At 71.6% G+C, this 55,263-nt stretch carries 54 protein-coding genes and 1 riboswitch; of the genes, 23 read left to right on the forward strand and 31 right to left on the reverse strand.

Translation table 11 applies throughout. From position 1 onward, the window contains the following. Positions 1 to 866, forward strand: an 866-nt coding sequence (locus ABZ154_RS10530) for an HAD-IC family P-type ATPase (protein WP_356831015.1), incomplete at its 5' end; no start/stop codon positions are given. Between the two features lie 18 nt (positions 867 to 884). On the opposite strand, the gene ABZ154_RS10535 is transcribed toward ABZ154_RS10530, so the two are convergent. The 4 genes from ABZ154_RS10535 to ABZ154_RS10550 all read right to left on the reverse strand — a co-directional run bounded on the left by ABZ154_RS10535 (position 885) and on the right by ABZ154_RS10550 (position 4,065). After that, on the reverse strand, positions 885 to 1,757 hold the full coding sequence (locus ABZ154_RS10535) for a biotin-dependent carboxyltransferase family protein (protein WP_356831017.1): 873 nt from the start codon (positions 1,755 to 1,757) through the stop codon (positions 885 to 887). Then, positions 1,754 to 2,446, reverse strand: coding sequence for an allophanate hydrolase subunit 1 (locus tag ABZ154_RS10540; RefSeq protein WP_356831249.1), 693 nt, complete (start codon positions 2,444 to 2,446; stop codon positions 1,754 to 1,756). Before ABZ154_RS10540 ends, ABZ154_RS10535 begins: the two co-directional genes overlap by 4 nt. Positions 2,447 to 2,505: 59 nt before the next feature. After that, a complete protein-coding gene (locus ABZ154_RS10545; RefSeq protein WP_356831251.1) occupies positions 2,506 to 3,255 on the reverse strand; it encodes a 5-oxoprolinase subunit PxpA in 750 nt (249 codons plus the stop codon). A gap of 84 nt (positions 3,256 to 3,339) precedes the next feature. Continuing rightward, positions 3,340 to 4,065: a maleylpyruvate isomerase family mycothiol-dependent enzyme gene (locus ABZ154_RS10550; protein ID WP_356831019.1), complete on the reverse strand. Its 726-nt coding sequence runs from the start codon at positions 4,063 to 4,065 to the stop codon at positions 3,340 to 3,342. Between the two features lie 139 nt (positions 4,066 to 4,204). Between ABZ154_RS10550 and ABZ154_RS10555 the strand changes: the two genes are divergently transcribed. The 4 genes from ABZ154_RS10555 (at position 4,205) to ABZ154_RS10570 (ending at position 8,427) form a co-directional block, all read left to right on the forward strand. Further along, positions 4,205 to 4,879: a hypothetical protein gene (locus tag ABZ154_RS10555; protein WP_356831021.1), complete on the forward strand. Its 675-nt coding sequence runs from the start codon at positions 4,205 to 4,207 to the stop codon at positions 4,877 to 4,879. A gap of 86 nt (positions 4,880 to 4,965) precedes the next feature. After that, complete coding sequence (locus ABZ154_RS10560; protein WP_356831253.1) at positions 4,966 to 5,424, forward strand: NUDIX domain-containing protein; 459 nt, start codon at positions 4,966 to 4,968, stop codon at positions 5,422 to 5,424. Between the two features lie 357 nt (positions 5,425 to 5,781). Continuing rightward, a complete protein-coding gene (locus ABZ154_RS10565; RefSeq protein WP_356831022.1) occupies positions 5,782 to 7,044 on the forward strand; it encodes a PQQ-binding-like beta-propeller repeat protein in 1,263 nt (420 codons plus the stop codon). Between the two features lie 93 nt (positions 7,045 to 7,137). Continuing rightward, positions 7,138 to 8,427, forward strand: a complete 1,290-nt coding sequence (locus ABZ154_RS10570) for a Cmx/CmrA family chloramphenicol efflux MFS transporter (protein ID WP_356831255.1) — start codon at positions 7,138 to 7,140, stop codon at positions 8,425 to 8,427. A gap of 214 nt (positions 8,428 to 8,641) precedes the next feature. On the opposite strand, the gene ABZ154_RS10575 is transcribed toward ABZ154_RS10570, so the two are convergent. Both ABZ154_RS10575 and ABZ154_RS10580 read right to left on the reverse strand, forming a co-directional pair. Then, the gene (locus tag ABZ154_RS10575; RefSeq protein ID WP_356831024.1) at positions 8,642 to 8,911 is read right to left on the reverse strand and encodes a DUF4031 domain-containing protein; all 270 of its coding nucleotides are present in this window, start codon (positions 8,909 to 8,911) and stop codon (positions 8,642 to 8,644) included. Next, on the reverse strand, positions 8,908 to 9,276 hold the full coding sequence (locus tag ABZ154_RS10580) for a hypothetical protein (RefSeq protein ID WP_356831026.1): 369 nt from the start codon (positions 9,274 to 9,276) through the stop codon (positions 8,908 to 8,910). The genes ABZ154_RS10575 and ABZ154_RS10580 overlap by 4 nt, the downstream gene beginning before the upstream one ends. A 110-nt stretch (positions 9,277 to 9,386) precedes the next feature. Between ABZ154_RS10580 and ABZ154_RS10585 the strand changes: the two genes are divergently transcribed. From ABZ154_RS10585 to ABZ154_RS10600, 4 genes are all read left to right on the forward strand, one after another. After that, entirely contained in the window at positions 9,387 to 10,304 is a 918-nt protein-coding gene (locus ABZ154_RS10585; RefSeq protein ID WP_356831028.1) for a MurR/RpiR family transcriptional regulator, read from the forward strand. A 74-nt stretch (positions 10,305 to 10,378) separates the two neighbouring features. Next, positions 10,379 to 11,350, forward strand: a complete 972-nt coding sequence (gene murQ / locus ABZ154_RS10590) for an N-acetylmuramic acid 6-phosphate etherase (protein ID WP_356831030.1) — start codon at positions 10,379 to 10,381, stop codon at positions 11,348 to 11,350. 45 nt (positions 11,351 to 11,395) lie between these two features. Next, positions 11,396 to 12,946 carry a PTS transporter subunit EIIC gene (locus ABZ154_RS10595; protein WP_356831032.1) on the forward strand — a complete coding sequence of 517 codons (1,551 nt, stop codon included), beginning with the start codon at positions 11,396 to 11,398 and terminating at the stop codon, positions 12,944 to 12,946. 187 nt (positions 12,947 to 13,133) lie between these two features. Continuing rightward, positions 13,134 to 13,763: an NAD(P)-binding domain-containing protein gene (locus ABZ154_RS10600; RefSeq protein ID WP_356831033.1), complete on the forward strand. Its 630-nt coding sequence runs from the start codon at positions 13,134 to 13,136 to the stop codon at positions 13,761 to 13,763. 34 nt (positions 13,764 to 13,797) lie between these two features. Here the strand turns inward: ABZ154_RS10600 and ABZ154_RS10605 are convergent, their stop codons facing one another. The 4 genes from ABZ154_RS10605 to ABZ154_RS10620 all read right to left on the reverse strand — a co-directional run bounded on the left by ABZ154_RS10605 (position 13,798) and on the right by ABZ154_RS10620 (position 16,624). Beyond that, entirely contained in the window at positions 13,798 to 14,976 is a 1,179-nt protein-coding gene (locus ABZ154_RS10605; protein ID WP_356831035.1) for a M20/M25/M40 family metallo-hydrolase, read from the reverse strand. Positions 14,977 to 15,029: 53 nt separating this feature from the next. Next, entirely contained in the window at positions 15,030 to 15,947 is a 918-nt protein-coding gene (locus tag ABZ154_RS10610) for a DMT family transporter (RefSeq protein ID WP_356831257.1), read from the reverse strand. A 113-nt stretch (positions 15,948 to 16,060) separates the two neighbouring features. Beyond that, positions 16,061 to 16,207, reverse strand: a complete 147-nt coding sequence (locus ABZ154_RS10615) for a hypothetical protein (protein WP_356831037.1) — start codon at positions 16,205 to 16,207, stop codon at positions 16,061 to 16,063. A 201-nt stretch (positions 16,208 to 16,408) separates the two neighbouring features. Continuing rightward, positions 16,409 to 16,624: a hypothetical protein gene (locus ABZ154_RS10620; protein WP_356831039.1), complete on the reverse strand. Its 216-nt coding sequence runs from the start codon at positions 16,622 to 16,624 to the stop codon at positions 16,409 to 16,411. Between the two features lie 190 nt (positions 16,625 to 16,814). Between ABZ154_RS10620 and ABZ154_RS10625 the strand changes: the two genes are divergently transcribed. From ABZ154_RS10625 to ABZ154_RS10635, 3 genes are all read left to right on the forward strand, one after another. Further along, complete coding sequence (locus tag ABZ154_RS10625; protein ID WP_356831041.1) at positions 16,815 to 17,828, forward strand: LuxR C-terminal-related transcriptional regulator; 1,014 nt, start codon at positions 16,815 to 16,817, stop codon at positions 17,826 to 17,828. 73 nt (positions 17,829 to 17,901) lie between these two features. Then, on the forward strand, positions 17,902 to 18,072 hold the full coding sequence (locus ABZ154_RS10630) for a hypothetical protein (RefSeq protein WP_030077531.1): 171 nt from the start codon (positions 17,902 to 17,904) through the stop codon (positions 18,070 to 18,072). A gap of 189 nt (positions 18,073 to 18,261) precedes the next feature. Beyond that, positions 18,262 to 18,615 carry a PRC-barrel domain-containing protein gene (locus tag ABZ154_RS10635; RefSeq protein WP_356831043.1) on the forward strand — a complete coding sequence of 118 codons (354 nt, stop codon included), beginning with the start codon at positions 18,262 to 18,264 and terminating at the stop codon, positions 18,613 to 18,615. A gap of 112 nt (positions 18,616 to 18,727) precedes the next feature. Here the strand turns inward: ABZ154_RS10635 and ABZ154_RS10640 are convergent, their stop codons facing one another. Next, positions 18,728 to 18,982 carry a hypothetical protein gene (locus tag ABZ154_RS10640; RefSeq protein WP_356831045.1) on the reverse strand — a complete coding sequence of 85 codons (255 nt, stop codon included), beginning with the start codon at positions 18,980 to 18,982 and terminating at the stop codon, positions 18,728 to 18,730. After that, positions 18,972 to 19,214 (reverse strand): hypothetical protein, encoded by a 243-nt coding sequence (locus ABZ154_RS10645; RefSeq protein ID WP_356831047.1) that lies wholly within the window; start codon positions 19,212 to 19,214, stop codon positions 18,972 to 18,974. Before ABZ154_RS10645 ends, ABZ154_RS10640 begins: the two co-directional genes overlap by 11 nt. Before the next feature lie 224 nt (positions 19,215 to 19,438). Here ABZ154_RS10645 and ABZ154_RS10650 point away from each other — a divergent pair, with 224 nt between their 5' ends. Then, positions 19,439 to 20,482, forward strand: coding sequence for a LacI family DNA-binding transcriptional regulator (locus ABZ154_RS10650; protein WP_356831049.1), 1,044 nt, complete (start codon positions 19,439 to 19,441; stop codon positions 20,480 to 20,482). Between the two features lie 192 nt (positions 20,483 to 20,674). On the opposite strand, the gene ABZ154_RS10655 is transcribed toward ABZ154_RS10650, so the two are convergent. Next, complete coding sequence (locus ABZ154_RS10655; RefSeq protein ID WP_356831259.1) at positions 20,675 to 23,518, reverse strand: glycosyl hydrolase; 2,844 nt, start codon at positions 23,516 to 23,518, stop codon at positions 20,675 to 20,677. Positions 23,519 to 23,753: 235 nt separating this feature from the next. On the opposite strand from ABZ154_RS10655, the gene ABZ154_RS10660 reads away from it, so the two are divergent. The 5 genes from ABZ154_RS10660 to coaD all read left to right on the forward strand — a co-directional run bounded on the left by ABZ154_RS10660 (position 23,754) and on the right by coaD (position 29,447). Beyond that, the gene (locus ABZ154_RS10660; RefSeq protein WP_356831051.1) at positions 23,754 to 25,064 is read left to right on the forward strand and encodes an extracellular solute-binding protein; all 1,311 of its coding nucleotides are present in this window, start codon (positions 23,754 to 23,756) and stop codon (positions 25,062 to 25,064) included. Positions 25,065 to 25,412: 348 nt separating this feature from the next. Beyond that, positions 25,413 to 26,393, forward strand: a complete 981-nt coding sequence (locus ABZ154_RS10665; protein WP_356831053.1) for a sugar ABC transporter permease — start codon at positions 25,413 to 25,415, stop codon at positions 26,391 to 26,393. Further along, positions 26,390 to 27,301, forward strand: a complete 912-nt coding sequence (locus tag ABZ154_RS10670) for a carbohydrate ABC transporter permease (RefSeq protein WP_356831055.1) — start codon at positions 26,390 to 26,392, stop codon at positions 27,299 to 27,301. The genes ABZ154_RS10665 and ABZ154_RS10670 overlap by 4 nt, the downstream gene beginning before the upstream one ends. A gap of 100 nt (positions 27,302 to 27,401) precedes the next feature. Then, entirely contained in the window at positions 27,402 to 28,829 is a 1,428-nt protein-coding gene (locus ABZ154_RS10675) for a GH1 family beta-glucosidase (RefSeq protein WP_356831057.1), read from the forward strand. A gap of 192 nt (positions 28,830 to 29,021) precedes the next feature. Further along, entirely contained in the window at positions 29,022 to 29,447 is a 426-nt protein-coding gene (gene coaD, locus ABZ154_RS10680; RefSeq protein WP_356831059.1) for a pantetheine-phosphate adenylyltransferase, read from the forward strand. Positions 29,448 to 29,489: 42 nt separating this feature from the next. Here coaD and ABZ154_RS10685 read toward each other — a convergent pair whose 3' ends face one another. From ABZ154_RS10685 to thrC, 13 genes are all read right to left on the reverse strand, one after another. Next, complete coding sequence (locus ABZ154_RS10685) at positions 29,490 to 30,782, reverse strand: mannosyltransferase family protein (RefSeq protein WP_356831061.1); 1,293 nt, start codon at positions 30,780 to 30,782, stop codon at positions 29,490 to 29,492. A 124-nt stretch (positions 30,783 to 30,906) separates the two neighbouring features. Then, positions 30,907 to 31,392, reverse strand: a complete 486-nt coding sequence (locus ABZ154_RS10690; protein WP_356831063.1) for a hypothetical protein — start codon at positions 31,390 to 31,392, stop codon at positions 30,907 to 30,909. Further along, entirely contained in the window at positions 31,385 to 31,885 is a 501-nt protein-coding gene (locus ABZ154_RS10695) for a SigE family RNA polymerase sigma factor (protein ID WP_356831261.1), read from the reverse strand. Before ABZ154_RS10695 ends, ABZ154_RS10690 begins: the two co-directional genes overlap by 8 nt. 235 nt (positions 31,886 to 32,120) lie before the next feature. Continuing rightward, positions 32,121 to 32,675 (reverse strand): N-acetyltransferase, encoded by a 555-nt coding sequence (locus tag ABZ154_RS10700; RefSeq protein WP_356831065.1) that lies wholly within the window; start codon positions 32,673 to 32,675, stop codon positions 32,121 to 32,123. 351 nt (positions 32,676 to 33,026) lie between these two features. Further along, complete coding sequence (locus ABZ154_RS10705; RefSeq protein ID WP_356831067.1) at positions 33,027 to 34,802, reverse strand: ABC transporter ATP-binding protein; 1,776 nt, start codon at positions 34,800 to 34,802, stop codon at positions 33,027 to 33,029. Between the two features lie 22 nt (positions 34,803 to 34,824). Beyond that, positions 34,825 to 35,295 (reverse strand): lasso peptide biosynthesis B2 protein, encoded by a 471-nt coding sequence (locus ABZ154_RS10710; RefSeq protein WP_356831069.1) that lies wholly within the window; start codon positions 35,293 to 35,295, stop codon positions 34,825 to 34,827. Further along, positions 35,292 to 35,543 carry a lasso peptide biosynthesis PqqD family chaperone gene (locus ABZ154_RS10715; protein WP_355878497.1) on the reverse strand — a complete coding sequence of 84 codons (252 nt, stop codon included), beginning with the start codon at positions 35,541 to 35,543 and terminating at the stop codon, positions 35,292 to 35,294. The genes ABZ154_RS10710 and ABZ154_RS10715 overlap by 4 nt, the downstream gene beginning before the upstream one ends. Continuing rightward, positions 35,540 to 37,495, reverse strand: coding sequence for an asparagine synthase-related protein (locus ABZ154_RS10720; protein ID WP_356831263.1), 1,956 nt, complete (start codon positions 37,493 to 37,495; stop codon positions 35,540 to 35,542). Before ABZ154_RS10720 ends, ABZ154_RS10715 begins: the two co-directional genes overlap by 4 nt. A gap of 50 nt (positions 37,496 to 37,545) precedes the next feature. After that, a complete protein-coding gene (locus tag ABZ154_RS10725) occupies positions 37,546 to 37,668 on the reverse strand; it encodes a keywimysin-related RiPP (protein ID WP_018511015.1) in 123 nt (40 codons plus the stop codon). A gap of 967 nt (positions 37,669 to 38,635) precedes the next feature. Further along, positions 38,636 to 40,258 carry a chaperonin GroEL gene (gene groL / locus ABZ154_RS10730; RefSeq protein ID WP_030566847.1) on the reverse strand — a complete coding sequence of 541 codons (1,623 nt, stop codon included), beginning with the start codon at positions 40,256 to 40,258 and terminating at the stop codon, positions 38,636 to 38,638. A 303-nt stretch (positions 40,259 to 40,561) separates the two neighbouring features. Continuing rightward, positions 40,562 to 40,768, reverse strand: coding sequence for a cold-shock protein (locus ABZ154_RS10735; protein ID WP_003967346.1), 207 nt, complete (start codon positions 40,766 to 40,768; stop codon positions 40,562 to 40,564). Positions 40,769 to 41,187: 419 nt separating this feature from the next. Then, positions 41,188 to 41,466: a MoaD/ThiS family protein gene (locus ABZ154_RS10740; protein WP_047177981.1), complete on the reverse strand. Its 279-nt coding sequence runs from the start codon at positions 41,464 to 41,466 to the stop codon at positions 41,188 to 41,190. Positions 41,467 to 41,543: 77 nt separating this feature from the next. Beyond that, entirely contained in the window at positions 41,544 to 42,839 is a 1,296-nt protein-coding gene (gene thrC, locus ABZ154_RS10745) for a threonine synthase (RefSeq protein WP_356831072.1), read from the reverse strand. An 18-nt stretch (positions 42,840 to 42,857) separates the two neighbouring features. Continuing rightward, a riboswitch (SAM riboswitch) is annotated at positions 42,858 to 42,985 on the reverse strand. Between the two features lie 153 nt (positions 42,986 to 43,138). Here thrC and ABZ154_RS10750 point away from each other — a divergent pair. Together ABZ154_RS10750 and ABZ154_RS10755 are read left to right on the forward strand one after the other, a co-directional pair. Continuing rightward, complete coding sequence (locus ABZ154_RS10750) at positions 43,139 to 44,089, forward strand: glucosyl-3-phosphoglycerate synthase (RefSeq protein WP_356831265.1); 951 nt, start codon at positions 43,139 to 43,141, stop codon at positions 44,087 to 44,089. Positions 44,090 to 44,169: 80 nt separating this feature from the next. Then, positions 44,170 to 45,561, forward strand: a complete 1,392-nt coding sequence (locus ABZ154_RS10755; RefSeq protein ID WP_356831074.1) for a trehalose-6-phosphate synthase — start codon at positions 44,170 to 44,172, stop codon at positions 45,559 to 45,561. A gap of 22 nt (positions 45,562 to 45,583) precedes the next feature. Here the strand turns inward: ABZ154_RS10755 and otsB are convergent, their stop codons facing one another. The 3 genes from otsB to ABZ154_RS10770 all read right to left on the reverse strand — a co-directional run bounded on the left by otsB (position 45,584) and on the right by ABZ154_RS10770 (position 48,315). Further along, on the reverse strand, positions 45,584 to 46,441 hold the full coding sequence (gene otsB, locus ABZ154_RS10760) for a trehalose-phosphatase (RefSeq protein ID WP_356831076.1): 858 nt from the start codon (positions 46,439 to 46,441) through the stop codon (positions 45,584 to 45,586). Positions 46,442 to 46,732: 291 nt separating this feature from the next. Further along, positions 46,733 to 46,993, reverse strand: a complete 261-nt coding sequence (locus tag ABZ154_RS10765; RefSeq protein ID WP_356831078.1) for a DUF3263 domain-containing protein — start codon at positions 46,991 to 46,993, stop codon at positions 46,733 to 46,735. A 44-nt stretch (positions 46,994 to 47,037) separates the two neighbouring features. Beyond that, positions 47,038 to 48,315, reverse strand: a complete 1,278-nt coding sequence (locus tag ABZ154_RS10770) for an extracellular solute-binding protein (RefSeq protein ID WP_356831080.1) — start codon at positions 48,313 to 48,315, stop codon at positions 47,038 to 47,040. Between the two features lie 395 nt (positions 48,316 to 48,710). On the opposite strand from ABZ154_RS10770, the gene ABZ154_RS10775 reads away from it, so the two are divergent. From ABZ154_RS10775 to ABZ154_RS10785, 3 genes are all read left to right on the forward strand, one after another. Next, entirely contained in the window at positions 48,711 to 49,643 is a 933-nt protein-coding gene (locus tag ABZ154_RS10775) for an ROK family protein (protein ID WP_356831082.1), read from the forward strand. Then, positions 49,643 to 50,800 (forward strand): N-acetylglucosamine-6-phosphate deacetylase, encoded by a 1,158-nt coding sequence (gene nagA / locus ABZ154_RS10780; protein ID WP_356831084.1) that lies wholly within the window; start codon positions 49,643 to 49,645, stop codon positions 50,798 to 50,800. The genes ABZ154_RS10775 and nagA overlap by 1 nt, the downstream gene beginning before the upstream one ends. Positions 50,801 to 50,989: 189 nt before the next feature. Then, a complete protein-coding gene (locus ABZ154_RS10785) occupies positions 50,990 to 51,916 on the forward strand; it encodes a 1-phosphofructokinase family hexose kinase (RefSeq protein ID WP_356831267.1) in 927 nt (308 codons plus the stop codon). A 114-nt stretch (positions 51,917 to 52,030) separates the two neighbouring features. Here the strand turns inward: ABZ154_RS10785 and ABZ154_RS10790 are convergent, their stop codons facing one another. Next, positions 52,031 to 53,035 carry a carbohydrate-binding protein gene (locus ABZ154_RS10790; protein WP_356831086.1) on the reverse strand — a complete coding sequence of 335 codons (1,005 nt, stop codon included), beginning with the start codon at positions 53,033 to 53,035 and terminating at the stop codon, positions 52,031 to 52,033. 143 nt (positions 53,036 to 53,178) lie between these two features. Beyond that, complete coding sequence (cdgB, locus tag ABZ154_RS10795; protein WP_356831088.1) at positions 53,179 to 54,834, reverse strand: diguanylate cyclase CdgB; 1,656 nt, start codon at positions 54,832 to 54,834, stop codon at positions 53,179 to 53,181. Between the last annotated feature and the right edge of the window lie 429 nt (positions 54,835 to 55,263).

The raw sequence follows: 55,263 nt of genomic DNA on the forward strand, positions 1-55,263 counted from the left end.
ACGACGTCCTGCGCCTCGCAGGAGCCCTGGAACACTCCTCCGAACACCCCATCGCCCAGGCCGTGGCAGCCGGCGCAACCGACCGCCTCGGCGGCACCGACCCCCTCCCCACCCCCGAAGACTTCGCCAACATCCCCGGACTCGGCGCCCAGGGCGTCGTCGACGGCCACACCGTCCTCGTCGGCCGGGAGCAGCTGCTGGCCGAGTGGGAGATCCGTCTGCCGGACGGGCTGGCCCGCGCCAAGGCCGGGGCCGAGCGTGCCGGGCGCACAGCGATCACGGTCGCGTGGGACGGCGAGGCGCGGGCGGTCCTGGAGGTCGCGGACGCGGTGAAGGAAACCAGCGCCGAGGCCATCGAGCGGCTGCGGGCCCTGGGGCTCACCCCGATCCTCCTCACCGGTGACAACCGGGCTGTCGCGGAGTCGGTGGCGGCCGAGGTCGGCATCGACGCCGAGCAGGTGTACGCGGAGGTCATGCCCGAGGACAAGGTGGACGTCGTCAAGCGCCTCCAGGCCGAGGGCCGGAGCGTCGCGATGGTCGGCGACGGGGTCAACGACGCCGCCGCCCTCGCCCAGGCCGATCTGGGCCTGGCCATGGGTACGGGGACGGATGCCGCGATCGAGGCCGGTGACCTCACCCTCGTACGGGGAGACCTGCGGACCGCCGCGGACGCCATCCGGCTCTCGCGCCGCACGCTCTCCACGATCCGGACGAACCTGTTCTGGGCCTTCGCCTACAACGTCGGCGCACTGCCTCTGGCCGCGGCGGGGCTGCTCAGCCCGATGATCGCCGGGGCCGCGATGGCGTTCTCGTCGGTGTTCGTGGTCGGCAACTCGCTGCGGTTGCGCGGCTTCAAGGGCGCGTGAGGGGACGTACGAGGCTCCTCACGCCCGTACGAACCGCACCCGCGTTCCCGGAACCGCCTGCGCCGCACCGGCGAGGGCGGTTTCCGGTACGACGCCGACGACCGGGTAGCCGCCGGTCGTCGGGTGGTCGTTGAGGAAGACGACGGGCCGGCCGTCCGGGGGCACCTGGACCGCCCCCAGCACCATGCCCTCGCTGGGCAGTTCGCCGTCGCGGGCCCGCTCCAGGGCGGGGCCTTCGGTGCGGAGTCCGATGCGGTTGCTGTGCGGGGAGACCCGGTACGCGGCGGTGGTGAGCGTGCGCAGGGCGGCGGCCGTGAACCACGCGTGGCGCGGGCCGAGGTGGAGGGGCAGCACCAGCTCGACGGGGGCGCCGGGCCAGGGGGCGGGGCCTTCGCCTCGCGGCGGCTCCCCGCCCGGCTCGCCCAGCGGCAGCGCGTCGCCCTCCGCCAGCGGGGCCGGGCCCAGGCCGGAGAGGAGGTCGGCCGAGCGGCTGCCCAGCACCGGTTCCGGCTCCAGGCCGCCCGCGAACGCCAGGTAGCCGCGCACTCCGCTGACCGCGGGCCCCACGTCCAGCACCGCGCCCGCCGGAACCCGTACGGGCGCGCCCCACGCCACGGGCCGCCCGTCGACGCTCACCCGGCTTCCGGCACCGCCGACGACGGCCACCACGGTCCGGTCGGGACGGACGGCGCACCCGGTGACGGTGGTCTCCAGGACGGCGGCGCCCGGCGGGTTGCCCAGGAGCCGGTTGGCCAGCCGGGCGGCGGGCGCGTCCAGGGCCCCGGCCCGCCCGACGCCGAGATGCGCCGAGCCGGGGCGGCCGGCGTCCTGGACGGTGGTGAGGGCGCCGGGGCGCACGACGTGGAGGAGCCCGTCCCGTACGAGGGTCATCCGCGCGACTCCGTACAGGACATGCGTACGGGTACGGGCTCCGAAGCCACGAACCGCACCCGGGTTCCCGGCCCCAGCAGCGCCGCCGGGTCCCTGCCCGGGTCCCACAGGGCCGCCGGGTCCACCATCCGCCCGATGAGCTGCCAGCCGCCGGGCGAGGGGCGCGGGTAGACCCCGGTGTACGGCCCGGCGAGGGCCAGCGCCCCGGCCGGAACCCTCGTACGCGGGGTCGCGCGCCGGGGCACGTGCAGCCGCTCGGGCAGCCCGGTCAGGTAGCCGAACCCGGGCGCGAACCCGCAGAAGGCCACCCGGAACGCGGTACGGGAGTGGAGTGCGGGCACCTCGTCGGCGCCGACGCCCCAGAGCGCGGCGACCTCCGCCAGGTCGGGGCCGTCGTACACGACGGGGATCTCGACCTCGTCGCGCACCTCGCCGCGCAGGCGCGGCAGGGTCCAGGAGACGAGATCGCGCGCAAGCCGGTCGCGGGCGGTGGGCACCCGGCCACCACCGCGCGGCCGGTCCTCGATGCCGTCGAGCAGAACGGTCCGGGCGCCGGGGACGATCTCGCGTACGCCGGGGAGTGCGCCCCGCTCGCGCCGGCGGAGGAGCTCGGCATGGAAGGCCTCGGCATGGTGACCGTCGGCCAGTTCGACGAGGAGGGCGTGCGGCCCGGCGGGCAGCACGCTCATCTCACGCACCTCGCTCACCTCACGCACCTCACGCACCTCCGTACCGTCGTCCCCCTGGCTCACGTGAACGCCTCCACCAGCACGCCCGCGTCCTCCAGCGCCGCCCGTACCCGGCGCGCGAGGGCCGCGGCGCCCGGGGTGTCGCCGTGGACGCAGAGCGAGCGCGCCTCGACGGGTATCCGGCTGCCGTCCGCCGCGGTGACCGCCCGGTCGAGCGCCATGCCGACACCGCGGCGTACGACGTCGTCGGCGTCGTGCACCACCGCCCCCGGTTCACCGCGGGGGACCAGGGTGCCCCGCGCGGTGTACGCCCGGTCGGCGAAGGCCTCCTCCACGGCGGGCAGCCCGGCGGCGGAGGCGTGGGCGAGCAGGTGGGAGCCGGGCAGCCCGAGGACGGCGAGGCCACCGCCCGCGAGCCGGACGCCCGCGACGACGGCGGCGGCCTGCTCCTCGTCGTGGACGGTCCGGTTGTAGAGGGCGCCGTGCGGTTTGACGTACGAGACGGTGGAGCCGGCCGCTTCGGCGAACACCCGCAGGGCGCCTATCTGGTAGGCGACCTCGGCGGCCAGTTCGTCGGGCGGCACGTCCATCGACCGCCGCCCGAACCCGGCCAGATCCCGGTAGGAGACCTGCGCCCCGATCCGTACGCCGCCCGCGGCGGCCGCATCGCAGACCCGCCGCATGACGGAGGCGTCACCCGCGTGGAAGCCGCACGCCACGTTGGCGCTGGTGACACAGGCGAGGAGCGCCGCGTCGTCGGTCAGGGTCCAGCGGCCGAAGCCCTCGCCCAGGTCCGCGTTCAGGTCCATCTTCACGAGCGCACGCTATTGACTGCGCTCCCGCGCGACAAGGGCCGGTCCGAGGGGCGGAAGGCCCGTGTGGTCGGACACCCCTCAGCCGTCCAGCTTCGGTGGCCGGTCGAAGAGGCGCAGGTCGCCCTCGCGTACGCCGTGGAGCTCGTACCGCGTGCCCACCAGCGGCCGGTTCGCGTACAGCCGGATCAGCGTGGGCCCGTCGCCGCGGTACCGGCCCGCCGACCGTCCTCCCGGCGACGGGACACCGAGCGGGCGCGGCGCCTTCCAGGCGGACAGATCCGTCCCCACCCCCGTCACTTCGGCGACGATCCGCGGCATCTCCTTCCCGTACGCCACGCCCTCCAGCAGGCCGAGGGCGTACGCCAGCCCGCGCCCGGCGTACGCCCCGTCGAGGCCCCACGCCTCGCGTACGTCCCCCGCGTGCACCCACTCGCCGAGCGCGACCCCGTCCAGCTTCCCGCCCGCGGCGGCGATCACCGGACCGGCCTCGGTCATCCCGTGCTCCAGCTCGTCGAGGAGGGCGGCCAGGGGCAGCTCCGCCCGCTCCTCGATGTCCCGCTCGTTGGACTCGGGCGAGAACACCCCCTCCTCCAGCCGGTCTTCGACCACCCTGGTCAGGGCGGCGGCGCAGTGCGCGAGGACATGGCGGACGGTCCAGCCGGGGCACGCGGTGCGCAGGGCGAAGGCGGCCTCGGGGGCGGCGCGCAGGAGCGGGACGAAGGCATCGCGCTCGGTGCGCAGGAGCAGGCCGGGGAGTTCGGGATCGCGTACGGGAGCGGCGGGAGTGGCGGCGGTGGTCGTCATGGATCCCAGCCAACCGCAGGCAGGTCGGCGGCCGGGGCGGGATGCCGGAATCCTTACGATCCTTGCGGGGATCGGCCTCTCATCCGTACGGGACTCAGCCCCGCGAATGCGTAGGGGACTCAGCCTCTAAGGTCGTCCCATGACGGACAGCCCGCGCCCCCGCGACACCCGTGCCCTGCCCGACCGGTGGCGGAACACGCTCCTCGCCGCCCGTTCGGGAGCGCCCGGTCCCGACCCGCTGCCGTACGCGGACAACCTCCTGGCCCGCTGGGACGAGCCGCAGCGGCGCTACCACACCACCGCCCACCTGACGGCGGTCCTGGACCGGATCGACACCCTCGCCGGGTACGCCGCCGATGCGCACGCGGTGCGGCTGGCCGCCTGGTTCCACGACGCGGTGTACCGGCCCGACCGTACGGAGAACGAGGAGCGCAGCGCCGCCCTCGCCGAGCGGGCGCTGCCCGAGGCGGGGGTGGGGGAGGCGGTGACGGCGGAGGTCGCGCGGCTGGTCAGGCTCACCGTGACGCACGACCCGGCCGAAGGGGACCGCAACGGCGAGGTGCTGTGCGACGCGGACCTGGCGATCCTGGCGGGCGGCCCGCAGGAGTACGCGGCCTACGCGGCGCAGGTGCGGGAGGAGTACGGGTTCGTCCCCGACGAGGCGTTCCGGGCGGGGCGGGCGGCGGTGCTGCGGCAGCTCCTCGCACTGCCGCGTCTGTTCCGTACGCCGCACGGGGCGACCGAGTGGGAGGCGCGGGCCCGGCACAACCTGGCGACGGAGCTGGAGCTGCTGGGGGCGCCGGGCCCGGGGTGACCGGCCTTCCCTGACAGGCGACTTCCCGGTCTCGATGTCAGCAGCCGCCAGGTTCGCGGTCAGCGGTCATGACGGACAATGCGGAGATGTCTCGGCCAAGAATCCGTGTCGCTGCGTACGTTGTCCGCCATCGCGCCGTCCCTGAACTACTGGTGTTCGACCATGTTGGCATGCCGGAAGCGGGCACCCAGGTCCCCGCGGGAGGGGTCAAGGCGGGTGAGGAGCTGGACGAAGCAGTCCTGCGGGAGGTCGCCGAGGAATCGGGTCTGCTGACAGCGCGGCTGGTGAGGCGGATTGCCGTGGAGGACAAGCCCCACCCCCACACCGGACAGCCACGACGAACCAGCTTCTTCTACCTCCGAGCCCCCGAAGACACCCCTGAGGCTTGGTACCACCGCGTCCACGGCAACGGTGACGATGCCGGCCTCACGTTCGGCTGCCGTTTCCTTCCCCTCCCCCTCAGACACCCCCTGGCCGACGATCAGGACGTCTGGTTGGACCGCCTCGACCCACGCTGGCTCACAGCCACCAGAAATCAGCTGTGACGCGCGCTGTGCCGAGCTGGCCCGGCATGTGCGCGGGAGTCGGGGGCGCTCACGTTGCTGCGGCACGGTGGTGCTTCTCACCGATGTCCGGAGCGATCGAGTCACGATTCCCCATGGGTGGTCCCTTCGTCGCGGGGCTCCGGGCGGCCGCGTTGCCCAAGCCCCTGCCTTTGCCCTTGCCCTGCCCTGCCCCGGCAATCGGCAATCGGCAATCGGCAATCGGCAATCGGCAAATGTTCCGGTTCCTTCACGGAGTTGTTCCGGTCATGCCCTGTACCGGCCGGTGGCACCTGATGGCGGCTAACGTCTGACATCGCAGTTGCACATACTCTGACTACTCCACAGGGGAACGGCACCATGTCCAAGGGATCCACGGAATACGGCACGACGGCCGGCAGGTCTTCACGGCGGCGAATGCTGCGACTGGCCGGGGCCGGCTTCACGATGGCGGCCCTTGGAGCCGGGCTGACCGGTTGCGAGGACGAGCCCGCGACCGGCGGCGCAGGCAGCACCCCGCCGCCGCGCACCGCCTCTCCCGAGGACGGCAAGGCCCCCGAGGACGGGCAGGCCCCCGCGCCCCTGTGGACGAGGACCACCTCCGCCGAGACCTACGGGAACAACGACGAACTCGTGGCCGTGGGCGGTGTGGTGATCGCGAGCGGTGACCCGCTGGCCGCTCTCGACGGTGCGACCGGCGCGGAGCGGTGGTCGCTGCCGGGCGGCGCGGTCCCCGGAGCCCCGCTGCTGCTCGACGACGGCGACGGCGGCAGCAACGGCACCCTGTACCTGGCCAGCGGCAAGTACGACGGCAGCGTCATCGGGTACACCCCGGCCTCCGGCAAGGAGACCTGGCGCAGCCACCTGGGCAAGGAGTACCGGCAGCCGAGGCCGGTCGCGGTGGACGGGACGCAGGTGTACGTCATCGCCGAGATCCTGGAGGCCGACGGCTCGTCCCGTACGAACGTCATCGCCGCGCTGAACAGCGGTACGGGCAAGCTCGTCTGGAAGGAGCAGCGCGACCTCGGCACCCAGCAGAACGGTGTCCACGCCGCTGTCCAGGGCCGCTACCTCGTCTACACCGACTTCAAGAAGAACCTCACCGTGCGCGACACCGCCACCGGCCGGCAGGTGTGGACGCAGAAGACCACGAAGACGAGCTACGGCCCCTTCGCCGTCCACCAGGACCTGGTGATCGTCCCGCAGGGGCAGAAGCTCCAGGCCTTCGCCCTGTCCGACGGGTCCGAGAAGTGGTCCGTGGAGGCCGAGCAGTTCACCACCTTCCGGGAGCCGACCGTCCTGGACGACGTGCTGTACATCGCGGACAGCGGCCGGACGCTGTGGGCTCTCGACCCGCGGACCGGAAAGAAGGTCTGGCAGTCCACGTCCCTCAAGGACGCGGGCGCGCAGGTGCCCCGGCAGTTCGTCAGGGTGGGCTCCACCCTCTACGGAGCCACCGACCTCGACAAGCAGGGCGGCATCCACGCCATCGACGCGAAGACCGGCGCCCTGCGCTGGACGTATAACGACAAGTCCGGGGACTACCACGCCTGGCTGGTGGCCACCGACGGCAAGAACGTGTTCGCCCTGCACGGCAAGAAGCTGCACGCCCTGCCCGCGTGACGGCTGTCCACCCCCCGGGAGCCGGGAATGCGGACACGTTCTCCGGTGTTGGGACGAGTCATGCCCGACTCCACCTCACGCCGCCGCACTCCCATGCCGCTGGCCGTATACATCCTCGGCCTCTCGGTCTTCGCTCTCGGCACCAGTGAGTTCATGCTGTCGGGTCTGCTGCCGCCGATCGCCGACGACATGAACGTCTCGATCCCGCAGGCCGGGCTTCTCATATCCGCCTTCGCGATCGGCATGGTGGTCGGCGCCCCGCTGCTCGCCGTGGCCACGCTGCGGCTGCCGCGCCGGACGACCCTGATCGCGCTGATCTCGGTCTTCGGCCTGGGGCAGGTGGCGGGCGCGCTGGCGCCGACGTACGAGGTGCTCTTCGCCTCCCGGGTGGTGAGCGCGCTCGCCTGCGCGGGTTTCTGGGCGGTCGGGGCGGCGGTGGCCATCGCGATGGTCCCGGTGAACCAGCGGGCCCGGGCGATGGCCGTGATGATCGGCGGGCTGTCGATCGCCAACGTGCTGGGCGTGCCCATGGGGGCCTTCCTCGGCGAGCACCTCGGCTGGCGTTCGGCGTTCTGGGCGGTGGGCGTGGCGTCGGCGGTGGCACTGGTGGGGGTCGTCACCCGCATCCCGTACATCCCGCTGCCGGAGAGGAAACCGCAGCTCCGGCAGGAGCTGGCGATCTACCGGGACCGGCAGGTCTGGCTGGCGATCGTGATCACCGCACTCGCGGCGGGCGGGGTGTTCTGCGCGTTCAGCTACCTGGCGCCGCTGCTGACGGACGTGGCGGGACTGGACTCGGGCTGGGTGCCGTGGATCCTCGGCCTGTTCGGGGTCGGCGCGCTGATCGGTACGACGATCGGCGGCCGGGTCGCGGACGCGCACCTCTTCGGGGTGCTGCTCAGCGGGATCACGGCGTCCACGGTGTTCCTGGCGGCGCTGGCCCTGTTCGCCTCCAGCCAGGTCGCGGTCGTCGCGCTGGCGTTCCTGCTGGGCCTGTCGGCGTTCTTCACGGCCCCCGCGCTCAACGCCCGGATGTTCAACGTGGCGGGGGCGGCCCCGACGCTGGCCGGTGCCACGACGACGGCCGCGTTCAACCTGGGCAACACGAGCGGCCCGTGGCTGGGCGGCACGGTGATCGACGCGGACTTCGGCTTCGCCTCCACGGCATGGGCCGGCGCGGCGATGACGCTCCTGGCCCTGGCGGCCGTGGCGGTGTCTCTGCATCTCCAGCGCGGCGGGGGCGGCGTCTCGCGTTCGCGGCTGATCGCGAAGAGCGTGGCCGGGGAGGAGCGGGCGGTGCGTCCGGGACGTACGGAACCGGGCGCCGGGACGGCGGCTGAATGCGCGGCGGGGGCACAGGGCTCCTCCCCCACCCAGCCCTGACCCCGGCGGAGAGCAGCGCGGGCCGGTTCTCAGTTCTCATGGGCACCCCGAGCCGCCGCCTGGGCGCGAGCCGGCCCAGGCGGTCCACGGCGTCGGCCACCCCCGAGCATCGTCCCCCTGAGCACCGTCGTCCCCCCCTGAGCACCGTCGTCCCCCCTGAGCACCGTCGGCCGCGCCTGAGCCGTCGCCCTCTTCTGAGCACCGTCGAACGCCCCTAAGCCGTCGCCCGCCCCTTGGGCCGCCGGAGCCCGGCATCCGTGAGGCGGCGCACCAGCTCCTTCGAGCCGATCTCCCGCGCCCCGGCCCGTACCGCGTCCGCGTAATACGCCTCCGGTACGTCGTAGTGGTCGCGTTCGAAGGCGCGCGGCGGGCAGCCGATCGCGGCGGCGAACGCGTGCAGCTCCTCGAACGACACGTCGCTGACCAGGTGCGACCAGAGGCGGCCGTGTCCGGGCCAGGTGGGCGGGTCGATGTAGAGGGTCACCGCCGCAGCACCTCGCCCAGCGCCCCCACCGGCGCGACGGCCACGGCCGCCTTGACGCACACCCAGTGCGGGTCGGGCCCGAGCTCCGGCTCGACGTCCAGCGCGTGCGGCTCGTCCTCGGCGCAGGCGGGGCACAGCGGCCACCGCCCGTACTTCTTCAGCAGGGCGTCCTGCACGTCCTGGGCGACCAGCCCGGCGACGAACTCCGCACCCTCGGGCCACTGCTCGACCCACCACCGGCGGTGCGTCACGGCGTCCTCGACGAGCGATACGACGTCGGCTTCGGCGACGTCGCCCGCGACGAGATCGGCCATGACCAGCGCGCGGGCGGTGTGCAGTGCCTGCTCCAGGGGGTTCAGCTCCATGCCCCCCATTGTGCGCCCGCGTGCGGATGAGTCGGGCGGTGCCAGAGGTAGGGACCACAGGGGGCCGAAGGGGGGTTGACGGACCCCTGGGATGAAAATATCTTTCAGAGGTGACCCAAGACGTGAAGGAAATTTTCAGCGGCGACTCCCCGCCCGCCCCCGCGGCCCTCGCCGCCAAGGTGCGGACGCTCGCGCCGTCCATGACCCGCTCCATGCAGCTGGTCGCCGAAGCCGTCGCGGGCGACCCGGCCGGGTGTGCCGCCCTCACCGTCACCGGTCTCGCCGAGCTCACCGGCACCAGTGAGGCGACCGTCGTCCGCACCGCCCGCCTCCTCGGCTACCCCGGCTACCGGGACCTGCGCCTCGCGCTGGCCGGGCTCGCCGCGCACCAGGAGTCCGGCCGGTCGCCCGCCGTCACGGCGGACATCGCGGTGGACGACCCGATCGCCGAGGTGGTCGCCAAGCTCGCCTTCGACGAGCAGCAGACCCTCGCGGACACCGCCGCCGGGCTGGACACCGTGCAGCTGGGCGCCGCCGTGGCCGCCGCGTCGACCGCCCGCCGCATCGACATCTACGGCGTCGGGGCCTCTTCCCTCGTCGGCCAGGACCTGGCGCAGAAGCTGCTCAGGATCGGCCTGATAGCCCACGCCCACACCGACCCGCACCTGGCGGTGACCAACGCCGTGCAGCTGCGCGCCGGTGACGTGGCCATAGCGATCACCCACTCGGGCTCGACCGGTGACGTCATCGAGCCGCTACGGGTCGCGTTCGACCGGGGAGCGACGACCGTGGCGATCACCGGGCGTCCCGACGGGCCGGTCTCGCAGTACGCGGACCACGTGCTCACCACGTCCACCGCGCGCGAGAGCGAGCTGCGTCCCGCCGCCATGTCGAGCCGCACGAGCCAGCTGCTCGTCGTGGACTGCCTGTTCATAGGCGTGGCCCAGCGGACGTACGAGACGGCCGCGCCCGCCCTCGCCGCCTCCTACGAAGCCCTGGCCCACCGCCACAGCCCGCGCGCCCGCTGATCACGCCCCGAGACGCACCCCCGCGCCACCCGTACGCGTACGAGAACGAGACCGAGAAAGCAGAGCCACCTGCCATGACCTCCACCACCGACGCGAACACCGACGCCTCCGGCGCCACCGACAGCTACGGCGAGCTCCGGGCCCAGCTGGCCGCGCTCACCACCGAGGCCTTCCGCCCCGAGTTGGCCGAGATCGACCGGCTGCCCACGGCGGAGATCGCGCGGATCATGAACGGCGAGGACGCCACCGTCCCCACCGCCGTCGCCGAGCGGCTGCCGCAGATCACCGCCGCGATCGACGCCGCCGCCGCGCGCATGGCCCGCGGCGGCCGGCTGATCTACGCGGGCGCGGGCACGGCGGGCCGCCTCGGAGTGCTGGACGCCAGCGAGTGCCCGCCCACCTTCAACACCGACCCCACCGAGGTCGTCGGCCTGATCGCGGGCGGCCCGTCCGCCATGGTGAAGGCCGTCGAGGGGGCCGAGGACAGCAAGGAGCTGGCCGGCGCCGACCTGGACGCGCTGAAGCTGACGGCGGACGACACGGTGGTCGGGATCTCCGCCTCCGGCCGCACGCCGTACGCGATCGGCGCGGTCGAGCACGCCCGCACGCAGGGCGCCCTGACCGTCGGCCTCTCCTGCAACGCGGGCTCGGCGCTCGCCGCCGCCGCCGAACACGGCCTGGAGATCGTCACCGGCCCCGAACTGCTCACCGGCTCGACCCGGCTGAAGGCGGGCACGGCGCAGAAGCTCGTCCTCAACATGATCTCGACGATCACGATGATCCGGCTCGGCAAGACGTACGGGAATCTCATGGTCGACGTCCGCGCTTCCAACGAGAAGCTCCGGGCCCGCTCCCGGCACATCGTCTCCCTCGCCACCGGCGCGTCCGACGCCGAGATCGAGGCCGCGCTCGCCGCCACCGACGGCGAGGTCAAGAACGCGATCCTGGTCGTCCTCGGCCAGGTCGACGGCCCCACCGCCGCCCGGCTCCTGACCGAGTCGGACGGGCACCTCCGCGCCGCCCTCGCGGCCGTACGCACCACCTGACCCCCCCGGGCCCCCCACGCCCCGCACAGCAAGGCACCGAGCACCATGGCCACAGAAGACAAGAACCGCGCCACCGCCGCCGCGATCCTCCCGCTCGTCGGCGGCGCCGCGAACGTCCGCTCCATCGCCCACTGCATGACCCGGCTCCGCCTCGGTCTGCACGACCGTTCCCTCGTCGACGACGAGGCGCTGAAGGCCCTGCCCGCCGTCATGGGCGTGGTCGAGGACGACACGTACCAGATCGTGCTCGGCCCGGGCACGGTCGCCCGGGTCACCCCGGAGTTCGAGCAGCTGGTGGAGGAGAGCCGCGAGGCCGCTCCCACGCCGGTCGCCGTCTCCGCCGAGGAGCTGGCGGCGCAGGGCGCAGCGATCAAGGCCCAGCAGAAGGCGAAGAACGCCACCCCCTTCAAGCTGTTCCTGCGCCGGATCGCCAACATCTTCGTACCGCTGATCCCGGCCCTCATCGGCTGCGGCATCATCGCGGGCCTCAACGGGCTGCTGGTCAACCTGGGGTGGCTGCCCGCCGTGACGCCCGCGCTGGCGGCGATGGCGTCCGGTTTCATGGCGCTGATCGCGGTGTTCGTGGGCTACAACACGGCGAAGGAGTTCGGCGGTACGCCGATCCTGGGCGGCGCGGTCGCGGCGATCATCGTCTTCCCGGGCGTCGCGAACATCGACGCCTTCGGCCAGACCCTCTCGCCCGGCCAGGGCGGTGTGCTCGGCGCGCTGGGTGCGGCGGTGCTGGCGGTGTACGTGGAGAAGTGGTGCCGCCGGTGGGTGCCGGAGGCGCTGGACGTCCTGGTCACCCCGACCCTGACGGTGCTGATCTCCGGCCTGGTGACCATCTTCGGCCTGATGTACGTGGCGGGCGAGGTGTCCTCGGCGATCGGCACGTTCGCGGACTGGCTGCTCTCCAACGGCGGCGCGGGCGCGGGCTTCGTACTCGGCGGCCTGTTCCTGCCCCTGGTGATGCTGGGCCTGCACCAGGCACTGATCCCCATCCACACCACCCTCATCGAGCAGCAGGGCTTCACGGTCCTGCTCCCGATCCTGGCGATGGCGGGCGCCGGCCAGGTCGGCGCGGCCATGGCCGTCTACTTCCGCCTCCCCCGCAACGAGTCGATCCGCCGCACCATCAAGTCCGCGCTCCCCGCGGGCCTGCTGGGCGTCGGCGAACCCCTGATCTACGGCGTCTCGCTCCCCCTCGGCCGCCCCTTCATCACGGCGTGCGTGGGCGGGGCGTTCGGCGGCGGCGTCGTCGGCCTGTTCAACCAGCTCGGCGACACGGTCGGCTCGACCGCCATCGGCCCCTCCGGCTGGGCCCTGTTCCCGCTCCTGGACGGCAACCACGCACTGGGCTCGACGATCGCGATCTACGGGGCCGGCCTGCTGGTCGGCTACGTGGCGGGCTTCCTGGCCACGTATTTCTTCGGCTTCAGCAAGGACCTGCTGACCGAGTTCAACGTCTCCCAGGACCCGGCCCCGTCGACGGTCGCGGCGGCGGGCGGCCCGCACCCGGCCCCGGACGCGGACCGGACGGGCGGTCCCGGCTCCCCGGACCCCGGCTCCCCGGAGAAGGCACCGGCGAGGGTCTGACGGCCGGGGGGCGGGACAGCGTCAAGCTGAAAGGCGCAGCTCACTCGACCAGGACGTACACACGGGGGGAGCAGGGGGGGCCGCCCACCGCCCGTCGGCCCGGCCACCGGGACTACGCCTCAGGTCCCGTCCCACCCCCGACTCCCGCCCGATACGCCCCGCCGCCCCCGCTGGCTAGCGTCGCCCCATGCGAATAGGACTGCTCGGCACCGGAAATGTCGCCCGCGCCCTGGCCCACGGCTGGCGCACCGCAGGACACGACGTCCTCCTCGGCTCACGCCACCCGAAGGAGCGCACCGACCTCGGTCTCCCCGTCGCGGGCCTGGACGAGACGGCCGCACACGCGGAGGTGCTCGTCAACGCCACGCCGGGCGGTGTCTCCGTGGAGCTGCTGCACTCCATCGGCGCCCCGGCGCTGGCCGGGACCCTGCTGATCGACGTCGGGGTCGGCCTCTCCGACGACTTCACCCAGCTCACCCATCCCAACAGCAGCCTGGGCGAGGTGATCCAGGGGGCCTTCCCCCTGACCCCCGTCGTCAAGACGCTCTGCACGATGGACTCCACCACCATGACCGCCCCGGGTGATCTGACCGAACCGGGCGCGGTCTTCCTCTCCGGCGACGACGCCGGGGCCAAGCGGACCACCGGACAGCTGCTCACGGACCTCGGCTGGCCGGCCTCCTCCCAGCTGGACATCGGCGGCATCACCACCGCACGCGGCCAGGAGCACTTCGCCTTCCTCTTCATGGGGATCGCCGGCGGAGTGGGGTCGCACACCTTCAACATCAAGGTGGTGACGCGGCCGGACGCCCCCTGAGCCAGGAGGCGCCGGCCGGGCCGGGAGCCGTCCCTCACGCTGCCAGCGCCACCGGTGAACCCACCTCCTGCTCCAACAGCATCGGCGCGACCTTCAGCACCGCGTCGAGCAGGGCCTGGGCACCCAGGACCAGCTGCTCATCGGGCGTGTGCTCCTTGTTGGAGTGGGAGAACCCGCCGGTGGAGGGTACGAACATCATCGCGGTGGGCAGGCGCGTGGAGATCACCGACGCGTCATGCCCCGCGTAGGAGAGCAGCTGGTCCGTGCGGCCCTTCTCCAGGCACGCCTCATGGACCGCGTTCAGTACGCGCTGGTCGAAGTGCGCGGCGGGCTTGGCGGAGACACGGACCAGCTCGGCCGCGCAGTTCTCCTCCGCCGCGATGCGGGACAGGGCCTCGTCCAGGTCGGTTTCGATGCCGTCCAGGGCCCTTTCGGAGGAGGCCCGGATCTCCAGCTCGGCACTCGCGGTGCCCGGCACGACGTTGGCAGCTCCGGGGCCGAAACTGATGACGCCGGCGTTGCCGATCCCCTTCGGGTCGACGGCCAGGATGATGCCCTTCAGTTCGGCGACGATGCGGGCGGCCACGCGCCCCGCGTCCTGGCGGTCCACCCACATCGTGGTGCCCGCGTGGTTCTCCTGCCCGGACACCGACACCTGGTAGCGGCGCACCCCCACGATGCCGGTGACGGGCGCCAGGTTCAGCCCGGCCTTCTCCATGCGGCGGCCCTGTTCGATGTGGATCTCCAGATAGCCCACGAGGTCGGCGGCGTGGGCGGAACCCGCGAGGGCGGTGGAGCCCACCAGCCCCCCGGCCGACTCCGGGCGTACTCCTTCCTCGTCGAACCAGGCCACGCTCTTCACGTGGTCGGCCAGCGGGTGCCCCTCCTCGTGCAGGGTGCGCAGCACCTCCATGGCGGCGATGACTCCGTAGGCACCGTCCAGATGCCCGCCGGCGGGCACCGTGTCGGCGTGCGATCCGATGAGCAGCCACGGGCCGGAGGTGTTCTTGCGGCGGGAGAAGACGTTGCCCGTCTCGTCGTAGGAGGTGTGCAGGCCCTCCACGCGCATGGTCTTGTCCAGCCAGTCCCGTCCGGCCCGATCAGCCTTCGTACCGGCGATGCGCCACAGGGCACCGTCCTGCCCGGCCCCGATCTGGGACAGGTGGGTGAGGTCGGAGAGCAGACGGTCGGCGTTGATGCGAAGCGACGACATGAGTGGTTCCTCAAGTAGGCGGTGCGGATGGGATGGGGGTTCTCCGGTGGGTTTCAGCGCTTGGCGCCGACGGCCACGCCGGTGATGATCGCGCCCATGCAGAGAATCTGGATGAGCGTGATGTGCTCGCCGATCGCGAGGTACGCGACGCAGGCGACGAACACGGGCTGGAGGTAGTAGACGATCCCGGCGCGGGTGGCACCGATGAGGGAGACGGCCTTGTTCCAGGTGTAGAAGGCGATCGCGGACGAGGCGACGCCGATGTAGAGCAACGGCCCGAGGGTCGCGCCGCTGGGCGTGAAGGCCCCCTGGACGGTGAGGGACACGACGTACACGGGGGCGAGCATCACGGTGCCCGCGGCGAAGGTGGCCAGGAGGAAACTGGGGCCGGAGATCGTGGACGGCTTGCGCTTGAGCAGTGCCGAGTAGGCGGCGAACGTCGCCATCGCGGCGAGCATCCACAGGTCTCCGGCCCGGAAGTCCATCGAGAGCAGGGCGGTGATGCTCCCCTTGGAGATCAGGGTGACCACGCCGACGAACGCGATGACCATGCCGGTGGCGCGGACGACGGTCATCCGCTCTCCGTCGAAGTAGGCGAGCGCCGCGATCACCGCGGGTGAGGCGGCCGCGATCAGGGCCAGGTTCGTGGCGGACGTGGACTGCCCGGCGATGTAGATCAGGGTGTTGAACAACGTCACCCCCAGCAGGGCGGAGACCCCGATCAGACCGGCGTGCCGGCGCACCGCCGGCCAGTCGCGCAGGAGCCCCCGCGTGGCGAAGGGGGCGACGGCGACGAGGGCGATCACCCACCGCCAGAAGGACGTCTGCACCGGGGGGATGACGTCGCCCAGATGACGGGCGACGACGAAGTTCCCGGACCATATGGCGGTGGCACCGAGCGCGAGGAGGGGGCCGAGCCACAGCCCGAGGCGGGAGAGCGGGAGCGAGGTGGCGGGCTCGGGGGGCGCGATGGTCCCGGAAGGCGTGGTGGCTGTGGCAGGTGCGGTCGGGGTCAACGTGAAGTCCTCAGCTGGGTTGTTCGCGGCGTCTGCATCCTCGTGCGGCCGTCGTGGCCGGGCGGTCTCTATCCCCATCCGGCCGAGTCCCCCGAGCTCCGGCTGCGAAGCTCCGCCCCGGCCCCGGAGAGCCTGTCCTGTTCGAGGCCGACGGCGAGGGACGTAACGAGGGCGAGAGCAACGGCGGCGGCGAGCAGGCGACGAGCGACGGACACGGTTCTCCTTCAACGGAACGGGCGGAACGGGCTGAATGAGCGGGCTGAATGAGCGGGCTGGATGGACGGAAGGCTCGGGTGGAAGCGCGGAGTTCCCGAAGCTTCGGAAGCGTCCGCCCGGCGTGAGAACAACACTGCTCGCCCGGCAGCCCGAAAGGAAGAAGATCAACTTGGCAGGGGGCGGCCTGGCAGTCTCCTGCCTCAAGGCCGAATCGGCACCACGTGCCAGCCGGTCAGTCCCGGTGAGTTCGCCAGCGCCCGGCGGGTGATCCCGCGCGCCAACGCCACGGCCTTCTCCCGCGTCGGCGCTCTGACGAAGAACGTCAGATGGCCGACTCCGCCGACCGCGGGGGAATCGGCGTGCAGATGCTCCACCCCGTGTTCGAAAGAGGCGACGAACCACAGGATGTCCAGCACGTCAGGCGGCAGGGCAGCACTATGTGGCCCTCTGAGAGGCACGGTCACCATAAGCATGGGCTGATCTTGAAATGCGAGACGGACATTGCCCAGGGTTTCGCCCAGGCAGGTGGTTTGCGGGCAGCAAGCTGCCTGACCGCCACTATCGTCACCATCGGCGCGACGAGGAACCGAATGCTGGGGGAACTCCATGTCGCAGCTGCACGCGCTCGGAATCGACCGCACCGCCGAAGCGGTCTACCGGCTCATGCTCGAAGAGCCGGAATACGGCGTCGCCGAGCTCTCCGCGGCCCTGGCCCTGCCGGACAGCGGCATCCGCGCCGCCCTCGATCACCTCGCCGAGCTGAACCTGCTGCACACCTCCCCGGACGCGGAGGGCCACCTGCGCACGGTCCCCCCGTCGGTCGGGATCCAGGTACTCCTCTCCCTGCGGGAAGGGGAGCTACGGCGCTCCCAGCAGGAGTTCGCGGACGCCCAGGTGGCCGCCCTGACCTTGCTGCACCAGCACACCGAGGCCGAGGCGGGGCGCCACCACGTCGAAGCGCTCACCGGCGTCGAGGAGATCCGGATGCGCCTGGAACAACTGGCCCACGACGCCACGACGCCCCTGATGTCCTTCATGCCCGGCGGCGCGCAGACCCGGGCCACCCTCGACGCCTCCCGCCCCCTGGACGGCGCCCTGCTGGAGCGCGGCGTCCCCATGCGCACCCTCTACCAGGCGTCCGTCCGCAACGACCCCGAGACCCTGGGGTACGCCCGATGGCTCACCTCCCAGGGCGCCCACGTGCGCACCGCCGCCGTCCTGCCCCTGCGCATGGTCCTGTTCACCGGGCGGGCCGCCCTGCTGCCCATCGACCCGGAGGACACCAGCCGCGGCGCCCTCCAGCTGCAGGGCACCGGCATCCTCACCGCGCTCGCCGCGCTCTTCGAAGCCATGTGGGACCAGGCGGACGACTTCGGCACGGCCACCGACCGGGAACACGACGACAACGGACTGACCGGCCAGGAACGGCAGCTGCTGCGCCTGCTCTCCCAGGGCCACACCGACACCGTCGCCGCACGAAGGCTCGGCCTGGGGGTGCGCACCACCCGTCGCATGATGGCCGAACTCATGACCCGCCTGGGCGCCCACTCCCGCTTCGAAGCCGGCGCCGAAGCCGTACGCCGCGGCTGGCTCGACCGGCGCGGGGCCGGTGAAGGATGAATACCGTCGATCCGCGTCCATGACGTGTAGGAAAAGCGAAGCCGGGAACCTGCATTTCCGGAGGTTGATCATCATGGTTCCCCTGCTTCTCGTTCTTCTGCTCGCCCTGGTTCTCTTCGGCGCCGGATTCGCGGTCAAGGCTCTCTGGTGGATCGCCGTGATCGTCCTGGTGCTGTGGCTCGTGGGGTTCTTCGTCCGGCCCGCCGCGAGTGGTGGCCGACGGGGTCGCTGGTACCGCTGGTAGGCATGCCTGAACAGCGATGACGGGGCGGGAGCCGGGCTGATGCCCGGCTCCCGCCCCGTTGTGCGCCCGTGGGCGCCCCTGGATACCGTCCCGTGTACACCGGCTTTCACCGGGCACACGAATAACCGGCGGACCTATCAATTAATTCATCGACGATGAGCTGAATTGACCTTCGCGAAAGGGGCCACAATGAGCGAATCCCTGTGGGGCTACCAGCCGTCGAGCGGTCACACCGCGGGCGCCGACCTCTCCGGATACGCGGTGGAGGCGACCGACGGCACTATCGGAAAGGTCGACAAGCACTCCGACGAGGCCGGCTCCGCCTACCTGCTCGTCGACACCGGGGCCTGGATCTTCGGCAAGGACGTCCTGCTCCCGGCGGGTACGGTCCGGCGCATCGACACGGAGGACCGCAAGGTCCACGTGGACCTCACCAAGGAGCAGGTCAAGGACTCGCCGGAGTTCGACCGCCACCGACAGGCCGAGGACCCGGGCTACCACGCACAGATCTCCACCTACTACATGGCTTTCCGCATCATGTGATCCGGATCCGCGCCCGCCCGCATCCCAGCGGCACGCGTACGCCCCCGAACGGCGGCGGGCCCGATCCCGAGGAGGGGTCGGCCCCGCCGCCTCCACGTGCGGTCACCGCCCCTCAACGCGGCAGCTGTCCCTCCCGGTTGATCTCCGTCACCCGGGCCCGCAGCACGACACCCGGCGGGGCCGGCCGCAGGGCGTCCGCGGGGCAGGACCACTCCGGCCCGCCGCCCGGCGGCCGCAATCGCACGTCCTCCCCGGCCCGGCCCAGCACCCGGCCGACGCGCCCGTCGCGACCGTCCACCGCGAACGACCCCGCCTCGGGCGTACATCGCTCGCCGCGCCCCTCACCCGTCAGCCCCTCACCCGTCATGACCGCTCTCCTTCTCCGCCAGCACCTCGTACAGCCGCACCGCGGTGGCGATGTTGCAGCGGCCCAGGTCGATCAGTGGCGCCGGCTCGTTGCCCGCGCACGAGACGGGATCCACCCGCAGCGAAGGCAACGTCACGCCCAGCCCGGCGAGCCCTTCCCTGAGCTGTGCCACCGCGTCCTCGGCCGCCCGCACCTTGTCCGCCGCCACCCTGCGCCGCTCCGTCGCTTCCATGCTGCACACCTTCCACTCCGAGTAAGCGCAATGCCTACCCAGCGTGTCCAACGCGCAGCGGGCCCGGAGGAGGCGCCCAGGAGTGAACCGGAGCCCATCCCACCGCTTGGAAGCGCTCTCAGCCATCCGTCCGGCCCGGCGCTAGGCTGTAGCCGATCCGGCGATGGCGCAGGCCAGCTCCACCCCCCGCGTGTCGCCGCCCCCGTCGACGAGGAGCGACCCCCTTGCCCGAGCAGTCCCCCGGGTCCCGGCCCACCCTGGAAGCGGTCGCGGCGCGTGCGGGGGTCTCCCGGGCCACCGCCTCGCGGGTCGTCAACGGGGGTGACGGAGTCCGCAAACCGCTGGTCGACAAGGTGCTCCAGGCGGTCGACGAGCTCGGCTACATCCCCAACCACGCCGCCCGGACCCTGGTGACCCGGCGGACGGGCGCGGTGGCCGTCGTCATCGCCGAGCCGGAGATACGGATCTTCTCGGACCCCTTCTTCTCCCAGCAGATCCGGGGCATCAGCAAGGAGTTGACCGCCCACGACACCCAGCTCGTCCTGCTGCTGGTGGAAGGCCCCGGCGACTTCGACCGCATCGCGCGCTACCTCTCCGGCGGTCACGTGGACGGCGCGCTCGCCTTCTCCCTCCACACCGACGACCCGCTGCCCGCGATCACCCGGCGGGCGGGGATCCCGACGGTGTACGGGGGCCGGCCCAGCTGGACCGCCGACCCCGGCGACCAGGCCGTTCCGTATGTGGACGCCGACAACCGGGGCGGGGCGCGGGTCGCCGTGCAGTACCTGCGGGACCTGGGGCGGGAGCGGATCGCCCACATCGGCGGGCCGCCCGACCAGACCTCCGCGATGGACCGCCTCGACGGCTACCGGGACGTGATCATCGACGTGGACCCGACGCTCGTCGCCGAGGGCGGGTTCACCGTGGAGAGCGGGGCGCGGGCGATGGCCGGACTGCTGGAGCGGCGACCCGACCTGGACGCGGTGTTCGTCGCCAACGACCTGATGGCCTCGGGTGCGCTGCGGGTCCTGCGGGAGCGCGGGATCGCCGTGCCGGAGCAGGTGGCGATCGTCGGGTTCGACGACATGGACTCGGTGGCTGAGGAGACCGACCCGCCGCTGACCACCGTGAACCAGGACATCGAGGGCCAGGGGCGGCTGATGGCCCGGCTGCTGCTGCGCGGCCTGGACCGGGACCGTACGGGGAACGGCCCGGCGCCGGACTCGGTGATCACCCCGACGACGCTGGTACGGCGCGCCTCGGCGTAACACCCGGCGGACGGGACGAGTACGGCGGGCCTCTGCCTGAGTCCGCCTGCGGACGCATGAGTACGGCGGGCCTCGGCCTGAGCCCGCCTGCGGACGCATGAGTACGGCGGGCCTCCGCCCTGAGGAGCCGGAGACCCGCCGCACCGATCGCGCCCGTACAGCAGCGTCCCTACACGTACGGGATCATGCGTCCTACACGTACGGGATCCGCAGCACCGCTGCGTCCGTGCCCGTCTGGACCTGGGACGTGCCGTTGCCCAGCGCGTTCCAGATCTCCAGGCGGACCGTGCCGTTCTTGAGCTCGCCCAGGCTGCCGGTGGTCGCCCGCGTGCCGACCGCCTGCGTGTACTCCTCCCACCCGTTGACCGGGTCGGTGGCGAAGTAGCGGAACGTCTCGGTGCGGTCGAAGGTGCCGTCACCGGTCAGGTCGTAGCTGACCCTGACCTGCGGGGCGAGCCCGACCTTGGTGCCCGCGTCGACCCGGAGGCGGAATCCGGTGGCGGCGCCCGCGGAGACCTTGCCGTTGACCTTCTTGACCTCGTAGACGGTCGGGCGGTACGGGGTGCCGTCCCGGTTCACGCCGTCGGCCGAGGCGATGGTGTCCGTGCCCGCCGGGTCGGTGGTGGCGGTGGTGAGGACGCCGCCGGTCTTCAGGCGGAAGGTGTTGCCGGTGGACGGGTTACCGGGCTCCTCCGGGTCGGGGTCCGGGTTCCCGCCGCCGGGCCCCGTGCTGACGGCCGTCGAACGAGCCGGTACGGAGAGGGTCTTCCCGTCGGAGAAGGTCACCGTACGGGCGGTGGAGCCGTGGTTGTGGGCGGTGTAGGTGCGGGTGCCGTTCTTGGAGAAGACGGCGGAGGTCGGCAGGTCGCCGCTGACCGTCATGTCCGGTGCGCCGAGCGTGTTGAGGGTGTTGATCCAGTGGTAGGTGTGTGCCTTGGACTCACCCTCCTCGGGGGTGTAGTTCCCGTTCGCACCGTCCCACTTGGCCTTGGCCGACGCCGGGTCGGAGAGCGCCTCGAACTCCCAGAGCAGGTCACGCCACTCCTGGGCCGGGCCGCCGTTCTCTCGCTCCATCTCGGCGATGTTCCGCTTGATGGCGGCCTTCTCACGGGCCAGGTGGAGTGAACCGCCGGTCACCGGCAGGACGTTGATGCCGTGGATCTCCTCCGGGTTCGCCGTCCACCAGGTGGAGTAGGAGGCGCCGCTGCCCCAGACCATGCCGACCGTGCCGTACTTGTACGAGGCGGGGAAGACCGTGTCGTTGGCGTCGAACCAGTACTGGGTGATCGCCTCGGACTCGGTCGTCAGCAGGTAACTTCCCAGGTCGCGGAGGGAGTTGTCACCCGTCGCCGCACCCCAGAGGACCAGTCCCGCGCTGAGGTTGATGGACTCGGAGGAGGACTCCTGGTTGTTGCCCGCCGCGAAGCCCTGGTGGCCGGAGGCCCAGCTGTGGCCCGCGTAGACGTCGAAGCCGCGCAGGAAGGGGTAGGCGGAGTCGGTGCGGCTCGGGTTGGCGGTGTCACGGATCAGGTGCTTGATCATCGTGCCCCAGGCCGAGTCGGCCGCCCAGGCCTGGTCGTACTGGGCGATGATCGCCGCCGCGTAGACGTAGTAGCTGTAGTGGAAGTGGTGGTCGTTGAGCTCGGTGTCGCTGCCGTACGAGGCCGGGTAGCCGGTGAGGGTCTTCCAGTCCTTGTCGTAGCTGAACTCACTGGCGCCGCCCGCCGTGAACCACTCCTGCATCCGGCCCTTCATCAGGCCGAGGAGCTTGTCGCGGGTCGCGGTCTGGCCGATCTGGTCGGCGACGGGGACCAGTTGGGCCAGCTTGCCGAGCGCCTTGCCGGTCCAGTAGGTGTCCGAGGCCCCGGAGAACGGGTCGGAGGCATTGGCGACCTCGTTGAGGTAGCCGGTCAGCCGGGCCCGGTCGACGCCGCCGGAGACGGGCAGGGCGGGCACAACGCCCTGGTTCTTCTGGCTGGTGGTGAAGGAGGCGGACTCGCGCACCTTCATCGTGCCGCGCGGTGAGACGTACGTGTACGGGGTCAGCGCGTCGGTCGTATGCAGCCACTGGTGGCGGTAGAGCGCCTGGAGCGTGCCGCGCTCGGTGCCCTCACGGGCCTCCGTGGTCAGGCTGTACGTCGCCCGTACGTTGCCGCCGGTGGTCTGCCAGGCGACCTGGGAGCCGGTGACGAAGCTGAACGCGTACTTGCGGTAGGTCGCGAGCGCGTCCGTGGAGGGCAGGACGGCGAGCGAGAAGTAGTCCTTGGAGCCGAGCCCGGCGGTGATCGTGGTGCCGGAGAAGTTCCAGTCGGCGCCGGTCGGGGCGAAGAGGGCGTAGTGGTGCCCGGCGACCGTGATGCCGACGACGTTGCCCTGGTCGGAGAAGACCGTGGGCGTGGAGGCGGTCGTGATGCGGGCGTCGCCGCCGGACCCCTTGGCGTACACGAACGGCATGCCGTGGCCGATGGTGGCCCGGAAGGTGCGGGAGCCGTCCGCCCAGTACGGGGTGACCGTCCAGTCGGACCAGGCGTCGGCCTTGGTGTCGGGGGAGTTCAGGCCGGTCAGGCCGACGGTGAGGTCGGCCTTGTGGGCGTACTCGTACTGCCGGCCGTCGCCGACGATCGCGGGCGTGGTCGGGTAGCCGACCTCCAGGCCGGAGGCCTTGGCCTGATAGGTGAGGGGGTGCCCGTACATGGGGGTGGAGTACGGGTTGTCGCCGTAGCGCTGGAAGGCGAGCGAGGACCACCAGTCGTTGGTCGGGACCGGCTTGTCCCGGGCGGCGGTGGTGAGCTTGGGCGTGACGGGCGCCCCGGTGTTCGTCGTCGGACCCGACGTACCGGCGGGGCGGGCGTCGGTGTAGCTGCCGGCGCCGGCGGGGATGGTGGCGGCGGCCGCGGGGGAAGCGGCGGGGCCCAGGGTGACGGCGGCCAGGGCGATGGCCAGGAGCGTCGCCGCCGCGGGCCTGGAGGCGAGCCGCGAGGCGGGTCTGGAGGCGGAGCCGGGGAGGGAGGCTTGCACGAGCAGCACCTCGATCATGGGGGGGCGAAGAGCGCGTTCGAGAGCGCTCTCAAGTGCCAAGGAACGTAAAACTCCTGAAACCTCAGTGTCAAGAGAACGCACACAGAAGGCAGTTGGACGGCGGCCGGACGTAACGCCAAGCTGTTATGCGTTCGAGTCTTGACGGGGCGGGGGTGGTGGGGGACGCTCCAGACGCAGGTTTGAGAGCGCTCTCAAGGCGCTCGGTTCATCCCGAAGCCAAGGGAGGCTTCCCATGCCCATCGCCCGAGCCGCCAAGAGAGCCACCGCCCGCCTCGGCGCGGTCGTCCTCGCCGGGGCCCTGCTCGCCGCCTGTGGATCCGGATCCGGCGACTCGTCGGACACCTCCGACAGCGCGGGCGGGAAGGTCACGCTCACGGTCGACCTCTTCGGATCGTTCGGCTTCAAGGAGGCCGGGCTCTACGACGAGTACCAGAAGCTCCACCCGAACGTGACGATCAAGCAGAGCGACACCCAGGACGAGGCGGACTACTGGAAGTCGCTCCAGACCCGCCTCGCGGGCGGCGGCGGCCTCGCGGACGTGCAAGGGGTGGAGGTGGGCCGCATCGCGTCGGTCACCCAGCAGCAGTCCGACAAGTTCCAGGACCTGAAGGAGTTCGGGGCCGACAAGCTCAAGGGCGAGTTCGCCGAGGCCAAGTGGTCGGCGGCGACCACGAAGGACGGCAAGGTCCTCGGCCTCGGCACGGACGTCGGCCCCGAGGCGATGTGCTACCGCACCGACCTCTTCGAGCAGGCCGGCCTCCCCACGGACCGCGAGGAGCTCGCGAAGAAGTGGTCCACGTGGGACGGCTACCTGGAGCTCGGCAAGGAGTACAAGAAGAAGGCCCCCGCCAAGAGCGCCTGGCTGGACAGCATCGGCTCGCTCTACGGAATCATGATCGGCCAGGAGGAGGAGCGGTACTACGACGCCTCCGGTGAGCTGATCTACGAGAAGAACCCGGCGGTCAGGACGGCCTGGGACACCTCCGTGAAGGCGGCAGAGGCGGACCTGAGCGCCAAGCTCGACCAGTGGTCCCCGCAGTGGAACCAGGCATTCGCCGCCGGTTCGTTCGCCACCATCCCCTGCCCGGCCTGGATGCTCGGCTACATCAAGGGCCAGGCGGGTGACGGCGGCCAGGGCAAGTGGGACATCGCCAAGCTGCCCGGCGGGGCCGGCAACTGGGGCGGTTCGTACCTCTCCATCCCGCGTGCGGCCAAGCACAAGAAGGAGGCGTACCAGCTGATCGAGTGGCTGACCGCCCCCGAGCAGCAGGCGAAGGTCTTCCAGAAGCAGGGCAACTTCCCCTCCTCGACGGGCGCCATCGAGAAGATCGCGGATGCCGAGGACGACTACTTCTCGGGTGCGCCGATCGGCCAGATCTTCGGCGACGCGGCCAAGGAGTCCCCGGTGCAGGTGCTGGGTGTGCACGACCAGAACGTGATGCAGCAGCTGACGAACGCGCTGAGCGAGGTGGAGCGCAAGGGAGTCTCGTCGGACAAGGCGTGGGAGACGGCGAAGAAGGGCGTGGCGAACGTGATCGGCTGACGCCGGTGGAGGCGACGCGGGTGACGGTGACGCCGCCCGCGGTACCCCCGGCAGCGGTGACGCCGCCACCCGGGGCGACACCGCGGTCGGTGACGCCGCCGCCCGCGCCGAGACGCCCACCGGGGAGAAGCCGCCCGCGCTGACGCCGCCCGGGGAGACACCGACCGCGACGACACCCATCGCGTGACGCCACCCCGGGCCGGTCCACCCGGACGTCCGGACGTCCCCGCACGGACGACCGGCGCCGTCCTCCCCGAGGGGCCGGTCCGCCCGCGCACCGCGGCGGCCCGGCCCCATCCCCGTACCCCTGACCGCATTTCTCCGCCCCCGATCCCGAAGGGCCGCATCGTGTCCCTCACCGCCACCGCGAAGGCCGGGCCCCGCAGCCCCGCCGGAACCGGACCCGGGCCCGACGACGGTCGGGCAGCCGGCCTCCGGCGTACCTGGCGCAAGGCGTCCCCGTACGCCTACATCGCCCCCTTCTTCACCCTCTTCCTCGCCTTCGGCCTCTTCCCGCTCCTCTACACGGCGTTCGTCTCCCTCTACCGGGTCGAGCTCCAGACGAGCGGCGAGATGGAGTGGCGGGGCATCGCCAACTACACGGCGCTCTTCGCCGACGAGTATTTCTGGATCTCGCTGCGCAACACGTTCACGATCGGCGTGCTGTCCACGGTCCCGCAGCTGGCGATGGCGCTCGGCCTCGCCCACCTGCTCAACTACAAGCTCCGCGGCCGCACCTTCATCCGCACGGCGATCCTGCTCCCGTACGCGACGTCCGTCGCCGCCGCCACCCTCGTCTTCGCGCAGCTCTTCGGCCGCGATTTCGGGCTGATCAACTACGTGATCGGGCTGGTCGGCTTCGACCCGGTGGACTGGCAGACGGGCACGGTCGCCTCGCAGATCGCCGTATCGACGATCGTGATCTGGCGGTGGACGGGGTACAACGCGCTGATCTACCTGGCGGGCATGCAGTCGATCCCGCACGAGCTGTACGAGGCGGCGGAGATGGACGGGGCGTCGCGCTGGCGCCAGTTCATCCACGTGACGCTCCCCGGCCTGCGCCCCACGATCGTCTTCACGGTGATCATCTCGACGATCGGGGCGACGCAGCTCTTCGGTGAGCCGCTGCTGTTCGAGGGGTCGATCTCCGGCGGTATCTCGCATCAGTACCAGACCCTCGGCCTCTACATGTACGAGCAGGGCTGGGGCTTCTTCCACCTGGGCCGGGCCGCGGCCATCGCCTGGGTGATGTTCGTCCTGATCGTGGTGCTCGTCGGGGCCAACGCCCTGATCGTGCGCCGCCGCGCACGCAAGGAGGCCGGCCGATGACCGCGCTCGCCGCACCGCCGACGGCTCCGGAGACGGGCCGCCCGCCCCAGGACCCGCCGGGCAAGCGGGTACGCAAGGGGGGCGCGGGCCGGACGATGAAGGGCAGCTGGCTCTCGTACGTCATCCTCGGCTTCGCCCTGCTCATCTCGGCGTTCCCCTTCTACTGGACGATCGTCGCGGCCAGCCGGTCCAACGCGGACCTGGCACAGGTGCCGCCGAGCCTGCTGCCGGGCCCGAACCTGATCAGGAACTTCGACGCGGTCCTCGAAGAGGCGGACATCGGTAAGGCGCTGCTGAACTCGCTGATCGTGTCGTCGTCGATCACGATCGGCACGGTCCTGTGCTGCACGCTCGCCGGATTCGCCTTCGCCAAACTGAAGTTCCGGGGCCGGGGCGCGCTGCTGACGCTGACGATCGGGACGATGATGATCCCGCCGCAGCTCGGTGTGATCCCGCTCTTCATGCTGATCGCCGAGCTCCAGTGGGTGAACCAGCTCCAGGCGGTGATCCTGCCGGGCCTGGTGTCAGCCTTCGGCGTCTTCTTCATGCGTCAGTACCTGGTGCAGTCGCTGCCGGACGAGCTGATCGAGGCGGCCCGGGTGGACGGCGCCTCCACCGCCCGGATCTTCTGGTCGATCGTGATCCCGATCGCGCGGCCGGGGATGGCGGTGCTCGGAATGCTGACGTTCATGACGGCGTGGAACGACTTCTTCTGGCCGATCATCGCGCTGTCCTCGCAGGAGCCGACCGTGCAGGTCGCGCTGCGGCAGCTCGGCGGCGGTTACGTCAACGACCAGTCGGTGATCATGGCCGGCACGCTGCTCGGGACGCTGCCGGTGCTGCTGGTCTTCGGCCTGCTGGGCCGGCAGATCGTCGGCGGCATCATGCAGGGCGCGGTGAAGGGCTGACCGCGCCGCCGCGCAGGGCGCTCGTGAACGGCTGACCCGCGTGCACCCTCCCCCCCATCTGCTCATCCCCTCCTCCCCTCACCTCTGGAGTGTCCGTCTCATGACCGCTGTCGATGCCCGCCCGGCGACCTCCACAGGCGCCCGCCCCGAGACCGGGACGGAACTCCGCTTCCCCGCCGGATTCCGGTGGGGCACGGCCACCGCCGCCTACCAGATCGAGGGGGCGGCCTCCGAGGACGGCCGTACCCCCTCCATCTGGGACACCTTCAGCCGCACCCCCGGCAAGGTCCGCAACGGCGACACCGGTGACATCGCCGCCGACCACCTGCACCGGATGCCGGACGACGTGAAGCTGATGCAGGAGCTCGGCGTCACGGACTACCGGTTCTCCGTCTCCTGGCCCCGGGTCCAGCCGACGGGACGGGGCCCGGCGGTGGAGCGCGGCCTGGACTTCTACCGCCGCCTGGTGGACGAGCTGCTGGGAGCCGGCATCAGACCGGTCGCGACGCTCTACCACTGGGACCTCCCGCAGGAGCTGGAGGACGCGGGCGGCTGGCCGGAGCGGGACACGGCGCACCGGTTCGCGGAGTACGCGGGCCTGGTGGCCGGGGCACTGGGCGACCGGGTGTCCACGTGGACGACGCTCAACGAGCCCTGGTGCGGGGCGTTCCTCGGGTACGGGAACGGGGTCCACGCCCCCGGCCGCACCAGCGACCTCGCCGCACTGCGCGCCGCGCACCACTTCAACCTGGCGCACGGCGGCGCGACCCGCGTCCTGCGCGACCGCCTGCCGTCCACGGCCGAGATCTCCCTGACCCTGAACCTGCACGCCCTGCGCCCGCTGACGGACACCGACGCGGACCGGGACGCGGTGCGCAGGATCGACGCGGTGGCGAACCGGATCTTCCTGGACCCGGTCTTCCACGGGCGGCTGCCGCAGGACCTGGTGGCGGACACGGCGGCGGTGACGGACTGGTCGTTCGTGCGGGACGGCGACCTGGAGGTCACCTCCACCCCCATCGACTCGCTGGGCATCAACTACTACTCCCCCAGCGTGGTTTCGGCGGGCAGCTCCGAGTCCCCCTCCCCCTGGGCGGGCGCCGAGCAGCACGTGGCGTTCACCCCGGCGGAGGGCCCGCGCACGGCGATGGACTGGCCGGTGGACGCGAACGGCCTGTACGAGCTCCTCATCCGCCTCCGCGACGAACTCCCGCACCTCCCGCTGCTGGTGACCGAGAACGGGGCGGCGTACGACGACTACGCGGACCCGGAGGGCCAGGTGCACGACCCGGAGCGGGTGGCGTACCTGGACGCGCACCTGGGCGCCGTACACCGGGCGATCGAGGAGGGGGTGGACGTACGCGGGTACTTCCTGTGGTCGCTGCTGGACAACTTCGAGTGGGCGTACGGCTACAGCAAGCGCTTCGGCATCGTCCACGTGGACTTCGCGTCGCAGCGCCGCACGGTGAAGGACAGTGCGCGGTGGTACGCGGGGGTCATCGCGCGGGGCGGGCTGGAGCGGGGCTGAGGGTCCCATGTGTCCAGCCTGCGGCCCTCGGGGGCCTGCCCGGAGGGGCTGCCCGGGGGCCGCAGGCCTGAACCGACCTGACCGTGCGGCCTGGTTGTTGCGCGCCTGGAGGGCCTGGACGGCGTCGACAAGGGGTGGTTCGGCCACCATCGCACTCACCACCGGGGCAGCAGCTTGCTACTCTTCCCGGCCATGCGAGCCCTCTTCCCAGGATCTTTCGACCCGGTCACTCAAGGGCACCAGGACGTACTCCGCCGCGCCGCCCTCCTGTTCGACGAGGTCGTCGTGTGCGTGATGTCCAATGCGAACAAGACCGGCCGCTTCCCCATCCCGGAACGGCTGGACCGGCTCCGCGCGGCGGTGACCGACCTGAGCAACGTCACGGTCGACTCCCACACCGGCGGCCTGCTGGTCGACTACTGCGGCCAGGCCGGAATCGACGTCGTCATCCGCGGAGTCCGTGGCGTTCCCGACCTGGACCACGAAATGCCGATGGCCCGGATGAACCACGAACTGGCCGGGTTCGAAACGGTCTTCATCGCCGCAGACCCCGACCTGGCCCCTATCTCCTCCACCCTCGTCACGGCGACGAGTCGACTGGGCCGTGCCCCCGGGTGATGAGGCGGACTGGCCGTTTGTAGCGGCAGGTGCCTGCAGCGGTCACCCCGCCCACCGCCCCGTAAGAAACGCCAGGCCCACCAGCACGCTCACCGGCACCGTCACGCACAGGTACACCGTCCTGAACCACGGGTGGCGCAGACTCAGGGCCGCCAGGCCGATCCACAGCGGCCACCACAGCAGCGTGGCGCGCGGGATGGACACGTACCAGTACGACGTTCCCAGCGCCCACAGGCTCAGCGCGACGTACACCGCCTCCGGCCAGCGGCGGTGGCGTGCCAGCAGCGCGACCAGGGCCAGCCCCATCACCATCGCCGCCAACTCCGCCTGGAACATCGCCGCGTAGCCGGTCGTGTGTACGCCGCCGAACGCCGCGTTCCACGTGTTCGTCCACGCCTCCCACGGGGTGTGGAAGTCCCGGTACCAGCCGCGCTCCTGTGCGTGCTTCCACGCCATCCAGTCGCCCGTGTAGGCGTGCAGATACCAGCTGTACAGCAGTGGCGGCAGGGCGGGCAGCGCCAGCCAGGCCGCCCCGCGCCAGTCGCGCCGGGTTCTCACCGACAGCACGAACAGCACCGCGATCGCAGCCGCGAGGAACAGTCCGCTGACCCGTACCGTCGTCGCCAGCGCGGTCAGCGTGCACGCCAGCGCCCAGCGGTGGCGCTGGGCGGCCAGCCAGGCCGGGAGCGCGAACGCCAGGAACAGCGCCTCCGTGTAGCCGACCGCCAGGAAGACCGCGCACGGGGAGAGCAGGAAGAACAGGGCCGTGCGCCGGCCGTCGGCGTCCTCAGGGACATACGCGCGGGCTATGCGGGACAGTGCCAGTACGGCCACGGCTCCCGCGACGAGTGAGATCAGCAGGCCCGCCGCCGTCCAGCTCGGGACGACGACGTGCACCGCCCGCAAGAGCAGCGGGAATCCGGGGAAGAACGCCTCCCTGTTGTCCCACCCATCCATCCATGGGCCTGCGTCGGCCGGGAAGTAGCCGTCGCGCGCTATGTGGAGGTAGTGGTTCGCGTCCCACTGCTGGAACGGCGCGAGGATCGGGCCGGCCTCCCGCACATCGGAGCCCCGGGGGAAGAGCCACCGGGCGCCGTGGACCGTGATCCACACCGATATGCGGGTCAGCAGATAGAGCCAGAGCACCCGGCGGTCGGCCGGACTCAGCCAGGCGACCGCCCGGTCGAACCCTGCCGCCCGAAGCGCGCGTGACGCAGGCCCGGGCTCGTGCCGTACGGGCTTGTCGGCCGACAGGAACTCATGTGCTAGGGGCCGGAGTTCGGGGCCCCTCGGCCTTGGCGGGGCAGGCCTGACCTCGGGGGGCAACGTAGACACTGGAGCACCTTTCGGACACGTCCGGGCATGTGTGATCGCCCGGTGGAGACGCCGGGGCTTGGGAGGGGAGGGAGGGAGGGAGGGAGGGAGGGGGAGGGCGAAGCGCGGAGTCAGCCGCCCGTCATCAGGGCATCGACGTCGCCCCGACCGTCGATGCGGACGTTGCTGTCGACGAAACACTGGTCGGCGGGCCCTCCGGAGCGGTCGACCCCGTGACGGAACCCTCCGGCCCCGGCACCGTATTGCCGGGCGTGGGCGGCTCCGTCGGCGTCCCCTCGGGCGGCGGCGGCGCCGGGGACGGGTAGCTCGGCGACGGGCTCGTCGCCGGAGGTGCGGGCTCCGGTGTGACCGGGAGCAGGCCGATCGCCGCTGCGCCGCCGCCGCCGATGACCAGGCAGACCCCCACCGCGACCGCGGCCATCCGACGCCGCTGGGCGCGCATGCCGCGTTCGGTGATGCTGGCCACCGGGTCCGCCATGGAGTGGCCCTGCCCGAAGTCCCCGGCCTGCCGGAACAGGGACCGCAAAGGATCCTGCGGGCCCTGGGGGCCCAAGGAGCGCCGATGGCCCTCCGAGTCCTCCGGTCCCCAGGGGTCCCGTGGTTCAGACATCAGGAGCCTCCTCCATGCGGGGGTCCTGCAGACGGTGGGCGAGCGCCGCCCGTCCGCGGACCAGATGGGTCTTGATCGTGCTGGCGGAAAGCCCGGTCTCCCCGGCGATCTGCTCCACCGTGAGGTCGCACAGATAGTGCAGGGTCAAGGTCCGCCGCTGCTGGGCAGGCAGCTCCCGGAGCGCGTCGACCAGCACCACGTGGTCCGGGTCCGGCGGCGCGACGTGTTCCGCCGCTCCGCTCCCCCGGCCCCACGCGTCCGCCGAACGCCGCCCGAAGCGCCAACGGCTCACCGCCAGGCGCCACGCGACCGTACGGATCCACGCCTCGGGCTGCCCGTCAGGCTCCAGCCGCCCACGCCGGACCCACGCCTTGACGAATGCTTCCTGCACGACGTCCTGCGCCTCCTGGAGGTCCCCCGTCATCACGTACAGCTGGCCTGTGAGACGCGCGACCGCCTGGGCGTAGAACTCTTCGAACTCCTCGACGGTCAAAAGCTGCTCCCGGATCTTTCGCTTCACCGGGTATACGCCCGCCGCCGGGCATCCGGTCTACAGCCCCGGCGATCCACCGGAGTGATCGTCGTCACGGAACCCGCACCAGTGCCCGGCTCGGTCGGACGTGGGCGACGCCGGGGAGGGCCGACCCGCACCCCGTACTGGCGCACCCGCCCGAGGGAACGGTGGCAGCCGCTCAAGGAGGGGAGACAGCGGGCCCCCGCCCCGCCCGTCACACCTCCAGCCGCTTCTCCAGCAACGTCACCCCGTACGTCCGGCCGCCGTCGCCGTTCTTCCCCGCCTGCTCGCCGGCCACCGCGTACCCGGCGTCCTCGTAGTAACGGCGGAGCCGGTCGTTCGACGTCAGGCAGTCGAGTCGGCACAGCTGCCTCCCGTACGCGGCGATCCGGCGCTCGGCCTCCGCCAGCAGTACGCGACCGGCTCCGGGCGGGGCTGTCCGCCGGTCGGTCATCAGGCGGTGGACGTAGCCCGCGACCGGCGGCTGGGCGCCCCAGGCCGGCTCGTCGTCCCACCACAGCTCCCACGCCCCGGCGCTCGGCCCGTCCGGCCCGAGCGTGGCAAGCCACACCTCGCCCGCGCGCAGCCGTCCCCGGAAGTGCTCCTCACCCAACTCGCCGGGCTGCCACTGGTCGATGCCGCGCTCGATCTGCCAGCGCGCGGCGGCGTTGCGGAGGCGTACGAGCTCGGTCAGGTCGGACTCGTCCGCCTGCCGGAACGCCAACCGAGCCCACTGTGCGGAGGGCGCAAAGGAACTGTTGTTCGTCATGCCGCGATCCTGCCGCACAGCCCTTCCCGCCAGCCACTTCGCCGGACAAGGCGAGTGGGCACCCGCCGACGGCGTACTGATGGCCGTGGAGGTGGTCCTACGACCGCGGCACCGACCGTCGCGACCGTAACGAGAAGCCTCATGGCTACACGGCGGCGAGCATCCCGGTATATCTCCTGATCGATCGGGAGTCCGGGACACTCGTGGTCCACAGCGAGCCCGACAAGGGCCGCTACCGCCAGCAGCACTCGTACGACTGCCGACTACGGAGACACGGCAGCTCTCCCCCACCCCGTGGACATCACCCTGGACACCCAGGAACTCAAGGACTACGCCCGCTGACCCGCCGTCTCACCGCACCTCCGCCGCCAGCTGCGTCGTCGCCAGTTCGCGGTAGAGGCCGTCCGACGCGATCAGCTCCTCGTGCGTGCCCGCCGTGCGGACCCGGCCCTCCTCCAGGACCACGATGCGGTCCGCGTGCCGGACGGTGGACAGGCGGTGGGCGATGACCAGCACCGTTGTCCGCTCCGCCAGTTCGAGGATGACATCACGCAGCGCCTGCTCGTTGACCGCGTCCAGTTGCGAGGTCACCTCGTCGAGGAGGAGCAGGCGCGGGCGGCGCAGCAGGGCGCGGGCGATGGCTATGCGCTGGCGTTCGCCGCCCGAGAGGGTGACGCCCCGGTGGCCGACCGCCGTGTCCAGGCCGTCGGGCAGCCGGGCGACCAGGGTGTCCAGGCGGGTACGGGCGACCGCTTCCGTCAGCCGGTCCTCCGGGGCGTCGGGGGCCGCGAAGAGGAGGTTCTCGCGGAGGGTTCCGGCCAGGACCGGGGCTTCCTGTTCCACGTACGCGAGCGAGGCGCGCAGCTCCGTCAGCGGCCAGTCCCGGATGTCCCTGCCGTCCACGGTGATCGTGCCGCCGTCGTGGTCGTAGAACCGTTCCAGCAGGCTGAACACCGTCGACTTGCCCGCGCCCGACGGGCCGACCAGCGCCACCATCCCGCCCGTCGGTACGTCGAACGTGACGCCCTTGTGGGCGGGGGCGCGCTCGTCCCCGTACCCGAAGGTCACGTCCTGGAAGGTGACCTTGAGCGGGGTGCCCTCCCTCGGCACGCCCCCGCGCCCGGGCCCGCCGGCGGGCTCGCCCGGCAGGGACTCCACCTCGTCGATCCTGCGTACGGCGGCGAGGCCGCTCTGCAGGCCCGTCCAGCCCTCGACCAGGCCGCCGATCGGGCCCATCAGGTAGAAGAGGTAGAGCAGGAACGCGATCAGGGACGAGATCTCCAGGGAGCCCGAAGCGACCCTCGCGCCGCCTACGCCCAGCACGGCCAGGAAGGCCAGTTGGATCGACATCATCATCGTGACGTCGGAGACCGAGGACCACTTCGCCACCGAGACACCCCGGTCGTGCGCACGCCGTGCAGCCTCGGCCACGGCCGCCGTCTCGCGCTCCTCGGCACCGCTCGCCTTGACCGTGCGGAACGCCTGGAGCACCCGGTCCAGCGCCGCGCCCATCGCTCCCACCGACTCCTGCGCGCGGAGCTGCGCGCGCTGAATGCGGGGCATGAGCAGGGCGGTTACGGCTCCGATACCGACGATCACCACCAGCGTCACGCCCAGCAGCGTGACGTCCATGTACGCCATGAAGGCGACCGTTCCCAGCAGCATCAGCACGCTGTTGAACGACTCGACCAGTCCGCTGGAGAGGACCGTTCGGAGGAGGGTCGTGTCGCTGGTCACGCGGGACTGGAGGTCGCCAGGGGTGAGTCGGTCGACCGCCGGTACCTTCAACCGCATGATGCGGCCCACCAGTTGGTCGCGGGCTCGGAGGACGACGCCTTCTCCCGTACGGGCCATGAGGTAGCGCCCGTACGCGGAGAGGCAGGCGCCCGCGAGGACGAGTGCGGTGAGCGCTACGAGCGGGGCGACGGGCGAGCGGTCCGCGGCGAACGCGTCGACCGCGTACTTCGCCGTCAGCGGCATCGCGAGCCCGGCCGCGGACCCGGTGAGCGAGAGCAGGCCCGCGCGCGCGAGTACGCCGCGGTGGGGGCGGACCCGGGTGAGGAGGAGGCGGAGGGGGGAGGGGCCGGTCGCGCCCGCCTCGGAGGGTGGTGCGCTCTCCTCAGGCACCCCAGGAGGCGTGCCAGGCCCCTCAGGGCGCCTGTCCGCCCCCGTCGTCGTTCCCGCCACCGCGCTCACCCGGAACCCCCTCGCGTACCGTCACCACCATCAAAGGACGCAGATCGGCCGCTTCCGCCTGCTCGCCGACCGTGCGGCCCTCCGCCTCCACCCAAGCATGCGGCGAGAACGGCGGTGCCGTCCGGACCCCCGCGCACCAGTCCGGCCACGTTCCCGACATCCGGCACGCCAGCGCGATGGCCACCGAACGGGGCAGGCAGCCGTAACGGCCCGCGCAGCGGCGGCTGGTGGCGGTGACCGCCTCGTACGTTTCCAGCGTCTCGTCGTACGTCGCCGGGCTCGCGCCCCGGCTGCAGCGGGCCAGCACCCGGCGCAGGCGGCCCGGCTTGAAGCGGGCCAGGACGAACGCGGCGGCGATCGCGGTACGCAGCCGCAGTCCGCCCGGGCCCGCGCCCCGGCGGGGCATCGTCATCTCGGTGGTCATGGGCGCAGGATCTTCGCCTCGACGAGCTGGCGGGTCAGTTGGGCGACGTCCGACTCCGCCTCCGCACGCTCGACGTCGAACTCGGCGACGATCCGCTCCACGGCCGCCTCGGGAGCCTGCCCGGCGGCGAGAGTTTCCACGACGATGACGCTCGTGTCGTTCAACTGCCAGTAGCTGCCGTCCTTTTCGTCGAGCAGGACACCTCCGTACTCGGTCGTCGTGACGGCTATGCCTTTTCTGAGCTTCACAGGGATGCCTCGCTGGCGGGGTCGGTGGAGTGGAGTGTCGGCCAGGCGTTCTCGGCCGTGCGCAGCCAGGTCTCCCCGGCCACGGTCGAGCTGATGGAGTGCTCCACCAAAACCGGCGAGAAGGGTTCGGCGGCGAGCCGCAGCAGCTGGCGGGCGTCGACCAGGCCGTGTTCGGCGAGACGGGATCCGGTCCACAGGCCGGCGAGTTCTGAGGCGTGTTCGCGTAGGCCCTGGTGTTCGTCGGAGGACATGTGGTCCTTCGTCGTACGGGCCAGCAGCTCATCCGGCACCACCCCGCGCATCGCCTCGACGAGCAGCGGCTTGTAGCGCCAGGGGCTGATGCGCTCCTCCAGGCGTACGGCGAGGGTCGCCTCCAGGACCCGGTCGTCGTAGAAGGGCGCGGCGACCGGCAGCCCGATCGTCATGCCGATGTCCTCCATCGCCTGGAAGTGGCGCGCTCCCATCCGTACCGCGTCGATGTCCACATGCCGCCCCCGCCACGGGTCGATCGGCTCGGCGCGTTCGGCGGCGGCCCGGAACTCCTCGGTGATCAGGGCGTCGGCGTGGTCCGTGAACCACGGGCGCAGGGACTGCCGTACGCCCCACGAGAGCAGCGGGGTGCGGGTGACGGGCTGGGGTGCCGCGGTGACCGCGCCCGCGATCCAGCGGGGGAACGTGGAGCGGTTCAGCAGGGCCTTCAGCGTCGGCAGGAGGGGCCAGCCGAGCTGGTGGCGCAGGCCGCTGAGGTGGTTCCAGGCGGTGAGCGGGTTGCCGTGGAAGAGGTCCTGGTAGGCGTGGGGCAGGCCGAGGAAGAGCTCGTCGCCGCCGTAGCCGGTGAGGTGGTAGCGGGAGCCGGTGGCGCGGGCTCGGCTGAGGAGCAGGTGCGCGCGGGCCCGGCCGGGGGCGACGGGGAGCGGTTCGTCGTTGAGCTCGGCGGCGGTGGAGGCCAGGTCGGCGTAGAAGTAGGGGGCTTGGCCGGCGGGGATGACGCGGTGGTCCAGGGCGGGGGCACCCGTGTCCCTGTGTGCCGCCTCCACCGCCCGCCGCGCCCACGTCTCGTCCTCGCTGTAGCGGTCCCGGGCCGCCACGGTGAGCAGGGACAGCGTCGCCGGGCCGGTCGCACGGGCGGCGAAGGTGAGGGCCGTGGAGTCCGTGCCGCCGGAGAGCTCGCAGCTGATCCGGTCCAGGCCGCCGACATGGGCCCGTACGGAGGCGGCGACGGCGTCCCCGAGTCTTCGGGCGCCCTCCGCCAGGGAGAGTTCCGGCCGCGGGGGCTCCCACCAGCGGTACTCGCGAGGGCCGGAGGCGGCGGCCGTGCCAGGTGCTGCGGCGGGCAGGGCCAGTCCGTACCCGGCCCCGGTCTCGTGCACGCCCTGCCACAGGACGCGCCGGCTCAGGGGGTGCGGCAGGAAGTCGAGCATGCGCAGGGCGAGCGCGCCCTCGTCCAGGGGCGCGCCGGTCAGGCGGGCGAGGACGGCCGGGCGGTCGGAGGCGATGGTCCCGGCCTCGGGGTGCCGGGCGTGGTAGATCCGGCGCAGCCCGGAGGCCGTACCGCGGATCCAGGTCTCGCCGGAGAGTCGGGCGATCACGTGGTGCAGGCCGGGGAGCCGGGCGAGGCGGCGTTCCAGGGCGGCCCGGTCACGGGCGCCCTCCAGGAGGCCGGCGAGAACGGCCTCGGGGACCCGGTCCGGGCCGATGAGCACGAGGGCGTCGTCGCCCCGGCGGAGGTGGCTGACCTTGCGGACCAGGGGGCGGGCGACGACCCAGGGGCGGCCCGAGGGGTGGGCGACGGTCAGGGCGTCACCCACCGCCGCGGCCGCTAGCGGTGCGGTCACTACCGGTGCGGTCGCTTCCGAGGCGGTCGCTTCCGAGGCGGGAAGCTGCCCGGCCACCGCGTGGCCCGCCACGCTGTCCGGCAGGACGACGAAGTAGTCACGCAGCAGGCCGGGCATCTTCACCTTTCGGAAGTTCTCACACCGCGCACAGGGGGCCGGTCGGCCGATCAGATGATGCGCCGGACCCAGTACTCCTTGTACGAGCCGTAGAAGTAACCGGCGGTCTTCTTCGAAAAGTCGCCCTGCTTGAACAGCGACGGCTTCACGTAAGCCTTCTTCTGCTGCTTCATGACACCTTCCCTTCTGTGCGGTTGACGACCGTTATGCCCGACTCGCGTCTGCACAACTGGAGTTATTCATGCGACTGGTGTTCACCAGGTGAACACCAGGGCCATCATGTCCCGCTGCCGGACCGGTACGCGTGATTCCGGCCCACCGTGCGAAGTTGGCCGGATACGGCGAGCGGCGAGGGCGGGGTCGTGACCGTCGGCCGCACCGCGGGGCACCGGCCGGCCGGCATGTGCAGTCGCACACCGGCGAGCCGCGATGTACGGGTGGACTGGACCAATGGCTGTACGAGGGTGCCGGACCGGGCAGTGAGCTGCCAGGAGATCGAACCGTGTGCGGCGGAACGGACGAACCAGCGGGGCGTGCCTCCGGCGTGCCCCGCGGCGGCGCTACCCCACGGACGGTCGGCGCGCCACCGACATCACCGAAACCGATCGAACACGTGTTGCCGTACGGTGCGGGCCCCGGCAAGTAGCCATTCGGCCATGCCCCGTCCCCCTCGTGGAGACCTATGGAGACCTATGGGCGTCCTCAGCGGCCCCGCTGCCCCGCCTCGCGCACCCGATAGCCGCCCCAAGCCGCCACCCCCCGCCCCCGCCCCCGCTTCCGCCCCCGAAAGCAGCGGGATCAGCCCGTAGCCGACCACCGTCGACGAGTGCCCGCGAACCGGGCCGCCCCCACGCGGAGAAGCCAGGCGCCCCTGAGACGCCCCCCGTCCCACCGTCCGCGCCCCACGCGCCCCGCCCCGCTACTTTCCGCCCGCGCAGCCGTCGTGGCCGCTCCGCACCCTTCGCGTGCCGCCCGCGTCCCCCCGCGCGCGTGACAACCGTTCGTGCCGCTTCGTTCCGTTCCCGCATTGCCCCCCGGCACGCCACAGGGGCGGTACCCCCGTTACGGAGGTACCGCCCCTGTGGGACGTACTCAGGACATCGATCGTCCGACGAGAGGCGGCGAGGCCTCCGCAGTCGATCAGAAGTCCATGTCACCGCCCGGCATGCCGCCCGGGGCGGCCGCGCCGGCCTTCTCGGGCTTGTCGGCGATGACGGCCTCGGTGGTGAGGAACAGCGCGGCGATGGAGGCGGCGTTCTGCAGAGCGGAGCGCGTGACCTTCGCCGGGTCGATGATGCCCTCGGCGATCATGTCCACGTACTCGCCGGTCGCGGCGTTGAGGCCGTGACCGATCGGCAGGTTGCGGACCTTCTCGACGACGACGCCACCCTCGAGGCCACCGTTGACGGCGATCTGCTTGAGCGGGGCCTCCAGCGCGAGCTTCACGGCGTTGGCGCCGGTCGCCTCGTCGCCCGTGAGGTCGAGCTTGTCGAAGACGGCCGAGGCCTGGAGCAGAGCCACGCCACCACCGGCGACGATGCCCTCCTCGACGGCGGCCTTGGCGTTGCGCACCGCGTCCTCGATGCGGTGCTTGCGCTCCTTGAGCTCCACCTCGGTGGCGGCGCCGGCCTTGATGACGGCCACGCCGCCGGCCAGCTTCGCGAGGCGCTCCTGGAGCTTCTCGCGGTCGTAGTCCGAGTCGGAGTTCTCGATCTCGGCGCGGATCTGCTTGACGCGACCCTGCACCTGCTCGCTGTCACCGGCACCGTCGACGATCGTGGTCTCGTCCTTGGTGATGACGACCTTGCGGGCACGGCCGAGCAGGTCCAGGCCGGCGTTCTCCAGCTTGAGACCGACCTCCTCGGAGATCACGGTGCCACCGGTGAGGATGGCGATGTCCGCGAGCATGGCCTTGCGGCGGTCGCCGAAGCCCGGAGCCTTGACGGCGACGGACTTGAACGTGCCCTTGATCTTGTTGACGACCAGGGTGGAGAGCGCCTCGCCCTCGACGTCCTCGGCGATGATCAGCAGCGGCTTGCCCGACTGCATGACCTTCTCCAGCAGCGGGATCAGGTCCTTGACGCTGGCGATCTTCGAGTTGACGATCAGGATGTACGGGTCGTCGAGCGACGCCTCCATACGCTCCATGTCGGTCGCGAAGTAGGCCGAGATGTAGCCCTTGTCGAAGCGCATACCCTCGGTGAGCTCGAGCTCCAGACCGAAGGTCTGGGACTCCTCGACGGTGATGACGCCTTCCTTGCCGACCTTGTCCATCGCCTCGGCGATCTTGGCGCCGATCTCGGTGTCGGCGGCGGAGATGGAGGCGGTCGAAGCGATCTGCTCCTTGGTCTCCACGTCCTTGGCCTGCTCCAGCAGAGCGGCGGAGACGGCCTCGACGGCCTTCTCGATGCCCCGCTTGAGGGCCATCGGGTTGGCGCCTGCGGCGACGTTGCGCAGACCCTCGCGGACGAGAGCCTGGGCGAGAACGGTGGCGGTGGTCGTACCGTCGCCGGCGACGTCGTCCGTCTTCTTGGCGACCTCCTTGACCAGCTCCGCACCGATCTTCTCGTACGGGTCCTCGAGCTCGATCTCCTTGGCGATGGAAACACCATCGTTGGTGATCGTGGGCGCGCCCCACTTCTTCTCGAGGACGACGTTACGGCCCTTGGGGCCGAGGGTGACCTTGACGGCGTCGGCGAGCTGGTTCATCCCGCGCTCGAGACCGCGCCGTGCCTCCTCATCGAACGCGATGATCTTGGCCATGTGAAGTGGTCCTCCCGGACAGGGGTGGATTCTCCGGACCGAGAGGCGCCCGCGACGGACGGCCTGCCTGCGTGGTGGTTCCTTGCCCCACCGCGCCTGCGGGCCTCACCGGCCCGGTCCAAGTTTCTGTCACTCTCACCTGGAGAGTGCTAACGCCAATGATTAGCACTCGACCCCCGAGAGTGCAAGCGCCTCAGGCCAGGGCCCGCCATACGGTCCCAGGACGCACGTAGGGCCCGATCCCCTGATCCGGGGGTCGGGCCCTACGTGCGTGAGTAGTGACGTCGGACGGCCGCGCCGAGCTCAGCCGACGGCGAGCTTGACCATGTCGGCCTGGGGCCCCTTCTGGCCCTGCGAGATCTCGAATTCAACTCGCTGACCCTCTTCGAGGGTGCGGTACCCGTCCATCTGGATCGCGCTGTAGTGGACGAAAACATCCGCACCACCGTCGACCGCGATGAAGCCGTACCCCTTCTCCGCGTTGAACCACTTGACGGTGCCCTGAGCCATGCCTAACTCCCCTATAACTGGCCCTTGCACGGAACCGCACTTCGCGGACCCGGGTCGGAACTCACCCTCCGACAGGAGAGGGTGGGCGGCGCCGCAGCGCGTCGACCGCGGCCGAATGTATCCGCCCAACTGCCCTCTGCAACAGGTCAATCGGACGAGAATTCTGGGCACAGGTGAACGCCCGAATATGCGGGATTGCTGAAATTTACGGGCAAGTCGGGCCAGGCAAAGGCCACTTATACCTCAAGGGGTCCACGCACTTTGGCTGCTTCTTATCGGGGCCGGGCGCATTCTCATATGCGGGCGGCACACGCAGCGGAGGGGGCTTCCCCAACTGTACCGCGCTCAACCATGCAGAATTGCCCCCTCCGCTTTGCGTCGCGGAGGGGGCAACTGCTGTTCAGCTGAGGGCAGTCGGATCAGCAGCCGCCGGCCACGGCCGGGATGATCGAGATGCCGGCGCCGTCGGGCGTGGCCGCGTCCAGGCCGCCCTCGAAGCGCACGTCGTCGTCGTTGACGTACACGTTGACGAAGCGGCGCAGCTTGCCCTGGTCGTCCAGGACGCGTGCGGCGATGCCCGGGTGGTCCTTCTCCAGGGACTCGATGACCTCGGAGAGCTTCGCGCCCTCCGCCGGGACCTCTGCCTGGCCGCCCGTGTACGTGCGGAGGATGGTGGGGATGCGGACCTTGACGCTCATGGTGGGTGCCCTTCTTGCTTCGGACGCGGACTGGGGCGCGGTCGCCAGGACTCGGTCTGGGACGCGGACTCGGTGGGTCAGGCGGAGGCGAGGCCCGCGGCGCGGAACGCCTCCAGGCTCGGCTTGATGGTGGCCGTCGCCTGCGAGGTCGCGGAGACCGCGTCGAGCGTCTTGAGCCCGTCACCGGTGTTCAGGACGACGGTGGTGAGCGCCGGGTCGATCAGGCCGGCCTCGATCAGCTTCCGCGTCACGCCGACCGTCACGCCACCCGCCGTCTCGCCGAAGATGCCCTCGGTGCGCGCCAGCAGCTTGATCGCGTCGACGACCTGCTCGTCGTTCACGTCCTCCACCGCGCCACCGGTGCGGCGGGCGATGTCGAGGACGTACGGGCCGTCCGCCGGGTTGCCGATGGCCAGGGACTTGGCGATGGTGTTCGGCTTCTGGGGCCGTACGACGTCGTGACCGGCCTTGAAGGCGGCGGAGACCGGGGAGCAGCCCTCGGCCTGGGCGCCGAAGATCTTGTACGGCTTGTCCTCGACGAGGCCGAGCCTGATCAGCTCCTGGAACCCCTTGTCGATCTTCGTCAGCTGGGAGCCGGACGCGATCGGGATGACGATCTGGTCGGGCAGCCGCCAGCCGAGCTGCTCGCAGATCTCGTACGCCAGGGTCTTGGAGCCCTCGCCGTAGTACGGGCGCAGGTTGACGTTGACGAAGCCCCAGCCCTCGCCGAGCGGGTCGCCGATGAGCTCGGAGCAGAAGCGGTTGACGTCGTCGTAGTTGCCCTCGATGCCGACCAGCTCGCCGCCGTACACCGCGGCCATGACGACCTTGCCCTGCTCCAGGTCGTGCGGGATGAAGACGCAGGAGCGCAGTCCGGCGCGGGCGGCGGCGGCGCCGACGGCACCGGCCAGGTTGCCCGTGGAGGAGCAGGAGAGGGTGGTGAAACCGAAGGCGCGGGCGGCCTCGACGGCGATCGCGACGACGCGGTCCTTGAAGGAGTGCGTCGGGTTGCCGGAGTCGTCCTTGACGTACAGACCACCGGTGACGCCCAGCTCACGGGCGAGGTTGTCGGCCTTGACCAGCTTGGTGAAGCCGGGGTTGATGTTGGGCTTCTCCGCGACATCGGCGGGAACCGGCAGCAGCGGGGCGTAGCGCCAGATGTTGTTCGGGCCGGCCTCGATGCGCTTGCGCAGCTCCTCGGCGGAACCGGTGGGCAGGTCGTACGCCACTTCCAGGGGTCCGAAACAGGACGCACAGGCGAAAAGGGGGCCGAGCTCGAAACGCTCGCCGCACTCGCGGCAGGAAAGCGCCGCGGCGGGACCGAGGTCCACGGGAGCGGTGGTGGCATTACCTGCGATGGTCTGAACAGCCATGATGGCGGAGGCCCTTTCTCCTCATCTTCCTTGCAGCGCATTTCGCCACAAGACGGAATTGGCACCTTCCCCACCGTGACCTCGCGGTCGGTAGGAGGGTTGCCGGGACTTCAACGGGCCGTTCCCTCAGTCCCTCTGGATGAGCTCTGTGGCACTGGATCTTCGATCCAGGCGTTTGTGTGACGACGGACCCCGACATGCGACGGTCATCCGCGTTGTTCAAGACTGTAACCGAAGGACCGGACTGTTGAGATAGCCGTCCGATCGGCGAGATGGATCACACGCAGGGAGTTCAGACCGTGCTCGAAGAGGTGGAACGCTGGCTGACCAGGCGTTCCTGGTCGTCCGCCGACCGCCCGCTGGACCGGCTCACCGAGGCCCGGAACGCCGACCCTCACCGTACGTCGGTGAGTGTGGTGCTGCCCGCGCTGAACGAGCAGGCCACGGTCGGCGCGATCGTGGCGACGATCCGGCGCGAGCTGATGGAGAAGGTCCCGCTGGTCGACGAACTGGTCGTGATCGACTCCGGTTCCACCGACGCCACCGCCGCCGTCGCCCGCGCGGCGGGCGCCCGGGTGGTCCACCGGGACGCGATCCTGCCCCGGATCCCGGCCCTGCCCGGCAAGGGCGAGGTCCTCTGGCGGTCGCTCCTGGTGACCAGCGGCGAGATCGTCTGCTTCGTCGACGCCGATCTCAGGGACTTCTCCGCGGACTTCGTCTCGGGGACGGTCGGGCCACTGCTCACCGACCCCACCGTGCAGTTCGTCAAGGCGATGTACGACCGTCCGCTCGGCGACAGCGCAGGTCAGGGCGGCCGCGTCACCGAACTGGTGGCACGCCCCCTGCTCAATCTGCACTGGCCGCAGCTGGCCGGCTTCGTGCAGCCGCTGGGCGGCGAGTACGCGGTGCGGCGCTCCTTGCTGGAGCGGCTGCCGTTCCCGGTCGGTTACGGAGTGGAGCTGGGGCTCCTCGTGGACGCGCTGCACACGGTGGGGCTGGACGCGCTGGGCCAGGTCGACGTCGGGGTGCGGCGCCACCGCCATCAGGACGGGCAGGCGCTCGGCCGGATGGCGGCGGCGATCTACCGCACGGCTCAGCTGCGGCTCTCCCGGGGCCATCTGGTGCGGCCGGCGCTGACGCAGTTCGAGCGGGGCGAGGAGGGGTTCGTGCCACGCACCCATGCGGTGGACACGGAGGAGCGGCCGCCGGTGCGGGAGATCGAGGAGTACGCGCAGCGGTGGGCGGCGTGACGCACGGAGTGCCCGGCGCGGTGGGCAGCGTGAAGCTCTGAGGCGTTTGGGGGCTTCCCGAACGGGCTAGGTTCCGCTACATGGTCTCCGAGCACACACCCTCCCCCACCGCCCAGGTTCTCGTCGCGTCCAACCGCGGCCCGATCACGTACACGCTCGGCGAGGACGGGACGCTCGACGCCAAACGCGGCGGTGGCGGGCTCGTCTCCGGGCTCAGCGCCGTCGACGACAAGCTGTGGGTCTGCGCGGCCCTCGGCGACGGCGACCGCGAGGCGGTGCGGCGCGGGGTCGGTGAGCCGGGCGTACGGATGCTCGACATCGACGCCGAGGTCCACGCCGACGCGTACAACGGCATCGCGAACTCGGTGCTGTGGTTCGTCCACCACCTGCTCTACCAGACGCCCGTGGAGCCGGTCTTCGACGCGGAGTTCCGGCGTCAGTGGGCCTCCTACGAGACGTACAACCGGGCCTTCGCCAGGGCGCTCGCCGAGGAGGCGGGGACCGGGGCGGCGGTCCTCGTCCAGGACTACCACCTGGCCCTGGTCCCCGGGATGCTCCGCGAGCTGCGCCCGGACCTCAGGATCGGCCACTTCTCGCACACCCCGTGGGCACCGGTGGACTACTTCCGGCTGCTCCCCGACGACATCGGCGAGCAGTTGCTGCGCGGCATCCTCGGCGCGGACCGGGCCGCGTTCCTGACCCGGCGCTGGGCGGACGCGTTCATCGGCTGCTGTACGGAGATCCTCGGCGGGACGGGCCGGACCAGGGTCGGGGTGCACGGGCTCGGGGCGGACGCGGACTTCCTGCGGCGGCGCTCACAGGAGGCGGACGTCGACGAGCGGATGGAGGCGCTGCGGGGGCAGGTGGGTGAGGGCCGGAAGGCCATCGTCCGGGTGGACCGTACCGAGCTGTCCAAGAACATCGTGCGCGGCCTGCACGCGTACCGGGCCCTGCTGGACGCCCACCCGGAGTGGCGCGAGCGCGTGGTCCACGTGGCCTTCGCCTACCCCTCCCGCCAGGACCTCTCGGTCTACCGGGACTACACGGCGGCGGTGCAGTCCCTGGCGACCGAGATCAACGGGGCGTACGGCACGGAGAGCTGGACGCCCGTGGTCCTCCACGTGAAGGACGACTTCGCCCGCTCGCTCGCCGCGTACCGGCTGGCGGACGTGGCGCTGGTCAACCCGATCCGCGACGGCATGAACCTGGTCGCCAAGGAGGTCCCCGTCGTCTCCGACCACGGCTGCGCGCTGGTGCTGTCGCGGGAGGCGGGGGCGTACGAGGAGCTGGGCGAGGACGCGATCGTGGTGAACCCCTACGACGTGGTGGGCACGGCGGAGGCGCTGCACGAGGCCCTGTCGATGAGCGCTCAGGAGCGGGCCGGCCGCACGAAGCGGCTGGCCGCGGCGGCGACGGCACTGCCGCCGCAGCAGTGGTTCCTGGACCAGCTGGAGGCGCTGCGGCAGGAGTGAGTCGGCCTTCTTCCGGTACGGCTCAGAGCTGCCCGGCCAGGGCCGCCAGGAAGTCCACCACCGCGGCCGGGCCCGGGACCAGCAGGTCGGCGCGCTCGGCCAGTTCGGGCACCTCGGCGCTGCCGCTGCACACCAGCAGTCCGGGGATGCCGTCCGGGCCGCCGCCGCGCAGCTTCTCCACCGCGGCGAAGGCGGCGAGGTCCCCGAGGTCGTCGCCCGCGTAGAGGACGGACTCGGCGTCGGCCTCGGCTGCGTACGTGGCCAGGGCGACGCCCTTGTCCATGCCCGGAGGGCGCAACTCCAGCACCTGGCGGCCCGGTTCGAGGATCAGCCCGTGGCGGGCGGCCAGCTCGCCGAGGGGGCCGCGCAGGGTCTCGAAGGCCGCCTGCGGGTCTTTGGCGCGCCGGGTGTGGACGGCGACGGCCTGCCCCTTCTCCTCGATCCAGGTGCCATGCCAGGACCCGAACTCGTGCAGTACACCGGGGAGTTCGGCTCTCGCCGCGGCGACTCCGGGGTGCGGAGCCGGGGCGTTCACGGTGCCGGTGGCGGCGTCCCAGCGCTCTGCGCCGTAGTGGCCGAGGACCACGAGGCGGTCGAGGCCGGGGACGCCCGCGAAGCCGCCGTAGCGCACGGCGACGCCTGCGGGGCGGCCGGTGATCACGGCGACCGAGGCGACCTTCGGGGCGAGTGCGGCGAGCGCTTCCACGGCACCGGGGTGGGCGCGGGCGCGTTCGGGGTCGGGGACGATGTCGGCGAGCGTGCCGTCGAAGTCGAGGGCGATGACCGCGCGGTCGGGGCGGGCGAGGATGGCGTCCAGGCCCTCGCGGCCGGCCGGGGTGGTCGGGGTCGGGATCGGCGGCTGTTCGGAGTGGCTGCCCATGGGGTCGAGCGTAGCGGGGTACGGCCGGCAACGGGGCCCGGGCCCACCCGGGGCTCCACCCCGACTCCCGCCCCTCAAACGCCGGAGGGGCTGGAATGGTGGTCCCCGCTCCCCGTCAGGGACGGGCGGCCGCGGCCGGAAGCCGGGGCCGGCGAAATCAAGCCCCTCCGGCGATTGAGGAGGGGGGTCCGGGGGCAGCACCCCCGGAACGGGGGGCAGCGGGGGTCCGTAGGCAACACCCCCGGAACGGGGGGCAGCGGGGGTCCGTAGGCAACACCCCCGGAACGGGGGTCAGCGGCGCTCCCGCCTCGCCTCCCGCAGCCGGCGCAGGCGGTTCACCGTGACCGGATCCTCCCGCAGTGCCCGCTCGTCCTCGATCAGCGCGTTGAGGAGCTGGAAGTAGCGGACCGGGGAGATGCCGAGCTCCTCCCGGATCGCCCGCTCCTTCGCCCCGGGCCCCGCCCACGACCTCCGCTCCAGCGCGAGCAGAGCGAGGTCGCGGTCGGACAGCCCCCGGGGGGAAGGCGCGGGCTCGGCGTCGGAAGCGGTCATACAACCAACCTAACGGCGCAGCCGACACCACCGCGCCCGCCTGCCTACTCCGCGCTCTCCGCCTTCGCCGCCTCCGCCGCTATCGCCCCGAGCACCCGCTCCGGGCTCCCACCGGGCGCGACCGCCTCGCCGATGTTCGTCTTGATCGACTCGCTCACCGTCGCCCAGGACGTCTTGCCGAAGGGAGGCAGCTGGGAGTTGGGCAGCGCCGCCAGGAACTCGCGGAGCTTCGCGTGCTTGGCGTCGGTCTCCATCTCGGCGGACGCGCTGCCGGTCACCGGAAGCAGGTCGTACTCGTCGGCGAAGGCGAGCACGTTCTCGTCGGAGTAGGCGTAGTCGAAGAACGCACCGATCGCCTTGCGGTTGCCGTTCTGCTTGAAGCCCATCATCCAGTCGGCGACGCCCATCGAGCCCTTGGTCGGCCCCTCGGCGCCCGGCAGCGGCACCATGCCGACCTTGACGCCCTTGGCCTCGGCCTCCTCCATCAGCGTGGGGTGGCCGTTCAGCATGCCGACCTCGCCCTTGGTGAACGCCTCGAAGGCCTTCGCGCGGTCCAGCTTGCCCGGCTCGACGGGGCCGGTGAGGCCCTTGCCGACGAGGTTGTCCCTCAGCCAGCTGAACGTGGCGATGTTCTGGGCCGAGTCGATGTCGTACAGGCCGACGTCGTCGACGTAGCCGCCGCTGTTGCTGAGCAGCCACATCAGGGTCTCGGCCTGCGACTCCTCCTGGCCGAGCGGCAGGGCGAAGGGGTACTTGACGCCCTTCGCCTTGAGCGCGGTGGCGTCCTTCTGGATGTCGTCCCAGGTCTCGGGGGCGTCCAGGCCCGCCTGGCCGAAGAGCTTCTCGTTGTAGAAGAGCAGCCGGGTGCTGGCGACGAACGGGAGCCCGTACAGGGTGCCGTCGACCTTGCCCGCGTCGGTGAGGGTGGGCAGGAAGTTCGCCTGGGTGCGGATGGAGAGCATCTGGTCGGCGCTGTAGAGCTTGCCGTCCTTGGCGAAGTCGGCGTAGGCGCCGATCTGCGCGATGTCGGGGGCCTTGCCCGCCTTCACCATCTCGGCGACCTTGCGGTCGACGTCCTTCCAGGAGTAGACGTTGACGTCGACCTTGATGCCGGGGTGCTTCTTCTCGAAGCCCGCCGCGACACCGCTCCAGTACTTCTCGGAGCTGTTGGCCGAACTGGTGCCGTAGTCGGCGGCGACCAGCGTGAGGGTGACGTCGCCCGAGCCGCTGTCACCCCCGCACCCCGACAACGTTGCCGTCATACCCAGCGCGGCCACCACCGCGGTCAGAACCGTATAGCGCCGCTGCACAGTCTCGCCCATCCTCGTTGATCCATCTGGTCACGGGCGGTGGCGCAGCGTCGCCGCGCGGACCTCTCGTCGGTCGGCCACGGCGCCGCCACCCGTCCTGCCACCGTCCGGATGAACTGCGATTTTCCCCCACGGTGGAGGGGAGGTCTACACCACCGGCGTATCGCTTCGGCAACGCATACGGGCCCCAGGGGCCACAACTGGCTTACGCGGTCTGGCAGTCGGGGTACCGAACCCGTATGTTGGTCCAGACCATTGGTCGAGCAGGCCCCTGTTCCGCATGCCCATTTCGTGGCTTTCCGGCCGAAAGCGGTCCGCCTTCACTCGTTCATCATTTTGTATGGGTGCGCAACAAACCGCGCTAGTGGACTAGACCTTTTAGGGGTCGGCGGGCGAAACTGTCTCTCGTGAGACATGTCATCGCCCTCGATGTGGGCGGCACCGGAATGAAGGCCGCGCTGGTCGGAACCGACGGCACGCTGCTCCACGAGGCGCGGCGGGCCACCGGCCGGAAGCGCGGCGCCGACGCGGTCGTCGAGACGATCCTCGCGTTCGCCGCGGATCTGCGCGCCCACGGCCAGGAGCACTTCGGCGAGAGCGCCGTCGCGGCGGGGGTCGCCGTGCCCGGCATCGTCGACGCCGAGAAGGGGATCGCGGTCTACGCCGCCAACCTGGGCTGGCGCGACGTACCGATGCGCGCCCTGCTCGGCGAACGCCTCGGCGGGATCCCGGTCGCCCTCGGCCACGACGTCCGCACCGGAGGGCTCGCCGAGGGCCGCATCGGGGCGGGCCGGGGCGCGGACCGCTTCCTGTTCGTGCCGCTGGGCACCGGGATCGCCGGGGCCATCGGGATCGCGGGCGAGATCGAGGCGGGCGCCCACGGGTACGCGGGCGAGATCGGCCACATCGTGGTCCGCCCCGACGGCCCGGACTGCGGCTGCGGCCAGCGCGGCTGTCTGGAGACCCTGGCCTCCGCCTCCGCGGTGACCCGGGCCTGGGCCGCTGCCTCCGGCGACCCCGAGGCGGACGCCGCGGACTGCGCCAAGGCCGTCGAGTCGGGCGACCCGGCGGCGATCGCGGTCTGGCGGGACGCCGTCGACGCGCTCGCCGCCGGGCTCGTCACCGCGCTCACCTTGCTGGACCCCAGCACGCTCATCATCGGTGGCGGACTCGCCGAGGCCGGGGAAACCTTGTTCACACCACTGCGTGCGGCCGTCGAGGAACGCGTCACGTTCCAGAAGCTGCCCCACATCGTCCCGGCGGCCCTCGGGGACACCGCCGGATGCCTGGGCGCGGGGCTGCTCGCCTGGGATCTACTCTCCACGGAGGTTTCCGCCTGATGGCCGGACGCGCAGCAGACAGCACGGTCCTCGCGGGCGCCCGGGTGGTCCTTCCCACCGGGACCGTGGAGGACGGCCGGGTGACCGTCGAGTCCACCCGGATCTCCGACTCCGCCCCGGAGGACGCCCGGGTCATCGACCTTCCCGGCCACTGGGTGGTCCCCGGCTTCGTGGACATGCACAACCACGGCGGCGGCGGGGCCTCCTTCACCTCCGGCACCGTGGACGAGGTCCTCCACGGCATCCGTACGCACCGCGAGCACGGCACCACCACGCTGGTCGCCTCCACGGTCACCGGCGAGATGGACTTCCTCGCCCGGCGCGCGGGCATCCTCTCCGAGCTCGTCGAACAGGGCGACCTGGCCGGAATCCACTTCGAGGGCCCCTTCATCTCGCCCTGCCGCAAGGGCGCCCACAGCGAGGACCTGCTGCGCGACCCGGACCCGGCCGAGGTCCGCAAGCTGATGGACGCGGCCCGCGGCACCGCCCGGATGTTCACCCTCGCCACCGAGCTGCCCGGCGGCATCGACTCCGTACGGCTGCTCGCCCAGCACGGGGTGATCGCCGCGATCGGCCACACGGACGCGACGTACGAGCAGACCGTCGAGGCGATCGACGCGGGCGCCACCGTCGCCACGCACCTGTTCAACGCGATGCCCCCGCTGGCCCACCGCGAGCCCGGTCCGATCGCCGCCCTCCTGGAGGACGACCGGATCACCGTCGAGCTGATCAACGACGGTACGCATCTGCACCCGGCGGTCCTGGAGCTGGCCTACCGCCACAAGGGCGCCGGCCGGGTCGCGCTGATCACCGACGCGATGGACGCGGCCGGCTTCGGCGACGGGCTGTACGACCTGGGCCCGCTCGCCGTCGAGGTCCGCGACGGCGTCGCCCGGCTGGTGGAGGGCGGCTCCATCGCGGGCTCGACCCTCACCCTGGACACCGCGTTCCGCCGGGCCGTCACCATCGACCGGATCCCCGTCGAGGACGTCGTGCGGTCCATCTCCGCCAACCCCGCCCGCCTCCTGGGCGTGGACGACCGGGTCGGTTCGCTGGAGCCGGGCAAGGACGCGGACCTGGTGGTGCTCGACGAGGAGTTCGTCCTGGCGGGCGTCATGCGCAAGGGCGAGTGGATCATCGAGCCCAAGACGGCCTGAGGCCCTCGCCCGGTGAGCACGGGGTGAGCACGTAACGAAGAGACGGCGGTCGAGCCCCAGGACTGGGCCCGGCCGCCCTCTCTTTGACATGATCACCAGGCCCGCAAGCACGACCGCGGTACCGACCCGCGAGCACGCGCACGGGCCACGGACCGACGGACCGACCGACCGAGGGAGGTGCCGGACCAGGTGATCCTGACCGTCACTCTGAACAGCGCGCTCGACGTGACGTACACCGTCGAGGCGCTCGTCCCGCACGCCAGCCACCGCGTCGGCGAGGTCTCCGAACGCCCCGGCGGCAAGGGGCTGAACGTCGCCCGGGTGCTGGGCGCACTCGGCCACGACACCGTGGTCACCGGCTTCGCCGGCGGGGCGACCGGAGACGTCCTGCGCGGCCTCCTCGCCCCGCTCCCGCCGCGCGACGCCCTGGTCCCCGTCGCCGGGAACACCCGCCGCACCCTCGCGATCACCGACCGCTCCACCGGCGACACCACCCAGCTCAACGAGCCGGGACCGCAGGTGAGCGCCGCCGAATGGGCCGCGTTCCTGCGGACGTACGAGGAGCTCGTCGGCGCGGCCGACGCGGTCGCTCTCTGCGGCTCCCTGCCGCCCGGCGTCCATGTCGGCGCCTACGCGGAGCTGGTCCGGATCGCCCGCGCCGCCTCCGTACCCGTGCTCCTGGACACCAGCGGCGAACCCCTGCGCCGGGGCATCGCCGCCCGCCCCGACCTGGTCAAGCCGAACGCGGACGAGCTGGCCCAGCTCACCGGCTTCCGCGAACCGCTGCGCGCCGCCCGGGACGCCCGCCGGCGCGGGGCCCACGCGGTGATCGCCTCCCTGGGGCCCGAGGGCGTCCTCGCCGACACCCCGGAGGGCACCTGGCGCGCCGCGCCGCCCGCCGCCGTACGCGGCAACCCGACCGGAGCGGGCGACTCCGCGGTGGCCGGGCTGCTCTCCGCCCTGGCCGAGGGGCTCGACTGGCCCGGCCGGCTGGCGCGGGCGGTGGCCCTGTCGACGGCGACGGTCCTGGCCCCGGCGGCCGGCGAGTTCGACGCGGCGGCCTACGCCCAGCTGCTGCCAAACGTCACGGTGGAGCCTCACACCACGGCTCCCTGACCTGACCACCCACCCGCACACGCCGACTTCCCCGACCCCCCGGTCCCGCACACGCCGACGCCCTGACCATCTTCGAACGGCGGTCAGGGCGTACGTACGTGCAGAGGCTCGCGGTCAGCCGTTCGACTTGATGTGCCCCGACTTCAGCTCCAGCTGGTCGAGATTGGCGTCGCACTCGTCGCCCGTCTCGCACGACAGCCTGAGGGTGTTGGAACCCTTGTCGAGCTGGACGTACGCGTACGTGTTCGTCCAGCCCTTCTCCAGGTCGCCCTCGGGAGCGCGCGCGAAGTTCTTCATGTTGATGCCACGGGGCTCCTGCGCGTTGACCGTCAGGGTCGTCTTCGCGTCCTTGCCGGGCACGCCGTAGGTCACGTACAGGGTGTACGGACCGGCCTCCGGCACATCGACCGTCCAGGTGGCCGACCGGCCGACCTCGTTCAGGTTGATGTAGTTGCCGTTGGCACCCTTGGCACCCTTGACCGTGCTGTCCAGGGAGGCCGAGCCGCCCAGCGTCAGCGTCGCCGCGTCCTGCTTCGGGAGCTCGACCGGCTTCGGCTTGTCCTCGGGCTTCTTCTCCGGCTTGCCGGACTCCTCGACCTTGTCGGCGGGGCCCTCCGAGGACACGGCCTCGTTCTTCTTGTCCTTGTCGCCGTCGTTGCCCGAGAGCAGCGCGGCGCCGATGCCGATGAGGACGACCGCGACCACGGCGACCGCCGCGATCAGCAGCGCCTTGGTGTTCGGGCCGCCCCGGCCGCCGGAACCGCCGCCGCCCGGCACGGAGCCGTGCTGCGCGGTGGGCGCGCCGCCCGGGTAGGTCTCGGGGGCCGCGTACTGCGGGTTCGGCGCGTTGTACTGCTGCGCGGGCTGGCCGTAGGCCTGCTGGGGCGGGTAGCCGTACCCCTGCTGCGGGGGGACCTGGTGCTGCCCGTACTGGCGCTCGCCGACCGTCCGCACCTGGTTGTACGACGTCCTGGGCACGCCCGGCTGCGCGGCCGGACCCGGGTAGCCGTAGCCCCCCTGCCCGGGCGGCTGGGCGCCTGCCGCTTGTCCGTCCGCGTACAGGTAGCCGAACGGATCGTCGTCCTCGGGCTTGCTCGCGCCGTTGTTTCCGGCCGTCATCCCTGGGTCACTCCTCACCATGTCGCCAGCCGTCGCCGACCGGCCGAGCCTACCTCGAACGGAGCACAGCCCGAATTGCGATCACGGACCGGGCGGGGCCGGGGAGACGGGTACGGGGTAGGGGTGCCAAGCGGCGGTGAACGTCAGCCGGCCCTGCGGTGAACCTTCGACCGCGACCGCTTCTCGACGTACATCCGCTGGTCGGCGGAGCGCAGGACCTCTTCCACGCTCATCCCGCACTCTGCCCAGCCGATGCCGAAGCTCGCCCCGACCCGGACGGCACGCCCGTCGACCCTTATAGGCGGAATGATGGCATTTCGCAGACGTACGGCCAGGTCAGCGGCGTCCGCCGCCCCGAGGCCGTCCGCGAGAACGACGAATTCGTCACCTCCGAGCCGGGCGACGGTGTCGCCGTCCCGGACGCAGGCGGACAGCCGACGCGCGACCTCTATGAGCACCGCGTCACCCGTGTGGTGGCCGAAGCGGTCGTTGATGGACTTGAAGCCGTCGAGGTCGCAGAAGAGGACCGCGAGCCCCTTCGTGCCGTCGTCGTGCTCCGCGTCGGGGGCGAGCGTGTGCACGTGGTGGTCGTAGAGCCCGCCGCCGGGCGCGGCCTCCCCCTCGTACCCGTCGGCCTGGTAGCCGTGGGTGAGGGACGACTCGACGTCCCCGTACGCCGCGTCCAGCGCCTCGATCGCGGTCGCGGCCGGGGAGTTCGGCCGCTCGCAGATCCGGGCACTGAGGCGGGACTTCAGCTCGGCGCTGTTGGGCAGCCCGGTCAGGGCGTCGTGGGATGCGCGGTGGGCGAGGTTCAGCTCGTGGCGCTTGCGCTCCTCTATGTCCTCGACGTGGGTGAGGAGGAAGCGCGGCCCGTCGGCGGTGTCGGCTACCACCGAGTTGCGCAGGGAGACCCAGAGGTAGGTCCCGTCCCGCCGCGCGAGCCGCAGCTCCGCCCGGCCGCCCTCGGCCGAGGTCCGCAGCAGGGTGCCGATGTCCTCGGGGTGGACCAGGTCGGCGAAGGAGTACCGGCGCAGGACGGAGGCGGGGCGGCCGAGCAGCCGGCACAGGGCGTCGTTGGTGCGCAGCAGCCGGCCGTGCTGGTCACCGCCCATCTCGGCGATGGCCATCCCGCTGGGCGCGTACTCGAAGGCCTGGCGGAAGGACTCCTCGCTGGCCCGCAGCGCCTGCTGTTCGCGCTCCAGCCGGACCAGTGCGCGCTGCATGTTTGCTCGCAGTCGAGCGTTGCTGATCGCAATGGCGGCCTGGGAGGCGTACATCTGGAGCGCTTCGCGCCCCCATGCGCCGGGGCGGCGCCCGTTGCGCGGCCGGTCGACGGATATGACCCCGAGGAGGTCCCGTCCGCCCCCGGAGGCGTACATCGGGGCGTAGAGCCGGTCCAGCGGGTGCCACTCGTCCTCGAACCGGGGCTCGGGGCCCTCGGTGTGCCACTGCGGTACGTCGTCGTCGAGCAGGACCCAGCCCTCGGTGTGCGGGATGAACCGCAGCTGGTCCCAGGCCTCGCCCATGGTCAGCCGGCGGTCCCAGGAGGCGCGGGAGCCGACGCGGCCGGTGATCAGGGCCTCGGCGGCGGCGTTGCCCGCGAAGGCGGCGATGACGAGGTCACCGTCGGGCCGGACCAGATTGACGCAGCCCAGCTCGTATCCGAGACCGGTGACGATGCCGTCCGCCACGGTCTGCAGCGTGTCCGCCAGACTCCGCGCCGTGTTGAGATCAGCGACGGCCTGGTGCAGCTGCCGCATGGTCGCAAGGCGGACGTAGGGTTCCGACTCGGCCTCCATCGCTCGCACTCCCCGAGACCTCGACAGCAACTCCAGGTTTCATATCGACGTACTTGTTGCAGTGTCACGGCCACTGAATCACAGTGAGCTGTGCACCCGGTACACAGGGTCAGCAGAAAATGGACTCTGTGACTCAAGTCACAACAGATGGTTCAGGTGTTGAGGGTGACTCTTCGGGCGTTCTGTCGTTTTCCTGGCGCAAATCCGGCCACGCGTATTCGGCCAAGGCGGGCAAGGCGGGCAAGGCAGGCAACGGGCAACGGGCAACGCGGCCGGGGCTCGACGGGGCTCGACGGGGCTCGACGGGACTGGATGCGGCACCCGGACGGCACTCGGACCGGAGTCCTAGGACCCGACTGGTCCCCTGGCCCGATGCCCCGGGCGGTCGCGCACGGTTAGCGTTCCGGTGTGCTGCAGACGACTCCCGCC

The sequence above is a fragment of the Streptomyces sp. NPDC006261 genome (assembly GCF_040613515.1).
GTDB lineage: Bacteria > Actinomycetota > Actinomycetes > Streptomycetales > Streptomycetaceae > Streptomyces.

Excerpts from the sequence above, each read along its gene's own strand:
- ABZ154_RS10535 (WP_356831017.1), bottom strand. The coding sequence starts at position 1,757 with ATGACCCTCGTACGGGACGGGCTCCTCCACGTCGTGCGCCCCGGCGCC.
- ABZ154_RS10540 (WP_356831249.1), bottom strand. The coding sequence starts at position 2,446 with ATGAGCGTGCTGCCCGCCGGGCCGCACGCCCTCCTCGTCGAACTGGCC.
- ABZ154_RS10545 (WP_356831251.1), bottom strand. The coding sequence starts at position 3,255 with ATGGACCTGAACGCGGACCTGGGCGAGGGCTTCGGCCGCTGGACCCTG.
- ABZ154_RS10550 (WP_356831019.1), bottom strand. The coding sequence starts at position 4,065 with ATGACGACCACCGCCGCCACTCCCGCCGCTCCCGTACGCGATCCCGAA.
- ABZ154_RS10555 (WP_356831021.1), top strand. The coding sequence starts at position 4,205 with ATGACGGACAGCCCGCGCCCCCGCGACACCCGTGCCCTGCCCGACCGG.
- ABZ154_RS10560 (WP_356831253.1), top strand. The coding sequence starts at position 4,966 with ATGTCTCGGCCAAGAATCCGTGTCGCTGCGTACGTTGTCCGCCATCGC.
- ABZ154_RS10565 (WP_356831022.1), top strand. The coding sequence starts at position 5,782 with ATGTCCAAGGGATCCACGGAATACGGCACGACGGCCGGCAGGTCTTCA.
- ABZ154_RS10570 (WP_356831255.1), top strand. The coding sequence starts at position 7,138 with ATGCCGCTGGCCGTATACATCCTCGGCCTCTCGGTCTTCGCTCTCGGC.
- ABZ154_RS10580 (WP_356831026.1), bottom strand. The coding sequence starts at position 9,276 with ATGGAGCTGAACCCCCTGGAGCAGGCACTGCACACCGCCCGCGCGCTG.
- murQ (WP_356831030.1), top strand. The coding sequence starts at position 10,379 with ATGACCTCCACCACCGACGCGAACACCGACGCCTCCGGCGCCACCGAC.
- ABZ154_RS10595 (WP_356831032.1), top strand. The coding sequence starts at position 11,396 with ATGGCCACAGAAGACAAGAACCGCGCCACCGCCGCCGCGATCCTCCCG.
- ABZ154_RS10600 (WP_356831033.1), top strand. The coding sequence starts at position 13,134 with ATGCGAATAGGACTGCTCGGCACCGGAAATGTCGCCCGCGCCCTGGCC.
- ABZ154_RS10605 (WP_356831035.1), bottom strand. The coding sequence starts at position 14,976 with ATGTCGTCGCTTCGCATCAACGCCGACCGTCTGCTCTCCGACCTCACC.
- ABZ154_RS10625 (WP_356831041.1), top strand. The coding sequence starts at position 16,815 with ATGTCGCAGCTGCACGCGCTCGGAATCGACCGCACCGCCGAAGCGGTC.
- ABZ154_RS10630 (WP_030077531.1), top strand. The coding sequence starts at position 17,902 with ATGGTTCCCCTGCTTCTCGTTCTTCTGCTCGCCCTGGTTCTCTTCGGC.
- ABZ154_RS10635 (WP_356831043.1), top strand. The coding sequence starts at position 18,262 with ATGAGCGAATCCCTGTGGGGCTACCAGCCGTCGAGCGGTCACACCGCG.
- ABZ154_RS10640 (WP_356831045.1), bottom strand. The coding sequence starts at position 18,982 with ATGACGGGTGAGGGGCTGACGGGTGAGGGGCGCGGCGAGCGATGTACG.
- ABZ154_RS10645 (WP_356831047.1), bottom strand. The coding sequence starts at position 19,214 with ATGGAAGCGACGGAGCGGCGCAGGGTGGCGGCGGACAAGGTGCGGGCG.
- ABZ154_RS10655 (WP_356831259.1), bottom strand. The coding sequence starts at position 23,518 with ATGATCGAGGTGCTGCTCGTGCAAGCCTCCCTCCCCGGCTCCGCCTCC.
- ABZ154_RS10660 (WP_356831051.1), top strand. The coding sequence starts at position 23,754 with ATGCCCATCGCCCGAGCCGCCAAGAGAGCCACCGCCCGCCTCGGCGCG.
- ABZ154_RS10670 (WP_356831055.1), top strand. The coding sequence starts at position 26,390 with ATGACCGCGCTCGCCGCACCGCCGACGGCTCCGGAGACGGGCCGCCCG.
- ABZ154_RS10675 (WP_356831057.1), top strand. The coding sequence starts at position 27,402 with ATGACCGCTGTCGATGCCCGCCCGGCGACCTCCACAGGCGCCCGCCCC.
- coaD (WP_356831059.1), top strand. The coding sequence starts at position 29,022 with ATGCGAGCCCTCTTCCCAGGATCTTTCGACCCGGTCACTCAAGGGCAC.
- ABZ154_RS10690 (WP_356831063.1), bottom strand. The coding sequence starts at position 31,392 with ATGTCTGAACCACGGGACCCCTGGGGACCGGAGGACTCGGAGGGCCAT.
- ABZ154_RS10700 (WP_356831065.1), bottom strand. The coding sequence starts at position 32,675 with ATGACGAACAACAGTTCCTTTGCGCCCTCCGCACAGTGGGCTCGGTTG.
- ABZ154_RS10710 (WP_356831069.1), bottom strand. The coding sequence starts at position 35,295 with ATGACCACCGAGATGACGATGCCCCGCCGGGGCGCGGGCCCGGGCGGA.
- ABZ154_RS10720 (WP_356831263.1), bottom strand. The coding sequence starts at position 37,495 with ATGCCCGGCCTGCTGCGTGACTACTTCGTCGTCCTGCCGGACAGCGTG.
- ABZ154_RS10725 (WP_018511015.1), bottom strand. The coding sequence starts at position 37,668 with ATGAAGCAGCAGAAGAAGGCTTACGTGAAGCCGTCGCTGTTCAAGCAG.
- groL (WP_030566847.1), bottom strand. The coding sequence starts at position 40,258 with ATGGCCAAGATCATCGCGTTCGATGAGGAGGCACGGCGCGGTCTCGAG.
- ABZ154_RS10735 (WP_003967346.1), bottom strand. The coding sequence starts at position 40,768 with ATGGCTCAGGGCACCGTCAAGTGGTTCAACGCGGAGAAGGGGTACGGC.
- ABZ154_RS10740 (WP_047177981.1), bottom strand. The coding sequence starts at position 41,466 with ATGAGCGTCAAGGTCCGCATCCCCACCATCCTCCGCACGTACACGGGC.
- thrC (WP_356831072.1), bottom strand. The coding sequence starts at position 42,839 with ATGGCTGTTCAGACCATCGCAGGTAATGCCACCACCGCTCCCGTGGAC.
- ABZ154_RS10755 (WP_356831074.1), top strand. The coding sequence starts at position 44,170 with ATGGTCTCCGAGCACACACCCTCCCCCACCGCCCAGGTTCTCGTCGCG.
- otsB (WP_356831076.1), bottom strand. The coding sequence starts at position 46,441 with ATGGGCAGCCACTCCGAACAGCCGCCGATCCCGACCCCGACCACCCCG.
- ABZ154_RS10765 (WP_356831078.1), bottom strand. The coding sequence starts at position 46,993 with ATGACCGCTTCCGACGCCGAGCCCGCGCCTTCCCCCCGGGGGCTGTCC.
- ABZ154_RS10770 (WP_356831080.1), bottom strand. The coding sequence starts at position 48,315 with ATGGGCGAGACTGTGCAGCGGCGCTATACGGTTCTGACCGCGGTGGTG.
- nagA (WP_356831084.1), top strand. The coding sequence starts at position 49,643 with ATGGCCGGACGCGCAGCAGACAGCACGGTCCTCGCGGGCGCCCGGGTG.
- ABZ154_RS10790 (WP_356831086.1), bottom strand. The coding sequence starts at position 53,035 with ATGACGGCCGGAAACAACGGCGCGAGCAAGCCCGAGGACGACGATCCG.
- cdgB (WP_356831088.1), bottom strand. The coding sequence starts at position 54,834 with ATGGAGGCCGAGTCGGAACCCTACGTCCGCCTTGCGACCATGCGGCAG.